Origin of the sequence: Winogradskya humida (assembly GCF_016862215.1) — a bacterium.
GTDB classification, from domain to species: domain Bacteria; phylum Actinomycetota; class Actinomycetes; order Mycobacteriales; family Micromonosporaceae; genus Actinoplanes; species Actinoplanes humidus.
Genome location: NZ_BOMN01000025.1, coordinates 1 through 56,568 on the forward strand (window position 1 = coordinate 1; position 56,568 = coordinate 56,568).

Annotated in this window: 45 protein-coding genes and 1 pseudogene; 28 read left to right on the forward strand and 18 right to left on the reverse strand. The window is 70.0% G+C overall.

Annotated elements, in window-relative coordinates; translation table 11 throughout:
- The 5 genes from Ahu01nite_RS10420 to mfd form a co-directional block, all read right to left on the reverse strand.
- The coding region (locus tag Ahu01nite_RS10420; RefSeq protein ID WP_203836265.1) for an alpha/beta fold hydrolase at nucleotides 1–827 on the reverse strand (827 nt) is incomplete at its 3' end.
- Nucleotides 824–2,440, reverse strand: coding sequence for a DUF885 domain-containing protein (locus Ahu01nite_RS10425; RefSeq protein ID WP_203836266.1), 1,617 nt, complete (start codon nucleotides 2,438–2,440; stop codon nucleotides 824–826). The genes Ahu01nite_RS10420 and Ahu01nite_RS10425, both read right to left, overlap by 4 nt.
- Before the next feature lie 10 nt (nucleotides 2,441–2,450).
- Nucleotides 2,451–3,419: a nucleoside triphosphate pyrophosphohydrolase gene (locus Ahu01nite_RS10430; protein ID WP_203836267.1), complete on the reverse strand. Its 969-nt coding sequence runs from the start codon at nucleotides 3,417–3,419 to the stop codon at nucleotides 2,451–2,453.
- Complete coding sequence (locus tag Ahu01nite_RS10435; protein ID WP_203836268.1) at nucleotides 3,419–4,207, reverse strand: hypothetical protein; 789 nt, start codon at nucleotides 4,205–4,207, stop codon at nucleotides 3,419–3,421. The genes Ahu01nite_RS10430 and Ahu01nite_RS10435 overlap by 1 nt, the downstream gene beginning before the upstream one ends.
- A gap of 13 nt (nucleotides 4,208–4,220) precedes the next feature.
- Nucleotides 4,221–7,856: a transcription-repair coupling factor gene (mfd, locus tag Ahu01nite_RS10440; protein WP_203836269.1), complete on the reverse strand. Its 3,636-nt coding sequence runs from the start codon at nucleotides 7,854–7,856 to the stop codon at nucleotides 4,221–4,223.
- A gap of 186 nt (nucleotides 7,857–8,042) precedes the next feature.
- Between mfd and Ahu01nite_RS10445 the strand changes: the two genes are divergently transcribed.
- The 4 genes from Ahu01nite_RS10445 (at nucleotide 8,043) to Ahu01nite_RS10460 (ending at nucleotide 14,825) form a co-directional block, all read left to right on the forward strand.
- Entirely contained in the window at nucleotides 8,043–9,782 is a 1,740-nt protein-coding gene (locus tag Ahu01nite_RS10445) for a hydrogenase maturation protein (RefSeq protein WP_203836270.1), read from the forward strand.
- Between the two features lie 87 nt (nucleotides 9,783–9,869).
- Entirely contained in the window at nucleotides 9,870–11,723 is a 1,854-nt protein-coding gene (locus tag Ahu01nite_RS10450) for a glycosyltransferase family 2 protein (protein WP_239158763.1), read from the forward strand.
- Nucleotides 11,720–13,672, forward strand: coding sequence for a radical copper oxidase GlxA (gene glxA / locus Ahu01nite_RS10455; RefSeq protein WP_203836271.1), 1,953 nt, complete (start codon nucleotides 11,720–11,722; stop codon nucleotides 13,670–13,672). Before Ahu01nite_RS10450 ends, glxA begins: the two co-directional genes overlap by 4 nt.
- A gap of 4 nt (nucleotides 13,673–13,676) precedes the next feature.
- On the forward strand, nucleotides 13,677–14,825 hold the full coding sequence (locus tag Ahu01nite_RS10460; protein ID WP_203836272.1) for a glycoside hydrolase family 6 protein: 1,149 nt from the start codon (nucleotides 13,677–13,679) through the stop codon (nucleotides 14,823–14,825).
- A gap of 3 nt (nucleotides 14,826–14,828) precedes the next feature.
- On the opposite strand, the gene Ahu01nite_RS10465 is transcribed toward Ahu01nite_RS10460, so the two are convergent.
- On the reverse strand, nucleotides 14,829–16,421 hold the full coding sequence (locus Ahu01nite_RS10465; RefSeq protein ID WP_203836273.1) for a lysyl oxidase family protein: 1,593 nt from the start codon (nucleotides 16,419–16,421) through the stop codon (nucleotides 14,829–14,831).
- Between the two features lie 168 nt (nucleotides 16,422–16,589).
- Here Ahu01nite_RS10465 and ppc point away from each other — a divergent pair, with 168 nt between their 5' ends.
- The gene (gene ppc, locus Ahu01nite_RS10470) at nucleotides 16,590–19,385 is read left to right on the forward strand and encodes a phosphoenolpyruvate carboxylase (RefSeq protein ID WP_203836274.1); all 2,796 of its coding nucleotides are present in this window, start codon (nucleotides 16,590–16,592) and stop codon (nucleotides 19,383–19,385) included.
- A gap of 15 nt (nucleotides 19,386–19,400) precedes the next feature.
- Here the strand turns inward: ppc and Ahu01nite_RS10475 are convergent, their stop codons facing one another.
- Complete coding sequence (locus tag Ahu01nite_RS10475) at nucleotides 19,401–19,859, reverse strand: GvpU-like protein (protein ID WP_212999939.1); 459 nt, start codon at nucleotides 19,857–19,859, stop codon at nucleotides 19,401–19,403.
- A gap of 117 nt (nucleotides 19,860–19,976) precedes the next feature.
- Here Ahu01nite_RS10475 and Ahu01nite_RS10480 point away from each other — a divergent pair, with 117 nt between their 5' ends.
- The 13 genes from Ahu01nite_RS10480 to Ahu01nite_RS10540 all read left to right on the forward strand — a co-directional run bounded on the left by Ahu01nite_RS10480 (nucleotide 19,977) and on the right by Ahu01nite_RS10540 (nucleotide 34,750).
- Nucleotides 19,977–20,891, forward strand: coding sequence for an ABC transporter ATP-binding protein (locus tag Ahu01nite_RS10480; protein ID WP_203836276.1), 915 nt, complete (start codon nucleotides 19,977–19,979; stop codon nucleotides 20,889–20,891).
- On the forward strand, nucleotides 20,884–21,747 hold the full coding sequence (locus Ahu01nite_RS10485; RefSeq protein ID WP_203836277.1) for an ABC transporter permease: 864 nt from the start codon (nucleotides 20,884–20,886) through the stop codon (nucleotides 21,745–21,747). Before Ahu01nite_RS10480 ends, Ahu01nite_RS10485 begins: the two co-directional genes overlap by 8 nt.
- The gene (locus Ahu01nite_RS10490) at nucleotides 21,744–22,655 is read left to right on the forward strand and encodes an ABC transporter ATP-binding protein (protein WP_203836278.1); all 912 of its coding nucleotides are present in this window, start codon (nucleotides 21,744–21,746) and stop codon (nucleotides 22,653–22,655) included. Before Ahu01nite_RS10485 ends, Ahu01nite_RS10490 begins: the two co-directional genes overlap by 4 nt.
- Nucleotide 22,656: 1 nt before the next feature.
- Nucleotides 22,657–23,367 (forward strand): ABC transporter permease, encoded by a 711-nt coding sequence (locus Ahu01nite_RS10495; protein WP_203836279.1) that lies wholly within the window; start codon nucleotides 22,657–22,659, stop codon nucleotides 23,365–23,367.
- Between the two features lie 41 nt (nucleotides 23,368–23,408).
- Nucleotides 23,409–24,557, forward strand: coding sequence for an FxsB family cyclophane-forming radical SAM/SPASM peptide maturase (locus Ahu01nite_RS10500; protein ID WP_239158764.1), 1,149 nt, complete (start codon nucleotides 23,409–23,411; stop codon nucleotides 24,555–24,557).
- 106 nt (nucleotides 24,558–24,663) lie between these two features.
- Nucleotides 24,664–26,187 carry an adenylyl-sulfate kinase gene (cysC, locus tag Ahu01nite_RS10505; RefSeq protein ID WP_203836280.1) on the forward strand — a complete coding sequence of 508 codons (1,524 nt, stop codon included), beginning with the start codon at nucleotides 24,664–24,666 and terminating at the stop codon, nucleotides 26,185–26,187.
- Nucleotides 26,188–26,298: 111 nt separating this feature from the next.
- Nucleotides 26,299–28,032, forward strand: coding sequence for a tyrosine-protein kinase domain-containing protein (locus Ahu01nite_RS10510; RefSeq protein ID WP_203836281.1), 1,734 nt, complete (start codon nucleotides 26,299–26,301; stop codon nucleotides 28,030–28,032).
- Entirely contained in the window at nucleotides 28,029–29,405 is a 1,377-nt protein-coding gene (locus Ahu01nite_RS10515) for an O-antigen ligase family protein (RefSeq protein WP_203836282.1), read from the forward strand. Before Ahu01nite_RS10510 ends, Ahu01nite_RS10515 begins: the two co-directional genes overlap by 4 nt.
- Nucleotides 29,395–30,651: a hypothetical protein gene (locus Ahu01nite_RS10520; protein WP_203836283.1), complete on the forward strand. Its 1,257-nt coding sequence runs from the start codon at nucleotides 29,395–29,397 to the stop codon at nucleotides 30,649–30,651. Before Ahu01nite_RS10515 ends, Ahu01nite_RS10520 begins: the two co-directional genes overlap by 11 nt.
- Nucleotides 30,651–31,529 (forward strand): sulfotransferase family protein, encoded by an 879-nt coding sequence (locus tag Ahu01nite_RS10525; RefSeq protein ID WP_203836284.1) that lies wholly within the window; start codon nucleotides 30,651–30,653, stop codon nucleotides 31,527–31,529. Before Ahu01nite_RS10520 ends, Ahu01nite_RS10525 begins: the two co-directional genes overlap by 1 nt.
- A complete protein-coding gene (locus tag Ahu01nite_RS10530) occupies nucleotides 31,526–33,034 on the forward strand; it encodes a lipopolysaccharide biosynthesis protein (RefSeq protein ID WP_275411731.1) in 1,509 nt (502 codons plus the stop codon). The genes Ahu01nite_RS10525 and Ahu01nite_RS10530 overlap by 4 nt, the downstream gene beginning before the upstream one ends.
- Entirely contained in the window at nucleotides 33,031–33,762 is a 732-nt protein-coding gene (locus Ahu01nite_RS10535; RefSeq protein WP_203836286.1) for a class I SAM-dependent methyltransferase, read from the forward strand. Before Ahu01nite_RS10530 ends, Ahu01nite_RS10535 begins: the two co-directional genes overlap by 4 nt.
- Before the next feature lie 4 nt (nucleotides 33,763–33,766).
- Nucleotides 33,767–34,750 (forward strand): glycosyl hydrolase, encoded by a 984-nt coding sequence (locus tag Ahu01nite_RS10540; protein WP_203836287.1) that lies wholly within the window; start codon nucleotides 33,767–33,769, stop codon nucleotides 34,748–34,750.
- Here Ahu01nite_RS10540 and Ahu01nite_RS10545 read toward each other — a convergent pair.
- The gene (locus Ahu01nite_RS10545; protein ID WP_203836288.1) at nucleotides 34,740–35,519 is read right to left on the reverse strand and encodes a WecB/TagA/CpsF family glycosyltransferase; all 780 of its coding nucleotides are present in this window, start codon (nucleotides 35,517–35,519) and stop codon (nucleotides 34,740–34,742) included. The two genes, Ahu01nite_RS10540 and Ahu01nite_RS10545, sit on opposite strands and share 11 nt — an antisense overlap.
- Nucleotides 35,520–35,581: 62 nt before the next feature.
- On the opposite strand from Ahu01nite_RS10545, the gene Ahu01nite_RS10550 reads away from it, so the two are divergent.
- From Ahu01nite_RS10550 to galT, 4 genes are all read left to right on the forward strand, one after another.
- Nucleotides 35,582–36,514, forward strand: coding sequence for a sulfotransferase (locus tag Ahu01nite_RS10550; protein ID WP_203836289.1), 933 nt, complete (start codon nucleotides 35,582–35,584; stop codon nucleotides 36,512–36,514).
- Complete coding sequence (locus Ahu01nite_RS10555; RefSeq protein WP_203836290.1) at nucleotides 36,511–37,425, forward strand: glycosyltransferase family 2 protein; 915 nt, start codon at nucleotides 36,511–36,513, stop codon at nucleotides 37,423–37,425. The genes Ahu01nite_RS10550 and Ahu01nite_RS10555 overlap by 4 nt, the downstream gene beginning before the upstream one ends.
- Nucleotides 37,426–37,527: 102 nt before the next feature.
- Entirely contained in the window at nucleotides 37,528–38,304 is a 777-nt protein-coding gene (locus Ahu01nite_RS10560) for a DeoR/GlpR family DNA-binding transcription regulator (protein WP_203836291.1), read from the forward strand.
- Nucleotides 38,301–39,392 carry a galactose-1-phosphate uridylyltransferase gene (gene galT, locus Ahu01nite_RS10565; RefSeq protein WP_203836292.1) on the forward strand — a complete coding sequence of 364 codons (1,092 nt, stop codon included), beginning with the start codon at nucleotides 38,301–38,303 and terminating at the stop codon, nucleotides 39,390–39,392. The genes Ahu01nite_RS10560 and galT overlap by 4 nt, the downstream gene beginning before the upstream one ends.
- A gap of 181 nt (nucleotides 39,393–39,573) precedes the next feature.
- Here the strand turns inward: galT and Ahu01nite_RS10570 are convergent, their stop codons facing one another.
- Together Ahu01nite_RS10570 and Ahu01nite_RS10575 are read right to left on the reverse strand one after the other, a co-directional pair.
- On the reverse strand, nucleotides 39,574–39,726 hold the full coding sequence (locus Ahu01nite_RS10570; protein ID WP_203836293.1) for a hypothetical protein: 153 nt from the start codon (nucleotides 39,724–39,726) through the stop codon (nucleotides 39,574–39,576).
- A 518-nt stretch (nucleotides 39,727–40,244) separates the two neighbouring features.
- The gene (locus Ahu01nite_RS10575) at nucleotides 40,245–41,459 is read right to left on the reverse strand and encodes an NADP-dependent isocitrate dehydrogenase (protein ID WP_203836294.1); all 1,215 of its coding nucleotides are present in this window, start codon (nucleotides 41,457–41,459) and stop codon (nucleotides 40,245–40,247) included.
- Nucleotides 41,460–41,592: 133 nt separating this feature from the next.
- On the opposite strand from Ahu01nite_RS10575, the gene Ahu01nite_RS10580 reads away from it, so the two are divergent.
- From Ahu01nite_RS10580 to Ahu01nite_RS10590, 3 genes are all read left to right on the forward strand, one after another.
- The gene (locus tag Ahu01nite_RS10580; protein ID WP_203836295.1) at nucleotides 41,593–41,907 is read left to right on the forward strand and encodes a hypothetical protein; all 315 of its coding nucleotides are present in this window, start codon (nucleotides 41,593–41,595) and stop codon (nucleotides 41,905–41,907) included.
- Between the two features lie 342 nt (nucleotides 41,908–42,249).
- Nucleotides 42,250–43,917, forward strand: coding sequence for an alkaline phosphatase D family protein (locus Ahu01nite_RS10585; RefSeq protein WP_203836296.1), 1,668 nt, complete (start codon nucleotides 42,250–42,252; stop codon nucleotides 43,915–43,917).
- 75 nt (nucleotides 43,918–43,992) lie between these two features.
- A complete protein-coding gene (locus Ahu01nite_RS10590) occupies nucleotides 43,993–44,796 on the forward strand; it encodes an MBL fold metallo-hydrolase (RefSeq protein ID WP_203836297.1) in 804 nt (267 codons plus the stop codon).
- Nucleotides 44,797–44,948: 152 nt separating this feature from the next.
- Here the strand turns inward: Ahu01nite_RS10590 and mdh are convergent, their stop codons facing one another.
- The 4 genes from mdh to purN all read right to left on the reverse strand — a co-directional run bounded on the left by mdh (nucleotide 44,949) and on the right by purN (nucleotide 48,748).
- Nucleotides 44,949–45,899: a malate dehydrogenase gene (gene mdh, locus Ahu01nite_RS10595; protein WP_203836298.1), complete on the reverse strand. Its 951-nt coding sequence runs from the start codon at nucleotides 45,897–45,899 to the stop codon at nucleotides 44,949–44,951.
- An 84-nt stretch (nucleotides 45,900–45,983) separates the two neighbouring features.
- Nucleotides 45,984–46,574, reverse strand: a complete 591-nt coding sequence (locus tag Ahu01nite_RS10600) for a pentapeptide repeat-containing protein (protein ID WP_203836299.1) — start codon at nucleotides 46,572–46,574, stop codon at nucleotides 45,984–45,986.
- Nucleotides 46,575–46,580: 6 nt separating this feature from the next.
- Nucleotides 46,581–48,134, reverse strand: coding sequence for a bifunctional phosphoribosylaminoimidazolecarboxamide formyltransferase/IMP cyclohydrolase (gene purH, locus Ahu01nite_RS10605; RefSeq protein ID WP_203836300.1), 1,554 nt, complete (start codon nucleotides 48,132–48,134; stop codon nucleotides 46,581–46,583).
- Complete coding sequence (gene purN, locus Ahu01nite_RS10610; RefSeq protein ID WP_203836301.1) at nucleotides 48,131–48,748, reverse strand: phosphoribosylglycinamide formyltransferase; 618 nt, start codon at nucleotides 48,746–48,748, stop codon at nucleotides 48,131–48,133. Before purN ends, purH begins: the two co-directional genes overlap by 4 nt.
- A gap of 410 nt (nucleotides 48,749–49,158) precedes the next feature.
- On the opposite strand from purN, the gene Ahu01nite_RS10615 reads away from it, so the two are divergent.
- Nucleotides 49,159–49,545 (forward strand): DUF4190 domain-containing protein, encoded by a 387-nt coding sequence (locus Ahu01nite_RS10615; RefSeq protein WP_203836302.1) that lies wholly within the window; start codon nucleotides 49,159–49,161, stop codon nucleotides 49,543–49,545.
- 184 nt (nucleotides 49,546–49,729) lie between these two features.
- Here Ahu01nite_RS10615 and Ahu01nite_RS10620 read toward each other — a convergent pair whose 3' ends face one another.
- The 4 genes from Ahu01nite_RS10620 to icmB form a co-directional block, all read right to left on the reverse strand.
- On the reverse strand, nucleotides 49,730–51,139 hold the full coding sequence (locus Ahu01nite_RS10620) for a cell division protein PerM (RefSeq protein ID WP_203836303.1): 1,410 nt from the start codon (nucleotides 51,137–51,139) through the stop codon (nucleotides 49,730–49,732).
- A 164-nt stretch (nucleotides 51,140–51,303) separates the two neighbouring features.
- On the reverse strand, nucleotides 51,304–52,185 hold the full coding sequence (sucD, locus tag Ahu01nite_RS10625; RefSeq protein WP_203836304.1) for a succinate--CoA ligase subunit alpha: 882 nt from the start codon (nucleotides 52,183–52,185) through the stop codon (nucleotides 51,304–51,306).
- Nucleotides 52,186–52,189: 4 nt separating this feature from the next.
- Nucleotides 52,190–53,368, reverse strand: coding sequence for an ADP-forming succinate--CoA ligase subunit beta (sucC, locus tag Ahu01nite_RS10630; RefSeq protein WP_203836305.1), 1,179 nt, complete (start codon nucleotides 53,366–53,368; stop codon nucleotides 52,190–52,192).
- Nucleotides 53,369–53,968: 600 nt separating this feature from the next.
- Nucleotides 53,969–54,373: a coenzyme B12-dependent isobutyryl CoA mutase small subunit gene (icmB, locus tag Ahu01nite_RS10635; RefSeq protein WP_203836306.1), complete on the reverse strand. Its 405-nt coding sequence runs from the start codon at nucleotides 54,371–54,373 to the stop codon at nucleotides 53,969–53,971.
- A gap of 440 nt (nucleotides 54,374–54,813) precedes the next feature.
- Between icmB and Ahu01nite_RS10640 the strand changes: the two genes are divergently transcribed.
- Together Ahu01nite_RS10640 and Ahu01nite_RS10645 are read left to right on the forward strand one after the other, a co-directional pair.
- A complete protein-coding gene (locus Ahu01nite_RS10640) occupies nucleotides 54,814–55,551 on the forward strand; it encodes a M23 family metallopeptidase (RefSeq protein WP_203836307.1) in 738 nt (245 codons plus the stop codon).
- 714 nt (nucleotides 55,552–56,265) lie between these two features.
- Nucleotides 56,266–56,568, forward strand: a pseudogene (locus Ahu01nite_RS10645) (hypothetical protein); the annotation flags it as partial.

Consider the following 56,568-nt stretch of genomic DNA (forward strand, 5'->3'; position numbering starts at 1 on the left):
GACCCCGCGTCAGAACCGGGCGCAGAGGGTTGCGGCGCGCTGGCAGCGGGCCTCGCGTCGAGAGCAGCGGCGGGGCCCGGCCGCGCGTCAGAACCGGGCGCGGCGGGCTTGGGCGTGTTGTGGGTGGCGTCGGTGTGGAGTTGGCGGTACCAGGAGAAGCCGGCGGCGAGGGACTGGGGCGTGCGGTAGGCGGCGACGGCGGCCTGGCGGGCGTCGTCGGTGATCCTGGTCGGGTCGGGTGAGAGGACGTCGAAGAAGTAGTCGAAGTAGGGGCGTTCGCGCCCGGCGACCATCGTTTCGGGCAGCCCCGGGATCGAGTGGAACGCGAAATGCCAGACATACGGGTTGGCGAGCACCTCGCTCCACGGGTCGATCCCCGGCACGACGGTGTCAAGGATCGCGACCCCCGAGACGTCGTCATACGTCTGGAGGTAGGACCAGGCGACCATGCCGCCGCAGTCGTGGCCCGCGAGGACCGGGCGGTCCAGCCCGAGCGTGCCGATCAGGCCGTGCACCACCTCGGCGAGGGCGCGCTTGGAGCCGTCGGTCGCGTCGCCGGTCGACTCCCCCACCCCGGGCAGGTCGAACGCCACCATGCGGGCACCGGCCTCGGCGCCCGCGGCCATAACCCCGCGCCATGCGAACCAGGACTGCGGCCAGCCGTGCACCAGCAGAAAGACCTGGCCGTCGGCGGGACCGGCCTCGACGACGTGCAGCGTGGACGCGCCCACCGGGACGTGGCTGTGCCGGAACAGCCCGCCAGCCGGCGCGCCGGGAGCAAAGCCGTGAGCGGAGCCAGGAGCAGAGCCGGCGGCCTGCACCGTCACACCCCCAGCAGGAAGCGCAGGTGGCGCGGCGGGGGCGAGCCGTGGGCCAGCATCGCGTCGTGCCAGGCCTTGGGGGTGGCGCCGAAGGGGCGGGCGGCCGCGATCTCGGCGATCTCGGTGTAGCCGACGAAATAGGTGGAGAGCTGGGTCGAGGTGAGCAGTGCGCGCTTCCATTTGCCCGCCGCCTCGCCCTCCTCCTGGAAGCCGAGCCCGGTCATCATGGCCATCGCCTCCGCCTCGGGGAGGTCCTCGCAGTGCACGAGCTGGTCGAGCACGGCGTTGAGGCTCATCCGGAGCTGCATCTTGAGCTGCTGGAGCCGGATCGGGAGGCCGCCGAAGCCGAGGCCGGTCATCAGCTCCTCGGCGTAGACCGCCCAGCCCTCGACGAAGGGGCCGGAGAAGCCGAGGGACCGCACCCGGGTGGCGGCGCGGAACCGGCGGGAGTGGGCGAGCTGCAGGAAGTGGCCGGGCATGGCCTCGTGGACGGTCAGGTTGCGCAGCATGTGGTTGTTGTATTCGCGGTAGAACGACTCGCGGCGCGCGGCGCTCCACTCGGCCGGGGCCGGGGCGATGCAGTAGAACGTCGGGACGTCGGCGGTCTCCAGCGGGCCGGGCGGGTCGCAGTAGGCGACGGCCACGCCGCGGGCGAACTCCGGCATCTCCTCGATGACGCAGGGGTCGTCGAAGAGCGACATCAGGTCGTGCTCGCGGACGAAGTCGGTGGCCTCGCCCATCGTCACCTTGGCCAGGTCGACGATCGTGGCGTCGTCGGGGTGCTCGGCCGCGAGGCTGTCGAGCGCGCGGCGCACGGTCTCATCGGTGGCCGGGCCGCCGACCAGCTCGGCCGCCGCCTCGCGCAGCTGGGCGCCGACCTCGTCGAGGGTGCGCCGGGCCCGCGCGAGAATCTCGGCGGCGGGCAGCTCGGTGTCGAGCGTGTGCCAGAGCCGGGCCTCCCAGAGCGGGCGCCCGAGGCGGGGGTCACGGCCGGAGTCGGCGCTCTCGAGCCGCCGGGCGAGGAAGCCGTCGAACTCCTTGAAGGCTTTCAGCGCCGCTGCGGCCGCGGGGTCGATCGACGAGCGAAGGGCGGGTGCCTGCCCGACGAGGCCGGGCAGCTCGTCGCGGATCAGCGCGGCGGAACCGGCGAACTGGCCGCGGGCGACCTCGGTGTGCAGCCGGGGCATGTCGCGCAGCACCGCGCGGGCCGTCGCCAGCGCGTCGGGGATCGCCGAGAGCCTGCCCTCGAGGCTGGTCAGCCGCTCCTCGGCGGGCGCGAACGGGCGCGCGATCAGCATGTGCAGCAGCGGGCCGGGGTTGTGCTCGAGGGGGTTCCACTCGTGCTCGCGCACGTCGGTGAGCTCGAAGATGCCGCGCTCGACCACCGCCGAGAGGATGGCGTGGTCGACCTGATCCTGCTGGTCGAACGAGTCGGGGTCGATGCCGGAGAGGGCGTCGGCCGCGTCCCGCAGCATGGTGACCCGATCGGTGACCGCGCCCGGGGAGAGGTCGGGCAGGGCGGCGTCGAAGCGGTGGTCCCCCGCGTAGGAGGCGAGGGCGGGGTCGCTTTCGAGGATCGCGTCGACGATGCGCTCGGCGAGGGGTACGAACTCCGGCATGGAGCAGAACTTACTCGGCGGGTGCGACACTTTCCGCGTCGCGCACGGCGCCGGCGTGACGCAGAGCGGCTGCACGCAGCAACGACTCGGCGTCGAGACCGTCGACCCGGGACTGCGCGACGAGCCGCAGCAGGGTGGATCCGAGATCGGCGCCGGACGGGAGCGGCACGTCCAGACCGGCGCGCTCCGTGCGCTGCAGGATCTTCGCGGCGAGCGCCAGCGCGGGCTGACTCAGGGCGATTCCCTCCAGGACGGACTCGCGGGATTTCTCCGCCTTCTTGATGCGTTCCCAGTTGTCGATGATGTCCTCGACGCTGGCGACGCTCTCCCCGGCGAACACGTGCGGGTTGCGCCGGACCATCTTGTCGACCAGGTCACCGGCCACGTCGTCGACGTTCCAGCGCTCGTCCTCGGGCAGGTCCTCGGCGAGCCTGGCGTGCAGGACGACCTGGAGCAGCACGTCACCCAGCTCCTCGCGGAGGGCGTCGAGGTCGTTGTCGGCGATGGCGTCGTACGCCTCGTAGCTCTCCTCGAGCAGATACTGCGCGAGGGTCTCGTGGGTCTGCTGCTGCTTCCACGGGTCACCGCCGGGCGACACGAGCCGGTCCATCACGGCGACCGCGTCGAGCAGCCGCGCACCGGGCGGATCCCACGAGCCGTGACACAGCTCCAGCTCGGCCAGCCCGGGCTCACGCGCGAGTCGCATTCCCAGCTGCCGGGCGAAATCCTCATCCCCCGCGGCGCCTGCCAGCCACACCACCGTCGAAGACGAAGTCAGCGACCCAAGGAGTTGATCAATAGAGGGAGAAACAACGTTGACAGTCACCCCGGAGGCACGCAGGGCAACAACCTGCGGCCCGTCGAAGGCCGTAAAAACCGGACCACTACGGACCAGATCCCACGCGTACGCGGTGAGCAGCCCCGCCGGCAGCCGAGGTGAGGTAACCAGGAGAACGATGCGGCCGGCGGGCTGGGTCATCAGCCGAGGGTAGTCACGGCCGAGACGTCGGTGACGTACGGGGCCTCGTCAGCGTTACCGGCGAACGACACCACCACGAGCGGCACGTCCTTGCCGTCCGCGGACTGCGCCGACAACAGCGTGACCTGCTGGTTGCCGTACCGCGGGTTGAGCTTCACCTTCGCGTCGGCGGCGATGTCCTGCAGCTCGTTACGCATCGCGACATACGTCTCGAGCAGCTTCTTGTTCTCGGCGGAGAGCTGGCTAGCGAACTGGTCGTACGGCGTGCTCGGGTCGGCGGCCCCGCCCGCGATCAGTCGCTTGTAGACGTCACGCAGGTCGGCGTCGGTGAGCGTCGCCGGCGTCACCTTGCTCTGCAGCGCGGCGCGCAGCTGGAACGTCTGCGTGTAGAGCTTGGTGTATTCCCAGGTCGCCGAGTAGCTGCGGGACTGGGCGACCTGGTCGACGGTCGGCTCGGCGGCGGCCTGCACACCGTGCGCCTGCGCCGCCTTGCTCAGCACGTCGATGCTGAGCAGCGTGTTGACCACGTCCTGCTGCTTGATCGGCATGACGAGCGGGCTCACCGCGCCGGCCGAGGCACCGCCGGCCTCGCCCGTGGCCGCGGCCTTGCTCCGGGCCTCGGTCAGATCGTCGCGGACCTGATCGAGGATCTTCTCGACCCGGTCCTCGGAGATGGTCTGCTTCCCGACGTAGGCGGCGACGTCCGGCGACTGCTGACACGCGGACAGGCCGGTGACGGCGATGGCGGCAACGACGGCGGTGGATGCGATACGGCGGGCACGGCGCATGGTCACGACTCTCTCACGGCTTGGCTGTGACGCCCGACACCGGGGCCGGGATGTCGCCGAGGACGTCCTTGAGCAACTGCGTGCACCATTGCAGCAGCGCCAGGTCCCGCAGGGGCTCGCCGCCGACCCGCCGGGTGCTCGGCCGAGGCACGCTGACCTGGTCGTTCACCGACTTGTAGACGGAGTCGGGGTGGTAGCGCTTGAGCCGCATCTGCTTCGAGTCCGGCAGCGGCAACGGCGAGAAGCGCAGGTGCTTGCCCTGCACCGAGACGTCGGTCAGGCCGTACGCCCGCGCCACCTGCCGGAACCGTGCGACCGCGATCAGGTTGGCAACCGCCTCCGGGGGCTCCCCGTAGCGGTCGGTCATCTCGGCGACCACCTCGTCGAGGCGGGCACCGTCGCGGGCCTCGGCGAGCTTGCGGTACATCTCGAGGCGTAGCCGCTCGACGGAGATGTACTCGGTGGGCAGGTGCGCGTCGATCGGCAGGTCAACCTTGACCTCCGGCTCCTCCTCGGGGCGCTCACCCTTGAACGCGCTGACGGCCTCGCCGACCATGCGCACATAGAGGTCGAACCCGACGCCCTCGATGTGACCGGACTGCTCGCCGCCGAGCAGGTTGCCGGCGCCGCGGATCTCGAGGTCCTTCATCGCGACGTACATGCCGGCGCCGAGCTCGGTGTGCTGGGCGATGGTGGCCAGCCGCTCGTGCGCGTGCTCGGTGAGCGGCTTCTCACGCGGGTAGAGGAAGTAGGCGTACGCCCGCTCGCGCCCCCGGCCGACCCGGCCGCGGATCTGGTGCAGCTGGGAGAGGCCGAGCAGGTCGGCACGCTCGACGATCAGCGTGTTGGCGTTGGGGATGTCGATGCCGGACTCCACGATCGTCGTGCAGACCAGGACGTCGAACTCCTTCTCCCAGAAGCCGACCATGACCTTCTCGAGCTGTTCCTCGCTCATCTGGCCGTGCGCGACGGCGACCCGCGCCTCGGGCACCAGCTCGCGCAGCCGGCGCGCGGCCTTGTCGATCGTCTCGACCCGGTTGTGCAGGTAGAAGACCTGGCCGTCGCGGAGCAGCTCGCGGTGTACGGCGGCGGCGACCTGCTTGTCGTCGTACGCCCCCACGAACGTCAGCACCGGGTGCCGCTCCTCGGGTGGCGTGGCGATCGTCGACATTTCGCGGATGCCGGTGATCGCCATCTCCAGGGTCCGCGGGATCGGGGTGGCCGACATCGTCAGCACGTCCACCGAGGCCCGCAGCGCCTTGAGCTGCTCCTTGTGCTCAACGCCGAAGCGCTGCTCCTCGTCCACGATGATCAGGCCGAGGTTCTTGAACTTGGTCGAGTTGGACAGCAGCCGGTGCGTGCCGATGACGATGTCCGCGGTGCCGGCGGCGGCCTCCTCCAGCGTGAGCGTCGCTTCCTTCGGCGTCTGGAACCGGGAGAGCTGCTTGATCCGGATCGGGAACTGGCTCATCCGCTCGGCGAACGTGTTGTAGTGCTGCTGGGCGAGCAGCGTGGTGGGCACGAGGATGGCGACCTGCCGGCCGTCCTGGACAGCCTTGAACGCAGCGCGCACCGCGATCTCGGTCTTGCCGTAACCGACGTCGCCACAGATCAGCCGGTCCATCGGGACGGCCAGCTCCATGTCGTGCTTGACCTCGCTGATCGCGGACAGCTGGTCGGGCGTCTCCTGGTAGGGGAACGCGTCCTCGAGCTCACGCTGCCACGGCGTGTCCGGGCCGAACGCGTGGCCCTTGGAGGCCTGCCGGGCCGCGTAGAGCTGGATGAGCTGCGCGGCGATCTCGCGGACGGCCTTACGGGCGCGGGCCTTGCTCTTCTGCCACTCGGAGCCGCCCATCTTGTGCAGCGTGGGCGTCTCGCCGCCGACGTAACGGGACAGCTGGTCGAGCTGGTCGGTGGGGACGAAGAGGCGGTCACCGGGCTGGCCACGCTTGCTGGCGGCGTACTCGATGACCAGGTATTCGCGGTCGGCGCCGTTGACCTTGCGCTGGACGAGCTCGACGTAGCGACCGATGCCGTGCTGCTCGTGCACCACGAAGTCGCCGGGCTTGAGCTCCAGCGGGTCGATCGTGTTGCGACGGCGGCTGGGCATCTTGCGCATGTCCTTGGTGGACGCGCCCCGGCCGCCGGTGATGTCGTTGCCGGTGATGACGGCGAGCTTGGAGCCCTCGTCGACGAAGCCGTGGTTGATCCCGCCGCGCGTGACGATCAGGCTGCCCGGCTCGATGGCCTGTTCCAGCGAGTCGGCGGGGGTGATCCCGAGGCCGGCGTCGCGCAGCAGCTCGGTGGCGCGCTGGGCGGTGCCGTGGCCCTCGAAGATCAGCGCGATGGCCCACCCGTCGGCGGACCACTGCCGCAGGTCGTCGGCGAGCTTGCCGGTGTCCCCGTGGTAGAGCGGCACCGGCTGGGCGTGCAGCGCGATGGCGTCACCGAGATCCGGTGAGACGTCAACGGGTGCGGAATCCAGCCAGGGCGTATCGGACTCCGGAGTTTCCTCTGAAGAAAGTCCGAAGGGAGAAACGGTCCACCAGGGTTCGCGAAGTGTGGCGGCGTGCGCGCGCACGTCCGCGAGGGTGCGGAACGCGGCAGCACCGACATCGATCGGGGCCTCACCACCCACAGCGGCCGCGGCCCAGCTCGCCTCGAGGAACTCGTTCGAGGTGCGGGTCAGGTCGTGCGCGCGGGTGCGGATGCGCTCGGGGTCGCAGAGCAGCACGTGCGTACCCGCGGGCATGCAGTCGATCAGTAGTTCCATGCTGTCCGTGCCCTGCAGCAGGGCCGGCGCCAGCGACTCCATGCCCTCGACCGGGATGCCCTCGGCGAGCTTGTCGAGGATCTCCCCCAGCTCGGGGTGCTCGGCGGAGAGCTCGGCCGCACGGGCCCGCACCTGCGGGGTGAGCAGCAGCTCGCGGCAGGGTGGCGCCCAGAGCCGCTCGACCGGGTCGATGGTGCGCTGGTCGGCGACGGAGAACGTGCGGATCTCCTCGACCTCGTCGCCCCAGAACTCCACCCGGGAGGGGTGCTCGTCGGTCGGCGGGAAGACGTCGAGGATGCCGCCGCGCACGGCGAACTCGCCACGCTTGGTGACCAGGTCGACGCGGGCGTACGCCATGTCGGAGAGCCGCCGTGCGACCCCCTCCAGCTCCGCCTCGCCACCGCCGCGCAGCTCCACCGGCTCGAGATCGCCGAGCCCCTTGAGCTGCGGCTGGAGCAGGGAGCGCACCGGTGCGACGACGACCTGCAGCGGCTCGACGCCGGCCTCGTCGGGGTGGGCCAGGTGCCGGAGCACGGCGAGCCGGCGCCCGACGGTGTCGGAACGCGGCGACAGGCGCTCGTGCGGCAGCGTCTCCCAGGAGGGGTAGACGGCGACGCGGCCGGGCGCGATGAGACAGCCGAGCGCTTCGGCGAGGTCGTCGGCCTCGCGGCTGGTCGCGGTCACGGCGAGCACCGGGCGCCCGGCGCCACCGATCTCGGCCGGTCCGGCGACGGCGGCCACGATGAACGGGCGCAGCGAAGCGGGGGCGGTCAGGTCGAGGGCATCGGAGTCGGCTCCGCCCTTGCGGGCCAGGTCGCGGGCCCGGGCGAGCCCGCGGTCACGCAGGGCGGCCGGGATGAGGCCACTGAGTTGCATGAAAAAGACTCTCTAGAAGACACATCGAAAAACCCCGACGCCAGTTGGACGGGGGGTACCCGTCCAGCTTAGTCCGCGGACGAGGTGACGGAGGCGACGCCCGCTATCGGACAACAAGTCCGACATAACCCGAAACGGGTAGCGAAGACTCGCCATTTGTCGGGGGAAGTTGTCTGGGGAGGCGATGTGCGGATCCTTCTGTTGGTGTCGGTGTTCAACGGCCTGAGCCAGCGTGTCTGGTGTGCGCTCGCCGACGCCGGGCATGACGTCGGGGTGCGGCTGGTGACCGGTGGCCAGGAGATGATCGAGGCCGTCCGCACCGGCCGCCCCGAGCTGGTCATCTGCCCCTTTCTCAACGAGCGGGTGCCCGAGGAGATCTGGCGGCACCGGCGCACGGTGGTCATCCATCCGGGGCCGGTGGGCGATCGGGGCCCGTCGCCGCTGGACTGGGCGATCGCCGAGGCCGCCCCGGTCTGGGGCGTCACCGCGGTCGAGGCCGTCGAGGAGCTCGGGGCCGGGCCGGTCTGGGCCTCCCGGATCTTCCCGATGCCGCCCGCCGCGCCGCGCAAGGCATCGCTCTACAACGGCCCGGTCGCCGACGCGGCCGTGGAGTGCGTGCTCGAGGTGGTCGCGAAGGCAGCCGACCCCGGGTTCCAGCCCGCGACCGCGAGCGATCTGACCCTCGAAGTGATGAACGCACGGCCGCGGCCCGCGATGAGACAGGCGGAACGGGCCTTCGACTGGACGGACGGCACCGAGCGGATCGTCCGGCGGATCAGGGCGGCGGACGGCGCTCCGGGCGTACGCGTCGACCTTGCGGGGTTGCCTGTCTTTGCTTATGACGCACACCCCGGACTCACCCGCGGTGCCCGGCCCGGCACCCTGCTCGGTCGCCGGCAGGGCGCGGTGCTGGTGGCCACCGGCGACGGCAGCGTCTGGCTCGGCCACCTGCGTGACGATCGGCCGGGCGCGTTCAAGCTGCCCGCGACCACCCTGCTCGGCGGGCGCCTCCGCGGCGTGCCGAACTCCCCGCTCGTCGCGGGCGCCGAGCCGGAGGGCCCGTCGTACCGGCAGGTCAGATACCGGCGCACCGGCCCGGTCGGGTGGCTCTGCTTCGACTTCTACAACGGCGCGATGTCGGCCGGGCACTGCCGCCGGTTGATGGGCGCACTGCGGCACGCCATCGGCCAGGACACCCGGGTGCTGGTGCTCCGGGGAGGGACCGACGCGTTCAGCAACGGCATCCACCTCAACGTCATCGAGGCCGCCGCGGACCCCGCCGGCTCCGCGTGGGCCAACGTCAAGGCCCTCAATGAGATCTGCCGCGAGCTGATCGGGTGCACCCGCCAGGTCGTGATCTGCGCGTACGCGGGAAGCGCGCGAGCCGGTGGCGCCATGCTCGGCCTCGGCGCCGACATCGTGGCGGCCCGCGACGGCATCGTGCTCAACCCGTACTACGACATCGGGCTCTACGGCTCGGAGCTGCACACGTTCACGCTGCCCCGGCGCGTCGGACAACCCATGGCACAGCGGCTCGTCGAGGCGAAGCTGCCGGTGAGCGCCCAGCGCGCCCGCTCGCTGGGGCTCGTGGACGAGGTCGGGCCGCGCCATCCGGAGGCGTACGCCGAATGGCTCGGCGACCTGGCCGCCCGGCACGCCGACGCCCGCGCCGCCCGGGTGCTGCACTCCGCCAAAACCCGGCGCCTCGCCACCGAGCGGGTGCCGCTCGACGTCTACGAATCCCGCGAGCTGGCCGAGATGAGCAGCGACATCTACGCCGACCGGTCCGGTTTCACCGCGGCCCGGCGCGCGTTCCTCTCCGGCCTGCGTCCCGCCCGTCCGCACCTGGAGGCCCCCTCGTCCCAGGATGCGGGAGACCTGGGACGTCATCCCGCGGTCCGGCCGGCGGTTCCGATCTCCGCCTGACGCCCGCGACATCTGAGCACCGAACACCGGGACGACGGCTGGCCGGCCGTCGTCGCGATGAGTCACGCCCGCCGACGGAAGGAAGTCATGAGCGTCGTTCAGACCCCGCCACCCGAGCCCCCTGACCTCGACGAGACCAGGGTCATCCCGGCGCCCCGCGCCCAGCTCGACATGGAGAACCTGAGCGGCGGTAACGACCGGACCGACATCCTCCCGCTCCGGTTCAGCTACAGCGCCTACAGCGTGCTCGCGGGTCCCGCCGAACTCCGCCCCCAACGCCAGGACCAGCCGTATCGCGTAACGATGAAACCGCTCGCCCGGCGACGCCCGATCGCGACCGTCCTCATCACCCTGTTCGCCTTCGCCTTCGAGTCGACGTTCTTCGGCTGGCTGCTCGCCTCGATCGCGCTGCCCGACCCCGACCTGCACACCGGGGTCTTCGCGGCGACCATCTTCATGATCGCGGCGACCTGCCTGATCGAGCTGTTCCGGCTGGTCAACGTCGTCACACTCTGCCTGGCCTCGATCTGGGCGCGGGATCCCGTGCCGATCGTCCCGGACGCGAACCTGCGCGTGGCGTTCCTGACCACCATCGTGCCCGGCAAGGAACCGCTGGACATGGTGGAACGCACCCTCGCCGCGGCGATGAAGATCCGCCACCCCGGGCCGTACGACGTGTGGCTGCTCGACGAGGGCGACGACGACGAGGTCAAGCAGATGTGCCGGCGCCTCGGGGTGCGGCACTACACCCGGCGCGGGCTGCCGCGGTTCAACACCCCGGCCGGCGCGTTCAAGGCGAAGACCAAGCACGGCAACTACAACTCCTGGTGCGAGCGGCACGGCGAGTCGTACGACGTCTTCGTCTCGGTCGACCCCGATCACGTCCCGCAACCCAACTTCTGCGAACGCCTCCTCGGCTACTTCGACGACCCGGACGTGGCCTTCGTGGTCGGGCCGCAGGTCTACGGCAACTACGACAGCGTGGTCACCCGCTGGGCGGAGTCGCAGCAGTACCTGTTCCACTCGCTGCTCCAGCGCGCCGGCAACAAGCGCGGCATCGCGATGCTGGTCGGCACCAACAACGCGGTACGCATCTCCGCGCTGCGCAGCATCGGGGGCCTGCAGGACTCGATCACCGAGGACATGGCCACCAGCGTGGTCATGCACAGCACGAACAATCCGCGTACGGGTAAGCGCTGGCGCTCGGTCTACACCCCGGACGTGCTGGCCGTCGGCGAGGGCCCGTCGAGCTGGACCGACTACTTCACCCAGCAGCACCGCTGGTCGCGCGGCACCGACGAGGTCGTGGTCCGCAAGTTCGCCCGGATCGGCTGGAAGCTCGGCATCGGGCGGGCGCTGCACTACGCGCTGCTGATGGCGTACTACCCGCTGACCGCGCTCGCCTGGGTGCTCGGTGCGCTCGTGGCCGCCTGCTACCTGATCCTCGGCGCCAAGGGGGTCCAGGTTCCGCAGCAGGTGTGGCTGATGCTCTACGTCGACGCCGCGCTGTTCCAGATCGGGCTCTACCTCTTCAACCGCCGGCACAACGTCAGCCCGCACGAGGAGGACGGCTCGTCCGGGCTGCCCGGCATGCTCGTCTCGACCCTGTCCACGCCGCTCTACGTGTCGTCGTTCTTCGGCGCGCTGCTGGGCCGCAAGGCCGGCTTCGTGGTGACCCCCAAGGGCGACTCGACCAGCCCGGACCGCCTGCTCACCTTCCGGCACAGCCTCGCCTGGGCGGGCTTCTACGCCGCACTGCTGATCGCGTCGCCGTTCCTCGGTCACGTGGACGGCGCGATGTGGCTCTGGCCGACGCTCAACCTGGTGATCTGCCTGCTCCCGGTCGCCGTCTGGCAGATCCAGAAGGTCCACGCCAGGACGACGAAGAACCACAAGAAGAGAGTCCTGGACCCCAAGACCATGGAGAGGACGTACGCGTGAAGCCACGCACCCGCCCCACCCTTGCCCGCCGGCTCGCGAGCGGTCTGGTCGCGATGCTGGTCCTGGGCATCGTCCTGGTCGTGAACCGCCCGATGGTCGCCGCCGCCTCCGAGGCCTACCACGAGTTCAGCATCAACCGGCAGTCGTACAAGGAGCGGTACGGCCACTGGTCGGACCTGCCCGTGCCGCAGGACTTCAAGGTCAACGCGATCCACGCCGCCCTGCTCAGCACGGGCAAGCTGCTGATCATCGCGGGCAGCGGCAACAACCGGGACGCGTTCGAGGCCGGCACGTTCCGGACCGTCATCTACGACCCGGCGAAGGACGAGTTCAAGGACATCGACACGCCGAGTGACGTGTTCTGCGCCGGCCACACGTTCCTGCCCAACGGCAACCTGCTCGTCGCCGGGGGGACGAAGGACTACGAGGTGCTGCCGGAGGACATCGAGCACGCGTACGGCGTGATGAAGTTCAAGAACGAGTCGGCGACCAGCGGCCCGCACACGTTCAAGAAGGGCACGAAGCTCGTCTCGAAGACCGGCCACGTCTACCGGACGCGCGACGACGTCGTGCTGGGCAAGGCCACGACGATGAAGCACGGCGAGATCGTGATGACGCACGCCGCCGAGGCCGAGGTCTTCGTCGACGCCGTGGAGAAGGGTGACGCCCCGCTCGTCGAGACGCCCGGGCAGTACACCGTGCAGGGGCTGACCGGCGCGGACAAGCAGAACGTCTACGGGGTCTCCGACAAGATCACCCACGAGAAGCAGGAGTACGCGGGGGACAACAAGTCGTACGAGTTCGACCCGGTCACCGAGTCGTACGTGAAGGTCGGCGACATGGTCGAGAAGCGCTGGTACCCGACGCTGGCCGAGCTGCCGAACGGGGACGTGCTCGCGGTCTCCGGGCTCGACGAGTTCGGCCGGATCATCCCGGGCGACAACGAGAAGTACATCGCGTCGCAGAAGCGCTGGGTGGATGCCCCGGAGCTGCACCGTACGTTCCCCACGTACCCGTCGTTCCACATGATGCAGGACGGCAACTTCTTCTACTCGGGCTCGAACGCGGGCTACGGCTCGGACACCGTCGGGCGTACCCCCGGGGTCTGGAATGTCCGGAAGAACACCTTCCAGGAGGTGCCCGGACTGCGTGACCCGAAATTGACCGAGACCAGCTCCTCGGTGCTGCTCCCGCCGGCCCAGGACCAGCGCGTGATGATCTTCGGCGGGGGCGGCGTCGGCGAGTCCGAGGTCTCCACGAAGCGCACCGACATCATCGACCTGACCGAGGACTCGCCGCGCTACTCACCCGGGCCTGACCTGCCCGCACCGGCGCGCTACCTGAACGCGGTGGTCATGCCCGACGACACCGTCTTCACCACCGGCGGCTCGTCCGGATACCGCGGCGGCAGGTACGGCCCCAGGACCCGCTCCGACCTGTTCAACGCGCAGATCTACCAGCCGGGCACGAACGTCTTCACCACCGCCGCCGAGTCCACGGTCGGCCGCAACTACCACTCCGAGGCGATCCTGCTGCCCGACGGCAGGGTCGTGACGATGGGCAGCGACCCGCTCTACGACGAGTCGGGCAAGGGGCCGGGCACGTTCGAGAAACGCATCGAGGTGTACTCGCCGCCGTACCTCTTCCAGGGCGCCCGGCCGAGCATCACCGGCGGCCCCGCCCACGTGAAGCGGGGCACGACCGTCGAGTTCACCAGCCCGGACGCGAGCAGGATCAGCAAGGCGCGACTGGTACGCCCGAGCGCGGTCACCCACGTCCTCGACGTCGACCAGCGTTCGGTCGCCCTGGACATCACCCCCGGGTCGGGCGACTCCCTGGAGCTCTCCGTGCCCAAGGCGAGAGGCCTGGTGCCCTCCGGCTGGTACATGCTCTTCCTGCTGGATGACAAGGGTATTCCGTCGGTGGCCCGCTGGGTTCAGGTGCTCTGAGCTGATGCGCCATGCCAGGCCGACGCCGAAGGGGCGGCGAATACTGCTGGCGGCGACCGCGGTTCTCGTGGTCGCCGTCGGCGTGGGTGCGTTCGCCCTCACCCGCGACGACGCCCCGGTCGCCGCGCCGAAGGTGGCCGCTCCGAGTGCCACCGGCAGCCCCGCTTCTGCGCCCGTTTCGCCACCTTCGGGCGTACCCTCCGCTTCGGCTTCTTCTGCGAATTTGCCTTTGCCCTCCCCTTCGCCTTCGCCTTCGCCGACGCAGACCCCCTCTCCATCTCTCTTCGTCGATCCTTCTGGCGCGGCGGCGAAGCAGGTCCGGTCCTACGAGAACGCCGGGGAGACCGCGAACGCCGCCCTGGTCAAGAAGATCGCGAACAGCCCCACCGCGACCTGGTTCGCCGACTCCTCGGCCGGCACGGCGAGCCGGGCCCGCAGCCTGGTCACCGCGGCGGACAGGGCCGGGAAGCTGCCGGTCCTCACGCTCTACAACATCCCGCACCGCGACTGCTCCGGGCAGTCGGCCGGCGGCGCGGCGAGTGCCGACGAGTACCGCTCCTGGATCTCGGCGATGGCCGGGGCGATCAAGGGCAGGGACGCGCTCGTTGTCCTCGAACCCGATGCCGTGCCCCAGGCCGTCCAGGGCTGCCTGGACGAAGAGCGCAAAAACCAGAGATACGAGCTTCTCGGGTACGCGGTGAGCACGCTGAGCGAGAACGCCGGCACCCGGGTCTACCTGGACGCGGGGAACCCGACGTGGATCACCGACACCGACCTGCTCGCCGGGGCCCTGCGTCAGGCCGGGGTCGAGCGGGCCACGGGCTTCTCGCTCAACGTGGCCAACTTCGAGACGACCGGATCCAACGTCTCGTACGGCACCGCGCTCTCCGGCCGGCTCGGCGGCGCGACGTTCGTGGTCGACACGAGCCGCAACGGCAACGGGCCGGCCGGGAAGGGCCCGCAGGGCAACGAGCACTGGTGCAACCCGCCCGGCCGCAAACTCGGGGATCCCCCGTCGACGCGGACCGGGAACGCGCTGGTCGACGCGTATCTGTGGGTGAAACGGCCGGGCGAGTCCGACGGCGCGTGCGGGAACGGTGCCCCCGCGGCGGGCCGGTGGTGGCCCGAGTACGCCCTCGAACTCGCCCGTTGACGGTTAGTCGAGCCCGTTGACCGACGGGACCTCGAGGGTGCGCGCGGTGGGCGTACCGCCGAGGTGGATCTCCCGGAGTGCCGTGTTGTTCGTCGTGCTGAGCTCGGTCAGCTTGTTCGACGGGTTGGCCTTGACCTCGATGTAGTACGTGCCGTTCGGCAGATCCGTGACCTCGAACGACTGACCCGGGCGGGCCTGGGTGTACGTGTCGCCGCTGCCGATGTCGAGCACCTCACGCACCGCGACGGCGGTGTTCTGCCCGCAGGAGGTGGAGAGGTCGGTGTTGTCGGGGCGCCACTTGGCGTTCTTGATCGTGTAGTCGATCGCGTCCGTGTTGGCCAGGCAGAACGCCTCCTTGCCACTGCGGACGGCCAGCTTCTGGTCCGCGGCGAGCAGGTTGTACTGCGCGAAGTCGGTGAAGTGCCAGTGCCGGTGCCCCTCGCGGGCGTCCCACTCCATCGTCCCGGCCTCGACCGAGCCGACCTCCTTGCCGTTGGCGTCGAAGAAGTACTGGTAGGCGTCCATCAGCTCGGTGCCCGTACGCCGGAACCCGTCCACCAGCAGCGGCGACGTGCCCGCGTTCCACACGGTCGCGCCGAAGTTCACGTACGCCTTCTCGCCGTCCTGCTCCAGCGAGATGCCCCACGCGGGCAGCGAGCGCAGGTCGGGGCGCGGTCCCTTGGCAGCGGCGCTCGTGGCGAGCGCGCTCTTCGACATCGCCTTCGGCGCCTTGGCGGGCGGCCGGAAGCCCGGCTTGTACGCCGAGACCTGGTGGCTGGCATCGCCCTGCCCGCCGTGCTCGCCGTGCTCGGCGACCGCGGCCTCGGGCGACGTGTCAGCGCCCTCCTGAGCGGCCTTGACCCGGGCGGCGGCCACCGCGGCACCGGTTTCGTCGGTCGACTCGTTGACGATGGTCAGGTTGATCGTCTGCGTGGCGTCGGCGCCGGCGATCGCGAAGTAGTCGCGGTACTGCTGGTTCAGCGCGACCGTCACCGTGTACTGCCCGGGCTGCAGGTCGAACTGCTCGTCACCGGCGGGCATGCTGTTCGTGGTCGCGTTCCACCCGGCCTGGATGCCCCAGACCCCGCCGAGGTTGAACGGGTTGTACTCCGAGCAGCCCCGGGGGTAGGGATTCTCCGCGGGCGCGTCGCGGCGGGTGCGCACCGACTCGTACGAGTTGGGGCAGAAGTCCGTGGTGAAGCTCTTGACCTCGGCGCCGGCGGCGTCCTTGAAGGTAACGGTGGTGAAGTCCTTGAGACCGGCCCAGCCGGTGACCATCCCGGCGGGCAGCGTCACCTCCTTCTTCTTGCCGTTCTTGAGCACGATCTGCTTGGCGACGATCGGGTCGGCGTACGACTTGCGGGTGGCCCGGATCTCGAACGGGTCCTTGCCCGCGATCACGTTCACACCGAGATCGAGATAGAGGTACGCCTCCCCGTCCCAGACGTACCGCTCGGCGGTCACGTTCGGGGTGGCGAGGGTGAACGCCAGTGGCGGCGGATCGGTGGCCGCGTTGGCGACGCCCACCCCCGCTCCGGTCAGCGCCAGCGTCGCACCGACCGCGACCGCTGTGCGGATCTTGGACCTTGATGTCATGGTTCCTCCCCGGGGTTCTGTGTCGCCCAGGTAAACCGGAATGGTGTGAAGCCGACGTAAGGGGCTATGAGACTTACCTCAAATCACGCCGGTGGGTGGTCGTACCGATACGATCGCGGGGTCGGGACAGCGCCGTCCTGGAGCACCTGAAGGCAAAGGAGCGCCCCAGTGACAGACCAGCAAGGCCACCTAGATCCGGACGGGCCCGATGCCGCGCTGCGCGCGGACATCCGTCGCATCGGAACCCTGCTCGGCCAGACCCTCGCGCGGCAGGAGGGCAAGCCGCTGCTGGACCTCGTCGAGGAGGTCCGGGCGCTCGTCCGCACGGACGCCCCGGCGGCCGCCGAGCGCCTCGCCGCCATGGACGTCACCACCGGCACCAAGCTGGCGCGGGCGTTCTCCACCTACTTCCATCTGGCGAACATCACCGAGCAGGTGCACCGCTCCCGGGACCTGCGGCGCCGCCGGGCCCGTGACGGTGGCTGGCTCGATCAGGCCGCCAAGCTCATCGCCGAGAAGGGGGTGCCCGCCGACGAGATCGCCGCGGCCGCCCGCCGCCTCGCGGTGCGCCCGGTCTTCACCGCGCACCCCACCGAGGCCTCGCGCCGCTCGATCCTGTCCAAGCTGCGCCAGCTGGCCGACACGCTCGACGCCGAGGCCAGCGCCGCGATCCTGTTCGGCGCGTCGGACACCAGCCAGTCGACCCGGCGCTTCGCCGAGCTGATCGACCTGCTCTGGCAGACCGACGAGCTGCGCCTCGACCGGCCGGACCCGACCGACGAGGCCCGCAACGCGGTCTACTACCTCAAGGACCTCTACGCCGAGGCCGCCCCGCAGGTGCTCGACGACCTCGCGGAGACCCTGCGCCAGCTCGGCGTGGAGACCGCCCCGACCGCCCGCCCGCTGACGTTCGGCACGTGGATCGGCGGCGACCGGGACGGTAACCCGTTCGTCACCCCGGCGGTCACCCGCGACGTGCTAATGATCCAGCACGAGCACGGCATTCAGGCCACCGAGCAGGCGATGAACGCGCTGATCGACGAGCTGTCGGTCTCCCGCCGGCTGCGCGGGGTCTCGCTCGACCTCTCCGCCAGCCTCGCCGCCGACCTCGACGCGCTGCCCGAGGTGGCCGAGCGGTTCCGCCGGGTCAACGCCGAGGAGCCCTACCGGCTCAAGGTCCGTTGCGTCAAGGCGAAGCTCGCCAACACCCGCGAACGCCTGCGCCGCGGGTCCCCGCACGTGGCCGGCCGCGACTACCTCGGCACCGACGAGCTCGTCGGCGACCTCGAGCTGATCCGCGCCTCCCTGGCCCGCAACTCCGGCCAGCTCACCGCCGTCGGCACGGTCGCCTCGGCGATCCGCACGGTCTCCGCCTTCGGCCTGCAGCTGGCCACCCTCGACGTGCGCGAGCACGCCGAGAAGCACCACGAGGTGCTGGCCCAGATGTACGCCGAGGTCGGCGAGGTCGACGACTACAACGCGCTGAGCCGCGAGGAGCGCACCAAGCTGCTCGCCACCGAGCTGACCGGGCGCCGCCCGCTCTCCTCGGCCGACACGCCGCTGACCGACTCGGCCCGCAAGACCTTCGACGTCTTCGGCACGATCCGCGACTCCCAGGACCGGTTCGGCTCCGAGGTGATCGAGTCCTACATCATCTCGATGACCCTCGGCGTCGACGACGTGCTCGCCGCGACGCTGCTCGCCCGCGAGGCCGGCCTGATCGACATCCACACGTCCCGCGCGCGGATCGGCATCGTCCCACTCCTGGAGACGCCCGCCGAGCTCGACGCCGGTGGTGAGCTGCTGGACGAGATGCTGTCGCTCCCGGCGTACAGGGAGATCGTCAAGGCCCGCGGTGACCTGCAGGAGGTCATGCTCGGCTATTCCGACAGCAACAAGGAAGCCGGCATCACCACCAGCCAGTGGTCGATCCACAAGGCGCAGCGCGCGCTGCGTGACGTGGCGGCCCGGCACGGCGTCCGCCTGCGGCTCTTCCACGGCCGTGGCGGCACGGTCGGCCGCGGTGGCGGCCCCACCCACGAGGCGATCCTGGCCCAGCCCTACGGCACGCTCGACGGCGCCATCAAGGTCACCGAGCAGGGCGAGGTCATCTCCGACAAGTACACCCTGCCCGCCCTGGCCCGGGAGAACCTGGAGCTCACGGTCGCGGCGGTCCTGCAGGCGACCCTGCTGCACACCGAGCCCCAGGTCGACCTGAATTCCCTGGTCCGCTGGGACGCGGCGATGGACCTGGCCTCCGGCTCGGCGTTCAAGCAGTACCGCGCACTGGTCGAGAACCCGGACCTCCCGGCGTACTTCTGGGCGGCGACCCCGACGGAGCTGCTCGGCGCGCTCAACATCGGCTCCCGCCCGTCCAAGCGCCCCAACGCCGACGCCGGCCTCGGCGGCCTGCGAGCGATCCCGTGGGTCTTCGGCTGGACCCAGACCCGCCAGATCGTCCCTGGCTGGTTCGGCGTCGGCACCGGCCTGACCGCCGTCCGCGAGGCGGGCCAGTCCGACGTCCTCAAGGAGATGTACGCCAACTGGCAGTTCTTCCGCACGTTCATCTCCAATGTCGAGATGATGCTGGCGAAGACCGACCTCAGCATCGCCCGCCGCTACGTCGAGACCCTGGTCCCCGAGGCGCTCCGCCCGATCTTCACCACGATCGAGGAGGAGTACGCCAAGTCGGTCGAGCAGATCCTCGACATCACCGGCCACGAGACCCTGCTGTCCTCGCAGCCGGAGCTCTCCCGCACCCTCGGCGTCCGCGACACCTACCTGGAGCCGCTCCACCACCTCCAGGTCGCCCTCCTGCGCCAGTACCGCGACCTGGGCGAAACCGAACGCCAGATGGCCACGGCCCCGGGCGGCCGCCGCTCCCCGTCGGACTCGACGGCCCTGGAGCGAGCCCTGCTCACCACGGTCAACGGCATCGCCGCCGGCATGCGCAACACCGGCTGACCGATTTTCTGCAGGTCAGGGGCGCTTGTTCGTCGTTCCCGGAGTCCATCCGGAGACGTCGGACAGGCGGCCCCGCCACAGCACCCCGTCGCCCGACGCGTCCTGGTTCGGGTGGTAGATCAGCGTGTTGCGCAGGTGGATGTAGCGGGTCGGTGCGGTAAGAGCGACATATTGCCGCTGGGTCATCTCGCCGCCGATGTCGCGGACCTTGGTCGCCTCGTGGGCGAGGTCCGACTGTTCCTTGACGTTCTCGGCCACGCCGACGTAGAAGGCGTCGGCGTGGTCGTTGAGCTCGCTGAGCTCCGCGAACCACTGCCACTGCGGGATCAGCTCCCCGCTGACCAGCAGGCCGTCCACGGTGAGGCTCAGGATCGGGCCGGGGTCGACAGGCTCGATGAGGTGGTCCATGAGCGTGACGTAGGTGGCGAGCACGCTGTCGGGCTCGCCCCAGTCGGACCGCAGGGAATTGGGCACGGCCCTGACTGTAAGCCAGCAGCTGGTCACTTCTGGTGAAAACGGGTGATCACCTCAGGGTTCGCTCCGGGTCATCACCGATCCCCGCAGGTGCGCGGCGTCCCTACTCTGAGTCGCGTGAGCCTCATCGTGACCCAAGGGTTGACCAAGACATACGGCGGGCGGGTGACCGCGCTCGACAACCTGACCGTCGATGTCGAGCCCGGCATCGTCGGCCTGGTCGGCGCGAACGGCGCCGGCAAGTCCACCTTCATCAAGATCATGCTGGGCCTGATCGCGCCGACCAGCGGCACGGTCCGGGTCTTCGATCTTGATCCGACCGTGCAGCCCGACCAGGTCCGGAACAGGGTCGGCTACATGCCCGAGCACGACGCGCTGCCACCGGACGTGTCCGCCGCCGAGTTCGTCACCCACCTCGGGCGGATCAGCGGTCTGCCGCGGACGGCCGCGCGCGAGCGCGCCTCCGAGGCGCTGCGGCACGTGGGGCTCTACGAGGAGCGTTACCGGCAGATCGGCGGCTACTCGACCGGCATGAAGCAGCGGGTCAAGCTCGCGCAGGCGCTGGTGCACGACCCCGATCTGCTGCTGCTCGACGAGCCGACCAACGGGCTCGACCCGGCCGGGCGCGACGCGATGCTGGCGCTGGTGCACCGCATCGGCACCGAGTTCGGGATCTCCGTGGTGACCTGCTCGCACCTGCTCGGCGAGGTCGAGCAGATCTGCGACTCGCTGGTCGCGATCGAGGGCGGCAAGCTGCTGCGCGCCGATCGCATCTCGAACATGACCGAGGTCAGCGACGTTCTCGCGGTCGAGGTCTCGGAGGGTACGCAGGAACTGGCCGACGCCCTCGAAAAGCTCGACCTGCCGGTGCGCGTGGACGGGCGGGTGCTGCTCGTGCCGCTCGAGCGCGAGGACACGTACGACCGGATCCTGCGGGCCGTCGCCGACCTGGATCTGCCGCTGCACCGCCTTGACCAGCGCCGCCACCGCGTGGCCGAGCTCTTCGCCCCGAGGGAGAAGGCTGATGTCTGAAGCCAGCGTCATCCATGACATCGGATACCAGCGTTACGAGGGCCCCCGGCTCGGTCGCGGCGCGGTGTTCAACTCGCTCTACGTGCACGGGCTGCGCGCGGCGTACGGTTTCGGCCGCTCCGCCAAGGCCAAGATCTTCCCGTGGCTGGTGTTCGGGATCGTCAGCCTGGTCGCGGTGATCCTCGCGGCCGTGCGTGCCCAGACCGGTCTCCTGCCGCTGAACTACATCCAGTTCGCCGACGCGATGAGCTGGCTGATCATCTTCTTCGTGGCGATCGTCGCGCCGGAGCTCGTGTCCCGCGACATGCGCGCCGGGGTGCTGCCGCTCTACTTCAGCCGGCCGTTGCGTGCCGCCGACTATGTGGGCGCGAAGGTCGCCGCGATGGTGACCGCCGTGTGGGCGCTGCTCGCCGTGCCGCAGTTCATCATGTTCCTGGGCGCGGCCTTCACCGCCAAGCATGGCATGAGCGACGTCTGGAAGGAGCTCGGCGACCTGCTCCCGGCCTGGGGTTACAGCCTGTTGTGGGCGCTGCTGTTCACCAGCATCGGCCTGCTGATCGCGTCGCTGACCGGCAAGCGCGCGTTCGCCGCCGGTGGCATCGTCGCCGTCTTCCTGATGACCACTCCGGTGGTCGGGGTGCTCTCCATCCTGCGCTCCACCGACGCCCAGGAGCTCGCCGGTCTGGCCAGCCCGATGACGCTGGTCAGCGGCGTCGGTCAGTGGCTGGTCCCGGACGCCAACACGGGCCTGTTCATCGGCCGCTTCGGCCCGGTGTACCTCATCGAGGCGATCACGCTGATCGCCGGCTGCCTGCTGCTCCTGCTCGCCCGCTACCGGAAGGTGGCTTCGCTGTGACCACCGTGAACCTGCAGAACGTGTCGCGCTGGTACGGCAACGTCGTCGCCGTCAACGACATCAGCATGACCCTCAACCCGGGCGTGACCGGTCTGCTCGGCCCGAACGGCGCGGGCAAGACGACGATCCTGCACATGATGGCCGGGTTCCTCGCGCCGTCACGGGGCACGGTCACCGTGGACGACGCCCCGACCTGGCGGAACCCCGACATCTACCGCCGGCTGGGCCTGGTCGCCGAGCGGGAGGCCGTGCACGGCTTCCTCACCGCCCGCGAGTTCATCGAGGCGTCGGCGCGGATGCAGAAACTGCCGGACCCGAAGGCCGCCACCGAGTGGGCGCTGGGCATGGTCGAGATGAAGGACGCCGCCGACCGGCGCATCGAGACGTATTCCAAGGGCATGCGCCAGCGCACCCGGGTGGCGGCGGCGCTCGTGCACAACCCGCAGGTCCTGCTCCTGGACGAGCCGTTCAACGGCATGGACCCGCGCCAGCGCATGCACATGATGGAGCTGCTGCACGGCCTCGGCGACCAGGGCCACACGATCCTGTTCAGCTCGCACATCCTCGAGGAGGTCGAGCAGGTGTCGGGCACGGTCCAGGTGATCGTGGCCGGCCGGCTCGCGGCCTCCGGCGACTTCCGCCGCATCCGCCGCCTGATGACCAACCGCCCGCACGTCTTCGCGGTGCAGTCCTCCGACGACCGGCGCCTAGCCGTCGCCCTGATCGGCGAGAAGTCGGTCAGCGGCGTCGAGATCGATGCCACCGGCATGACCGTACGGGCCGCCGACTACGGCAGCTTCACCCGCGCCCTGCCCCGCATCGCCCTCGACTCGGGCATCCGCCTGCGCAAGCTGATCCCGTCCGACGAATCCCTGGAGAGCGTCTTCTCCTACCTGCTGGAGGCCTGACATGTCGACCGTCGCCTGGATCACGGCGCGGGGCCTGTTCGGCCGCCGTCGTGCCCTGCTCCTGCTGCCGCTGCCACTCCTGCTGATCGGCCTGGCCGCGCTCTGCCGCGCGGCCGGCGTCGCGCCCTCCGACTGGGGTGTCCCGGTCCTCGTCGGGCTCGGGCTGGCCGTGGTCCTCCCGGTGATCTCGCTGATCGTGGGCACCGGCGTGCTCGGCTCCGAGGTGGACGACGGCACCATCGTGCACATCCTCACCAAGCCGCTCCCCCGCCGCGACATCATCCTCGCGAAGCTCGGCGTGGCGGTCGGCGTCAGCGCTCTCAGCTCGGCGATCCCGTTGTTCGTCGCGGGCTGGCTCGCCGACTCCGTAGGTTTCGGCTTGGCTCTCGCCGTGGCGGCCGTGGTCGGCGCATTCGCGTACTCCGCGCTGTTCCTGCTGCTCAGCCTCCTGACCCGCCGCCCGGTCCTGCTCGGCCTGGTCTACATCCTGGTCTGGGAAGGCCTGCTGGGCCGGTTCGTCAGCGGCACCCGGGTACTCTCGATCGAGCAGTACGTCATCACGATCGCCGACAAGATCGAGCCGACCACACTGCTCGAATCCAAGGTCTCCCTGCCGGTCGCGGTGATCATGGCGGCCATCTTCATCCTGGGCTGCGCCATCGCCTCTGTCGACCGGCTCCGGAGCTTCTCCATGGCGGGCGAGACAAGCTGACCGAAATCCCGGATCCGCGATGGCCACATCGCGATCTCGACGTGGGCCGCCTCCGCAGCAGCGGGTGGCGGCCGACGCCGTTGCGGGAATTCGTGTTGAAGGTCCATCAGCGCTGCAATCTGGCCTGCGACTACTGCTATGTCTACGAGCTCGCCGATCAGAGCTGGCGGGACCGGCCCAGGGTCATCACGCCGGCGCTCTGGCGGGCGGCGGCGCGGCGGATCGGCGAGCATGCCGCTCAGCACGGGCTCGACCGGGTGCATGTGGTGCTGCACGGCGGTGAGCCGCTGCTCGCGGGAACGCGCCGGCTGGTCAGCCTGATCGGTGACCTGCGGGCCGCGATGCCGTCCGGGTGCCGGCTGACCGTCGGCATGCAGACGAACGGGGTCCTGCTCGACGACGCGATGCTCGACGCGCTGGCCGGGGAGGACGTCCGGATCGGGGTGAGCGTCGACGGCGTCGAGGAGGACCACGACCGGCACCGGCGTTTCCGCGACGGCGGGGGCAGTTACCGGGCGGTGGAGAGGGCGTTGCGGCTGCTCGGGGCCCGGAAGGGGGTTTTCGCCGGGCTGTTGTGCACGGTCAACCCCGCGGCCGATGCGGTCAAGACGTACGAGAGCCTGCTCGCGTACGCCCCGCCGGAGATCGATTTTCTGCTGCCCCACACGAACTGGGCGAACCCACCGGCACCGGGCCGGGCCCACGGCGCGTGGCTGGTGGAGGTCTTCGACCGCTGGTACGCGGCACCCCGGCAGGAGACCCGGATCCGGTTGTTCGAGGACGTCATGAGCCTGGTGCTCGGCGGCCACGGCCGGTCCGAGCAGGCCGGGCTGAGCCCCGTCGCCGTGGCGGTGATCGAGACCGACGGGTCGATCGAGCAGGTCGACTCGCTGAAGAGCGCCTACCCGGGTGCCGCCGCGACCGGGCTCAACGTGCTCACGGACCCCTTCGACGCGGCGCTGCGCCATCCCGGGATCGTCGCACGGCAGATCGGCGTCGAAGCGCTCGCCGAAACGTGCCGGCAGTGCCCGATCCACCGCGTGTGCGGCGGCGGCCACTACGCGCATCGATTCCGGCCCGGCGACGGATTCCGCAACCCGACGGTCTACTGCGAGGACATGCGGCTCCTCATCGGGCATATCGGGCGTCGGCTGGCCGCGGACCTCGTCCCACTCGCCACTCAATGGTGATCCAGGTCACAACCGCCACGGAAAGGGCAGTAACGGAGGACCCCGCTCGACCTTGGGGAGCACGACTGAGAAACTGTCCCTCAAGTCACTGCAGGGGGAGTCTCAGGTGAACGACGGTTCCGTGCTGCCCGAGGATGTGCTGCGTGACGCGCCGTCCTACACGCCGCGCGCGCACGAACTCGCCGACCTCGAGTTGTTGTTGTCCGGTGCCTATGCGCCGCTGACCGGGTTTCTCGGCCGGGCGGATCTGCAGGCGTTGCGACGCCGTGGCCGCTTGGCGGACGGGACGTCGTGGCCGGTGGCGGTGACCTGCGAGATTCCGGCCGAGCTCGGCGAGCGCCTCGACCTGGGCGATCCGCTTAGGCGCACGGTGGTGCTCACCGACCCCGAGGGTGCGCCGGTCGCGGCCGTCGAGGTCACCGACGCCTGGCCGACCACCAATCGGATGTGGGCGATCGGTGGCACGGTCCGCCGGATGGGCGACGGCGGGCACGGGCCGTTCCAGCGCTTGCGGCGTACGCCCGAAGAAGTGAAGGCTCTGCTCCCACCGGGACGGGTCCTCGGGGTGATCGCCGACCGGCCGCTGCACCGCCCGCAGCTGGCGCAGATCGCGCACGCCGCGCGCACGCTCGCCGCCCACCTGCTGATCTTCATTCCCGTGGTCGGCCCGGGGCCGGACGGGTTGCCGCCCGAGGCGCTGGTCCGGGCGATCTTCGCCGCGCGCGACCGGATGCCCCCGGCCACGATCGTGGCGGTGCCGCTGATGACCCGCGGCGACGAGATGCGCGACGCGTTGCTGCGGGCGCGGGTCGCCGTCTCCTACGGCGTGACGCACGTGCTGTCCACCGGGGACATGCTCTCCGGTGGTGGCCTGCGGGTACTGGTGCCGCGTGAGCTGGCGTACGACAACCGGGACGGTCAGTGGCGCTGGCGTGACGACATCCCACCGCGCAACCGGCGGCTGGCGATGCGCCCGAAGGAGATCAACGACCTGCTCGACCGGGGTTTCCCGCTGCCCGACTGGCACACCCCGCCGGCCGTCGCCAAGGAGCTGTCCCGGGTCCGGCCGCCGCGCCGGCATCGTGGTCTGGTGGTCTTCTTCACCGGTTACTCGGGCTCCGGCAAGTCCACGGTCGCCCGCGGGCTGGCCGATTCGCTGCGGGAGAGCGGCGAGCGGACGATCACGTTCCTCGACGGCGATGTCGTACGCCGAGAGCTCTCGGCCGGGCTGGGGTTCAGCCGCGCCGACCGTGATGCCAACGTACGACGGATCGGCTGGGTGGCAGCGGAGGTCGGCCGGCACCGGGGCATGGCGATCGCGTGCCCGATCGCCCCGTACGAGGACGCCCGCGCGTCCGTGCGCGCGATGGCCACCGATGCGGGAGCGGGCTTTGTGCTGGTGCACGTGGCGACCCCGCTCGAGGTGTGCGAGCAGCGCGACCGCAAGGGCCTCTACGCCCGGGCCCGCGCAGGTCAGCTACGAGGCATGACCGGCATCGACGACCCTTACGAGGTGCCCGCCGACGCCGAATTGACGATCGACACCACCGACATCACGGTGCCCGAGGCCATCGATCAGGTCCTGGCGTACCTAGTGGAGAGCGGCTGGGTGGAGCCCGCCATGAAGTAACACGTCGCGGCGGAGTAGTTACGCAACGCCGATCGAGCCGTTTACCCCTCCGGGGGCAACACGCCCGATCGCCGTTGCAGCTATTCCACCCGCGAAAGGGCCGCCGTACCGATGGAAGCGACTCGCCCGTCCGCCGATTTCTCGCACTTCCTGGGTGTGTTCCGCCGCCACTGGTGGCTGGTGCTGCTGCTGACCGTGGTGGGGGTCGCGGCCGGTGTCGCGCTGACCCGGGTCATGCCGAAGGTCTACGAGGCCTCGACCCTGGTGCTGGTGCTGCCGGTCGAGCAGGATGCCAACTCCCAGAACGGCCGGACCAAGGGCGCCGTGAACCTCGACAACGAGGCTCAGCTCGTGGTCTCCGGCGCGGTGGCCACCCGGGCCGGGGCGCTGATGCGCTCGCCGGTCTCCCCCGTGGAGCTGGCCCGCGACGTCTCGGTCGAAGTGCCGCCGAACACCACGGTTCTCACGATCCGGTTCTCGGCGGACAACGCACGGGACGCGCAGACCGGGTCGCACGCGTTCGCCGAGGCGTACCTGCTGAACCGGGACGAGACCGCGCGGGCCGTGCTGGATGAGCAGGTCAAGTCGCTCAACCTGAAGGTCCGGCAGCAGAACGCCAGCCTCAACCTGATCAACACCAAGCTGTCCCGGTCGCCCAGCGGCAGTTCCGAGCGCTCCAACCTGGAGAGTCTGCGCAGCAACTCGCAGAACCAGCTCAACGATCTGACCGGCCGGCTCAACGCGCTCACCACCGCGACCATCAACGCCGGCAGCGTCATCAGCGACGCGCGGGAGCCCGAGTCACCGGTCAGCCCGAACGCGATGCTGAACCTCGCCGGCGGCGCGATGATCGGTCTGCTGCTCGGGCTCGTGTGCGCATTCCTGCGCGAGCGCTTCGACCGGCGGCTGCGCACGGCCGTCGACGTCCGGGACCGGGGGCGGATCCCGGTGCTCGCCGCCCTCGACGAGCGGACCACGCCGACCTTCGACGATGTCCTGCAGCCGTACGGGCCGGGTGGGCGGATCTTCAACCGGCTGCGCAACGAGATCCTGGCCAGCCTCACCGCCGGCGATCAGATCATCGTGGTCACGGGGGCCAGCCGGGGTTCCGCGACGACGCTCGTGGCCGCGAACCTGGCGACGTCGCTCGCTCGTACCGGAAGCGATGTCGTCCTGATCGGAGCGCACCTGCCGGACAGCGTGATGGACGCCGCGCCGCTGGCCCGGATGCTCGGGGTCTCGACCTCGCCGGGGCTGTCCGAGCTGCTGGCCGGCCGGGTCGTGCTCAAGGACGTACTGCAGCGCACCCCGCGGATCCCCTCGCTGCGGGTCATCACGACGGGCGGCGCGGCCACCGCGGCGGGCCTGATGCAGTCGCAGCGGCTGCGCGACACGCTGGACGCGTTGCGGCGGCAGGCCGCCTACGTCGTCATCGAGGCGCCGTCGACGAGCAGCAGCGCCGACGCGCAGAGCCTCGCGAGCCTCGCCGACGCGGCCATCCTCGCCGTCGAGCTGCGCCGCTCGAAGCGCCCGGCCCTGCTGGACGCGGCAGAGCAGCTGCGCCGGGTCGGTACCCGGCTGCTCGGTGCGGTGGTGCTGCCGCAGCTCAGCAAGATGCCGCGCAGCATCGCGGAGGAGAACCTGCCCGCGGTCACGCTGGGCGCGCAGCAGGCTCCGGAACTGCCGGCCGTCGACAGCGACCGCACCCAGAAGCTGCCGACCGTGGCCGGTGCCCGCGCCCCGCGCCAGATCGAGGGCGCCGGTGAGGTGACCACCGTGATCAAGGCGGAGAAGGCCACCGCCGGTGCCGGTAGGAAAGAGCAACCCACGGACGAGAAGAAGTGACACTGGTCGTCCCGGGCGGGGCGCTGCGCGGGGCACACAGCGCGGAACCGCCACGGCCGACCGCGCTCCCGGCCTGGCCGGTGGCGGCAATTCTCGCCTTCTACCCGCTGTGGTGGGCGCTCGGTCTCGGGGTGCTGATCTTCCCGATCATGGCTGCGCCGATGGCTGTGCTGCTGGTCCGGCGCCGGGCTGCCGGCCGGGAGCTGCGACTTCCCCCGGGTGCCGGCTGGTGGGCGCTCTTCCTGGTCGCGGTGCTGATCAGCATCGCGGCGCTGGGTGCCGATCCGGCGGGGACGGTCGCCGAGCACGCGGGCGATCGCCTGCTGGCGGTCGTCTACCGGCTCGTCATGTACGTGTCCCTGACGCTCCTGCTGCTCTACACCGGCAACCTCACCGAGTCCGAGCTGTCCCGCCGCCGCCTGGTGCGACTGCTCGGCTGGCTGTTCGTCGTCACCGTCGCGGGCGGGCTGCTCGGCGTCTTCGCGGGGAAGTTCGAGTTCACGTCGCCGGTCGAGTGGCTGCTGCCGGACGGCGTACGCGGCAAAGGCTTTGTGCAGTCGCTCGTCCACCCGTACGCGGCCCAGATCATGGACATCGTCGGCGCCGAGAAACCCCGCCCGGCCGCGCCCTGGGGCTACACGAACACCTGGGGCAACAACTTCTGCCTTCTCGCGGGGTGGGTCGTGGTGGCCGCGTGGGCGACCCGCCGGACCGGCCCGAAAGTGCTCGCCCTGCTCTGCCTCGTGGTCGCGATCGTGCCGGCCGTGGTCTCGCTCAACCGCGGGCTGTGGATCGGGGTCGGCGTCGTGGTCCTCTACGTCGCCGGACGCTACGTGCTGATGGGCCGGCTGTGGGTCCTCGCGGCGCTGGGCCTGGCCGGTGCCGGACTCGCCATCGCGCTCACCTCCACCCCCCTGGGCGACGTGGTGAACGCCAGGCTCGACAACGGCAAGTCCAACGGCGTGCGTACGTTCCTGATCGAACGCGCCGTCGACGGCTTCACCGAGTCACCGATCATCGGGTACGGCTCCACGCGCAACACCATCGGCGGGCGCAACTCCATCACCGTCGGCGAGAGCTCCGCGTGCGAGCGCTGCGGCAACTTCACCGTCGGCGGCAACGGGCAACTCTGGCAGCTCATGTACGCCCACGGCACCGTCGGCACCATCGCCTACCTGGCCTTCTTCGGGTACGGGCTGTGGCGTTTCCGCCGTGACCGCACCCCGATCGGCATCGCCGCCGGAGCCGCGATCGTCAGCTCGTTCTCCGCGATGCTCTGGTACAACGCCATCCCCACCCCGCTGGCGTTCATGTTCCTGGCCTACGCGCTGCTCTGGCGCAACGAACTCGAGGGGGACGTTCATGGCAGTTAAGACCGCGCCGGAGCAGCTGACCGCCGGCGACTCGGCGCTGCGGACGCAGTACCTGACCGAGGTTCTGGAGCTGCTCTATCCGGCGCCCTGCGAGACCGGGCTGACGTTCGGCCAGCATCGCGGCGGCGGCGACCGGCACGGCGAGCCGATCGCGGAATACCTCGTCGTCCCGGATGCGCGCCGGCCCCGGCTGCTGGTGCCCACCACGTCACGGCGGGTCGCGGCGGCGGCCGTACGCCGCTATGCCGAACCCCAGTCCCGAGCCGCCCGGCTCAAGCGCGACGCCGTCGTCGCGGCCCTGCGCACCGGGGCGTCGAGCGTGCTGCTGCGCGACCGGGTGCGGGTGACCGGGCCCGCGTCGGCGAGCATCGACGGCTACCTGCGTGAGGCGCTCGGCCGGGACCTGTCGATCAGCATCCACATCGGACCCGCGCGGGCCAACCGCAAACCGGTCCTCCAGCTGATCAGCCCGGACGGCGAGACGTTCGGCTTCGGCAAGGTCGGCATCGGGCCGCTCACCCAGCGCCTGGTGAAGGCCGAGACCGCGGCGCTGATCGCGCTGGACAAGACCGGGCTGGAAAAGCTGACCGTGCCGAAGGTGCTGCACACCGGTCAGTGGCGTGGCCTGCAGGTACTGGTCCAGTCGGCGCTGCCGGTGTGGCTGCCGCGGGCACCGCTGACCCCGCGCCGGCTCGCCGCCGCGATGGTCGACATCGCCGGATGCTGCGGATACACCAACGGGTCACTGGGAGTGAGCGCCTACTGGCACGACCTGCGGGGACGGCTGCAGTCCGTCGGCGACCGGCCGGAAGGGGTGGCGCTGACCGCGGCGGCCGAGCTGCTGGTGGCGCGGTCCGGCGAGCAGAGCATGCGGTACGGCGCGTGGCACGGCGACTGGGCGCCCTGGAACATGGCGAACCTCGCGGACGCGCTGCTGGTGTGGGACTGGGAACGGTTCGCGAACGGCGTACCCGTCGGCTTCGACGCCGTGCACCACGACCTGCAGCGCCGCATCCAGACCAGCGGCGACGCGAGGTCGGCGGTCGAGGCGACCGTGCGGCGTGCCGATGAGCTGCTCGCCCCGTTCGGCGTACCCACCGAGCTGCGTGAGCTGACCGCGCTGCTCTACCTGGTCGACCTCGCCACCCGCTATCTCACCGATCGCCAGGCCGAGGCCGGCGCCCGGCTGGGAGTGCTCGGGACGTGGCTGCTACCCGTACTCATCAGAAGGGTTGAGGAGCTGTAATGGATGTGCGGAGGGTTCCCTCGCCGGTCAAACGGGTGGTGCACCTGGGGTCACGGTCGTACGGGCGGCTCACCTCGCCCAGCCGGATGACACCGTCGTTCCTCATCTGCGGCGGTCAGCGCTGCGGCACCACGTCGCTGTACCGCGCGCTCGCCGCCCATCCGGTCGTGCTCAAGGCCGTCCTGCACAAGGGTGTGCACTACTTCGACATCGACTACGACCGTGGCATGTCCTGGTACAAGGCGCACTTCCCGCGCAAGCGGCACGCCGAGCGGATCCGCGAGCTGCACGGCGTGCCGGCGCAAACGTTCGAGTCGAGCCCGTACTACATGTATCACCCGCAGGCCGCGGCCCGGATCGCCGCCGACCTGCCCGCCGCGAAGCTCGTGGTGCTGGTCCGCGACCCGGTCGAACGCGCCTACTCGCAGCATCATCACGAGGTCGCGCGGGGTTACGAGAACGAGCGGGACTTCGGCAACGCGCTCGCCCTCGAACCCGCCCGGTTGCACCGGCAGGAGGACAAGCTCGCCTCCGATCCGGCGTACTACTCGTTCGCGCATCAGCACCACGCCTACAAGGCCCGCGGCGAGTACGCGCGCTACCTCAGCGTCATGGCGCAGCACGTCGGCCGGGAACGCATCCACGTCGTCGAGAGCGAACGCTTCTTCACGCAGCCCGAACAGGTCTACGACGAGGTCTGCGCCTTCCTCGGGTTGCCGATCAACATGAAGCGCCCCGTGTTCGACCAGCACAACGCCCGGCCCCGCGGGTCCGACATGGACCCCGGCCTGCGCCGCGAGCTGGCGAACCACTACGCGTCACACGATGAGGCGCTGACGGCTTGGCTGGGTCGCGTACCCGTGTGGCGTAAAGCGTGACGCTGGCTCCTGCTCTCGCCGAATCCAAAACGCGGGGCGTCGCTCGTGGGGGGCTCGCCAACATGGTGGGGTCCGCGCTGGCGGGCGGCACCGGTGTCATCGTCACGTGGATCGTCGCGCGTGCGCTCGGTACGGAACAAGCAGGCGCATTCTTCGCGGCGACCGCGGCCTTCGTGCTGGGTGGCGGTCTAGCCAAGTTGGGTACGCCGACCGGGCTCGTCTACTGGCTGGCCCGCCTCCGTGCCACGGATCGCGACCACCTGCTCGGCACGTGCCTGCGTACCGGGCTGATCCCGGTTTTTGTGCTGTCGTTCGTGCTGGCCGGGGCGTTGTGGTGGTGGGCGCCGGCGTTCGACGAGCACGCCGCGGGCCTCCGGATGCTCGCCGTCTTCCTGCCGTTCCAGGCGATGACCGACACGCTGCTCACCGCGACCCGCGGCTACAAGGCGATGCGCCCCACCGTGGCCCTCGACCGCGTGGTCCGCAGCGTTCTCCAACTTCTCTGCGTGGGTACGGCTGCCCTGCTGTTCACCTCCTCGCTGCCGGCGCTCGCCTTCGCCTGGGCGATCCCGTATGTGCCGGTCACCGTGCTGGCAGCGTTCGCCCTGCGCCGCGTCTACCGCTCCGGCAAACCGCGCGAGCGCAGCAGCCGGGGCAGCGAACGGCTCGCCCTGCGCCGCGACTTCTGGCGCTTCACCGGCCCGCGCGCGCTGGCCAGCGTCGCGCAGCTCGCGCTGCAACGCGTGGACGTACTGCTCGTCGCGGCGCTCGGCGGGCTCGCCGCGGCGGCCGTCTATGCCGTCGCCGGCCGCTTCGTGGTGCTGATCCAGTTCGCCAACCAGGGCATCTCGCAGTCCGTGCAGCCGCGTCTCGCCGAAGCCCTCGCGGTCGGCGACCGGGCCACGGCGAGTCACCTCTACCAGACCGCGACCGGCTGGCTGGTGCTCGTGACGTGGCCGATCAACCTGCTGGTGATCATCTACGCGCCCGTCTACCTGCGGATCTTCGGCGGGCACTACACGTCCGGCGCGCCCGTGGTGGTGGTGCTGGCGTGCGCGATGCTCGTCGCCACCGGGTGCGGGATGGTCGACATGGTGCTCGCGATGGCCGGGCGTACGTCGTGGAACCTGCTCAACGTGCTCGTCGCGCTCATCGTCACGATCGGGCTCGACGTGCTGCTCGTCCCGGCGTACGGCGCGCTCGGCGCGGCGATCGGGCTGGCCTGCGCGATGGTCGCCAACAACCTGCTGCCCCTCGTGCAGGTCGCGCGGTCGGCGCGGCTGCACCCGTTCGGGCCCGGGACGCTCGCCGCCGGAACGTTGTCGATCGCGTGCTTCGGCGTACTCCCCCTTGCTGTGACAGCGGTCGCCGGTGAGGGTGCGATCGGTCTCGGCCTGTCCACCGCCCTCGGTGCGATCGCCTTCGCCGGTGGCGCCTGGCTGCTGCGCCACCGCCTCGCGCTCCACGCCTTCAAACCCCGACAGCCCTCGAGAGGATCGCTTTGACCACGGACTACACCAAGGTGTTCCAGGACGCGGACGCCGTCGAGAAGTACGAGCACATCACGTACGCGCCGGACAGTTACGCGTCGCGGATCAACGAGCGGCAGCAGGCGTACCTGCGTGACCTCGTGGCCCGCCAGTTCGGCCGCAAGCTCCCCGCGCAGCACGACTTCGCCTGCGGGACCGGGCGGGCGATCCGTACGCTGCACGGCCTGGTCCGCGAGGCGCACGGCTACGACACCTCGGCCGAGATGATGGCCAAGGCGGAGCAGGTCGGCTCGCAGGCGAAGTGGCACCAGATCCCGGCGGACGGCCCGGTCCCGAACCCGGTCCCGGCGGGGCATCCGGCGATCGTGACGCTGTTCCGGCTGCTGCTCAATGTGGACGAGGCCGTGCGCGACCGGGCGATCGAGTTCGCCGGGAAGGTGCTGTCGACCCCCGACTCGGGCGTGCTGGTCGTGGAGAACCACGGGAACGCCGGCTCGGTGCGGCATCTGCGGGCACGGCGGCACTCGGGGGAACGCTGGTTCGCCGAGCTCTCGCACGCCGAGATCGTCACGCTGCTGGACCGGCACGGCTTCGACATCATCGAGCGCAAGGGCTTCACCATGCTCACCGAGTCGCTGAGCCGTAATCCGGTGGCGCGGGCGATCGACACGGCAGCCCGCGCGCTGCCCGGCACGGACGGGCTGGCGGTCAACGTGCTCTACACCGCGCGGCGCAGGAAGTAGCTGCATGCGTCGCGCTGCCGCGCTTCTCCTCGTGCTCGCCCTCGCCGGGTGCACCTCGCACCCGAAGCCCGAGCCGCCACCGGCCCCCGACCTGACCAGCCCGCCGGCCGCGGTCGCCGTCAACCCCGGACCGTTCGAGGCCGGGCCCGTCGGCGCCCCGGCCTCGGGCGCGTACGTCGGGGCGTGGATCAAGCCGGCCGACCTCAGCGACAAGGGGCGGCTGCGGGCCGTCGACTCGCTGGAGGACGACCTCGGGCGGCCGCTGGACATCGTCAACACGTACCGCCGCTTCGAGCAGCTCGTCGGCACCGACTCCGACTACGAGCTGCTCGGCGAGGGCGCGACGCTGATGGTCAGCTGGGCCACCGGCGACAACCGCTCGATCACCGCGGGCAACTACGACCGGCTGATCCACAAGCAGGCCCGGGCCATCAAGGCCGTCGACGCGCCGGTGCTGCTGCGCATCCGGTGGGAGATGGACCGGCCCAACCTGCGGGCCACGATGTGGTCGGGTGCGGACTACGTCGCCGCGTACAAGCACATCCGCGAGATCTTCGCCGAGGAGCACACGAAGAACGTCTCCTGGGTCTGGTGCCCGACCGCCGAGGGTTTCGCCCGCGGGGACGCCCCGGCCTTCTACCCCGGCGACGACCAGGTGGACTGGACCTGTGTCGACGTGTACGCCGGCAACGCGTTCCAGCCGATCGGCGCGCTGATGGGCCCGTTCCTGCAGTGGGCCGCCGAGCACCCGAAGCCGATCATCATCGGGGAGTTCGGGGTGGCCCGCGCGTGGGGCTCGGCCGGGCGCGCGGCGTGGCTGTCGGACGCCGAGCGCACGTTCAAGGCGAACCCGCAGATCAAAGCCGTCGTCTACTTCGAGTCCGACCCCGACGGCAACGGCCCCAACCAGCAGTTCCAGCTGACCGGGGACGAACCCGCATTTGACGCCTTCACCCGGCTCACCGAGGACCCGTACTTCAATCAGTGATCGCCTGGGCGAGGAGCCGGAGCGCGTACGGCGCGTCGTGTCTGAGGTAGCGACCGGCGAGGCGCTTCGGTTCCGTGCCGAGGCGGTGCGCCCATTCGAGGCCAGTGCGCTGCATCCAGCGTGGCGCCCGGTCGATGTCGCCCGCGACGAAGTTGACGGCCGCGCCGCAGCCCATGAACCAGGCTCGGGGCAGGGCCTCGCGGAGGCGGTCGATCACAGCCTCCTGCTTGGGGAAGCCGAGGCCGACGAAGACCAGGTCCGGGTTGGATTTTGCGATTGTCGCGCGCTGCCGGGCGTACAATTTGGGGTGATTTTCAAAGCCGTGAGGGGGACAGAGCGTCCCCGCGATGGTGAGTCCGGGGTGGTCTGCGGCGAGTCGCTCGCCGGCGCGGGCGGCACCGTCCTTGCGGCCGTCCATGGCCGGCCTGCCACCCAGGATGAAGATCGACCGGCCGTCGCGGGCAAGGCCCGCGGAGAGTGACCGGATCAGGCTGCTGCCGGCCACCCGTTCGGGCAGTGGGGTGCCGCTGAGCCGGCTCGCCCAGACCAGGGGCATGCCGTCGGCCACGGTCAGATCCGCGCTGTTCAGGTATGCCCGCGCGCCGTCGTCGCGCCGGGCCTGCCGCAGGATGTCGATGTTCGGCGTGATGATCCGGCCGCCGCGACCCGTCGCGATCGCCTCGCGCACCACCGCGACCACCTCGCCCTCGGTGATCGGGTCGAAGCCCGTGCCGTCCAGCCGCACGCGCTCGAAAGCCTCGATGGACACCCGTCGCCTCCTTACCCGTTGTTCGCTCGTTATAGGAGCGAAACGAGTGAAGGTGGGCCAAAGTGGCACGGGTACTTTATTTGGGCGGATTGGGACGAAGCGGTACCACACTCGTCGAACGTCTGCTCGGCGAGCTGCCGTCGGTCCGCACGCTCGGCGAGATCGTGCACCTCTGGCAGCGCGACATCCGGGACAACGAACGTTGCGGCTGCGGCTCCCGGTTCGCGGCGTGCTCGTTCTGGCGCCGGGTCGGTGACCTCGCCTTCGGCGGCTGGGCCAATGTGGACGTGAACCGGGTGCACGCGCTGCGCGACGCGGTGGAACGGACCCGTTACATCCCGCGGCTCGCTCGCGCTTACCACCCCGATCCCCAGGTACGCGAGTACGCGAGCTTCTACTCCCGCGTGTACGCCGCCGCGGCCGAGGTCTCCGGCGCGTCCGTGGTCGTCGACTCGTCCAAGCACAGCGCACTCGCCCACGTGCTGCGCTGGGCCGACGACATCGACCTGCGGGTCGTGCACGTGGTGCGGGACGCGCGCGGGGTCGCGTACTCGTGGACCAAGACCGTCGCCCGCCCCGAGGCCGACGGCAGCGACATGACGCGCTACTCCCCCGGCCGCTCCGCCCTGCTCTGGAACGCACACAACGCGGCCTTCGGGCTGCTGGCCCGCCGCGGAGTCCCCGTGCGCCGGATCCGCTACGAACAGTTCCTCGAGGACCCGCGCACCGCACTGCTGTCGCTGGCCGGATTCGCCGGCCTCACGATCAAGCCGTCGGACCTGGACTTCCTCGGTGACGGGTATGCGGACCTCGGCGTCGGGCACAGCGCGGCCGGCAACCCGATGCGCTTCACCGTCGGGCGGCTGCCGCTGCGGCGCGACGACGCCTGGGTCCGCTCGCTGCCTCGTAGCCAGCGACGACTCGTCGGTGCCGTCTGCGCGCCCATGCTGCGGGCGTACGGCTACCCCCTCAACCCCTCCCTGGAGCCGTCATGAACTGGCCTTCCGTAGGCGTTGTCATCCCCACCCGCGACCGGCCCACCCTGCTGCGCAAGACGCTCGACGCGGTCCGCGCGCAGAACTACCCAGGCGCTTTGAAAATCATCGTTGTGTACGACCAGACCGAACCCGACTACCTCCTCGCTTCACTGCCGGGCGCCCAGGTCCTCGTCCTCACCAACTGGCGCACCTCCGGGCTGGCCGGCGCCCGCAACACCGGGATCCTCGCCCTGGACACCGAGTTCGTGGCGTTCTGCGACGACGACGACATCTGGGCGCCGGACAAGCTGCGCCACCAGGTCGCCGCCCTGGTCTCCGCGCCGGAGGCCGAGTTCGCCACCTGCGCCATCGAGGTCGAGTTCGAGGGCCGGACCACCCCGCGACTGGCCGGCCGTAGCCGGGTCACGGTGGATGAGCTGGCCCGGTCCCGCCTGGCGATGCTGCACTCCTCTTCTTTTCTGGTACGCCGCAGCGCGCTGGGCGAGGACGCGATCGGACTCGTCGCCGAGGATGCGCCGGGCAGCCAGAACGAGGACTGGGACCTGCTGCTGCGGGCAGCGCGCCGGAACCCGATCGTGCACCTGGACGAGCCGCTGGTGCGGGTGCTGTGGGGGCGGACCTCGCACTATGCGTACGAGTACGCCACCAAGATCTCCTCGCTGCGCTGGATGATGCAACGCCACCCCGAGATCAGCGGCTGCGGTCCGGGCGCCGCTCGCGTCTACGGGCAGCTCGCGTGCTGGTCCGCGGCCACCGGTAACCGGTCACAGGCTTGGCAGTTCAGCAAGGAGGCCGTACGCGCGAATTGGAAGGAACCGCGCACCGCTATCGCCCTCGCCGCGATGACCGGAGCGGTGAAGGTGGAAAACGTGCTGTCTGCGCTGCACAAACGCGGGCGAGGGATCTAACACACTCTTTTGCGCACACCCGCTCACCGGGTAGTGTTCGCACGTGTTCGAAATAGTGCGGTTCCCGCTCTGCCTTCTTGTGCACTTTGCGGCTGGGCGCTGATGCTCGCCCAGCAGAGACAGGCCGCGATCCTTGACCGGGTGCGCGCCGCGGGTGGCGTGCGCGTCAGTGAGCTCGCCACGGAATACAACGTCTCCGACATGACGATCCGCCGCGACCTGGAAACGCTTGCAGAGCGTGGCCTACTCGCGAAGGTACACGGCGGAGCGACCACGGTCAGCCCAGGATCCGCGCACGAGCCGGGATTCGCCGCCAAATCCGTGCGCCAGCGCGCCGAAAAAGCCGCCATGGCCATGCGCGCCGCGTCCCTCGTCTCCCCCGGCGACGCGATCGCCCTCTCCGCCGGCACCACCACCGCGGGTCTCGCCCAGCGCCTCGTCGACGTCCCCGACCTGACCGTGGTCACCAACTCGATCCCGGTCGCCGACGTCTTCTACCGCGCCGGCCGCCCCGACCAGACGGTTGTCCTCACCGGCGGCACCCGCACCCCCTCCGACGCCCTCGTCGGCCCGGTCGCGGTCGCGGCGATCGGCACCCTGCACCTCGACATGCTCTTCCTCGGCGTCCACGGCATGAGCGAACGCGCGGGCTACACCACGCCGAACCTCATGGAAGCAGACGTCAACCGGGCCCTGGTCGAAGCGGCGGAACGCCTCGTCGTCCTCGCCGACCACACCAAATGGGGAACGGTCGGCATTTCTTCTATCGTCCCGCTCGACCGCGCCGACGTGGTCATCACGGACGACCAGCTCGACGAAACAGCACGCACGATCCTCGCGGAACAGGTGAACGAACTCATGGTGGTGAGCGCCCAGTGATCGAGAAGCGCACAGCGATCCGGCTGTCCGACGGCCGGGAGCTCATCTATTTCGATGAGACCCCGCTCCACGACCGCAACGAATGGCCGGACACCCGGGAGCTCCCGCCCCCGCCGCCCACTTCCCAGCTGCGCTACGACCCCCTGGTCGACGAATGGGTAGCAGTCGCCGCCCACCGCCAGACCCGCACTTTCCTGCCGCCCTCGGACAAGTGCCCGCTCTGCCCGTCCACCCCGGAGTTCGCCAGCGAGATCCCGGCGCCCGACTACGACGTGGTCACCTTCGAGAACCAGTTCCCGTCGTTCAGCGACCGCGTCAAGCCCGACGAGATCACCGCGCTGACCGACCTGGTCCCCGTCCGCCCCGGCGTCGGCCGCTGCGAAGTGGTCTGCTTCACCAGCGACCACAACAGCTACTTCGGCAACCTCACCCCGGCCCGGGTCCGCACGGTCGTCGACGTCTGGGCCGACCGCACCACCGAGATGTCGGCCCTGCCCGGCGTCGCCCAGGTCTTCCCCTTCGAGAACCGCGGCGTGGAGATCGGCGTCACCCTGAACCACCCCCACGGCCAGATCTACGCCTACCCCACGGTCACCCCCCGGACCCAGGCCATGCTCAGGGCCGCGTCCCGCCACGCCGAGAAGACCGGCGGCCGCAACCTGTACGCCGACGTCCTCGCCGCCGAGATCAAAGCCGGCGTCCGCATCATCTCCGCCAACGAGCACTGGACGGCGTACGTCCCCGCCGCCTCCCGCTGGCCCTTCGAGGTCCAGATCGCCCCGAACCGCCACGTCCTCGACATCCCCGCCCTGAACGACGCGGAGAGGGACGCCTTCGGCCCGCTCTACCTGGACATCCTGAAGCGCTTCGACGCCCTCTTCGACAAGCCGATGCCCTACATCTCCGCCTGGCACCAGGCCGTCACGGGCGAGGGCCGCGAGCTCGGCTACCTGCACCTGCAGCTCTTCAGCATCCGCCGCGCCGCCGACAAGCTGAAGTTCCTCGCCGGCTCCGAATCCGCCATGGGCTCGTTCATCAACGACGTCATCCCCGAGAAGGCCGCTCAGACCCTGCGCGACATCATCTGATCCTCTCTCCGAGCCCCGCCGGGCTTCTGCTCTCGGCTTTTTGTCACTCAGGGCGGCCTCGTGCGCATTGCGGCCGGTGCCCGGGAACACCACGGTTCGTCCGCCGTGGCACCGGGCAGGTCAGTTTCTGCCCGCTCACCTCGAGGGGCTTGATGGTCGCCGCCTCGGCGTTGAGCGTTCCTTAGCCGTACAGGTGCACTGCCGCGTAGCCCGCGCCCGAGGAGAGCAGGATGGCGAGGCCGACCCCGATCACGTACTTCCGGGGCTTCCTCTTCGCGATCTTCTTCGCGATCTTCTTCGCCTGGGCTTGGACGGCAGCGTCGGAATACCCCAAGGTCCCGAAGTGTCCTCTTTGTCCGCGGAACATGCGGCCAGACCGGCCGCCCGCAGAAGCTGACGCCGCCCACACCCCGCCGAACCGCAACCGCGCGTCGGAGTTAGCCCAGGTCGCGGCAGGGATGGGCTGTTCCGTCCGAACCTCGCCCCGGCCCCTGACGGACAGGCACACGCGGGCCGGGGATTTGAGGGGCGGGGATTTGGGGGGCGGGGATTTGGGGGCGGGGGGCCCGGGACAAGGCCCCCCGCTGGGAAGGGACGGCAGGCGTCACGCCCACAGACCGCGCCGGCCGAGAGGAACCGGTCGGCGCCCGGGACAAGGCAGCCAAACCGGCGGGCGACTCCTCAGCCATCGCGGCCGTCATCCGTCCTACTGGGGTAAACGACCGTCGTTTCCCCTGGTAACGAAGCCTAAACATGCGGTTTGCCGCATTTATTCTATTCCGTTGCACGTCCCCGGAAACACAACCGCCGGCCCGCTCGTCATGAGCGGGCCGGCGGCGGAGTGACCGAAAATCAGGCGAGCTTGCGCGCCAGGTTCTCGTCCAGGGCGTTCATGAACTCGTCGGTCGTCAGCCACGGGGCGTCCCGGCCGATGAGCGACGCGAGGTCCTTGGTCATCTGACCGCCCTCGACGGTCTCGACGCAGACCTTCTCCAGCGCGAGCGCGAACTCGGTGACCGCCGGGGTCCCGTCCAGCAGACCGCGGTGCTTGAGGCCGCCGGTCCAGGCGAAGATCGACGCGATCGGGTTGGTCGACGTCTTCTCGCCCTTCTGCCACTGGCGGTAGTGGCGGGTCACGGTGCCGTGGGCCGCCTCGGCCTCGACGGTCTTGCCGTCCGGGGTCATCAGGACAGACGTCATCAGGCCCAGCGAGCCGAAGCCCTGCGCCACCGTGTCGGACTGCACGTCGCCGTCGTAGTTCTTGCAGGCCCAGACGTAGCCGCCCTCCCACTTGAGCGCGGCGGCGACCATGTCGTCGATCAGGCGGTGCTCGTAGGTCAGCCCGGCCTTCTTGAAGTCCTCGGCGAACTCGGACTCGAAGATCTCCGCGAACAGGTCCTTGAACCGGCCGTCGTAGGCCTTCAGGATCGTGTTCTTGGTCGACAGGTAGACCGGGTAGTTACGAGCCAGGCCGTAACGGAACGACGCGCGCGCGAAGTCCCGGATCGACTCGTCGTAGTTGTACATACCCATGGCCACGCCACCGGCCGGGAAGTCCGAAACTAGGAACTCCATCGGCGCCGAGCCGTCCGTCGGCGTGAACGTCATCGTCAGCTTGCCCGCACCCGGCGCGACGAAGTCGGTCGCCTTGTACTGGTCGCCGTGCGCGTGCCGGCCGATGATGATCGGCTTGGTCCAGCCCGGTACGAGCCGGGGCACGTTCTCCATGATGATCGGCTCGCGGAACACAACGCCGCCGAGAATGTTACGGATCGTGCCGTTCGGCGAGCGCCACATCTTCTTGAGGCCGAACTCCTCGACGCGCGCCTCATCCGGGGTGATCGTCGCGCACTTCACGCCGACGCCGTGTCGCTTGATGGCGTTGGCCGAGTCGATGGTCACCTGGTCATCGGTCTCGTCGCGATACTGGATCGACAGGTCGTAGTACTCGAGGTCGACGTCGAGGTAAGGCAGGATCAGCTGCTCCCGGATCTGCTTCCAGATGATCCGGGTCATCTCGTCGCCGTCGAGCTCCACGACCGGGTTGTTGACCTTGATTTTCGCCATCGGCCGGCGCTCCTCTCACGGGACACGTGCTTTAGCAGTACGAGCGTACTGCATGAAGCACGAAGATCGCTGCCGGGCCGCCATGACCGGCGGCACAGACAACACTGGCATGGGCGATCTACCCTTATCCACGATGCCCGCAACCCAGCACCCCAGCGAAAGCCCCCAGCGCCCCCAGCGCCCGGGGCTGACGTTCGGCACGCTCGACCCCCGGGCACGCCGCGCCAAGCGCACCCGCACCGGAGCGATCCTGGTCATGGCATCCCTGGTCGCGGTCCTGCTCGCCATCTTCACCAGCAACCTCTGGCTGGTGGGCGCAGCCATCGTGCCGGTCGCGGCATTCGTCCTGCGCGAGCAATCACCCGAGCTCGCCGCAAAATCAACAGCAACCACCCTGGCCGCCGCAGTCAGCCTCATCCTCCTCGGCCTCGGCATCGCCCACGCCTGACCACCCCGCACGACCCTGTGACCCCGCACGGCCCTGAGACCCCGCACGGCCCTGAGACCCCGCACGGCCCTGAGACCCCGCACGACCCTGAGACCCCGCACGGCGGCCATGCCACCGCGCATTGCACCGCACCCGCATGGCCCTGCTACCCCCGCACGACCCTGCCACCCGTGCGGCTCCGCCACCCGTGCAACCCTGCCACCCGTGCGACCCCGCCACCGTTGCCGTGGCCTAGCCACCACTCCGCGCCGCAAAGGAAGCTCCCGGCTCGGCGGTGAAGAAACCTTCTGGCCGCAAGGACACGTTCGGGTCGTCGTAACCTCCACCCGATCGCATTGAAATATGTCTCTGCCAGAAAAACTGCACCTGCCGATCAGCCGCCGCCTCTTCGTCTCGGGCGCGGCGGCCGTCGCCGCCGGTCCGTTGCTGGTCAAGCCCGAAGGCGGCTACGCCCAAATCCCGACCAGAAATGCCCGGCACCTCCCCGAAGGCGTCTTCACCCTGGGCGTGGCCTCGGGCGATCCCCTCCCCGACGGCGTGGTCCTGTGGACCCGTCTCGCCCCGTCCCCGGTCACCGGCGGCGGTATGCCCGACACTCCCGTCCCCGTGGAGTGGGAGATCGCCGAGGACGAGCACTTCCGGCGCAATCGCCGGCGCGGGCTGACCACCGCCGTTGCCGGACTGGGTCACTCCGTGCACGTCGATGTCCGCGGCCTGCGCTCCGACGCTGTCTACTACTACCGCTTCCGCGCCGGCACGCAGATCTCCCCCGTCGGCCGCACCCGCACCGCACCGGCCGCCCGGTCCCGCCCGCGCAACCTCCGCTTCGCGTTCGCCAGTTGCCAGGATTACCAGGCCGGGTTCTACACCGCCTATCAGCACCTGGCCCAGGAGGACGTCGCATTTGTAGCTTTCCTGGGCGACTACATCTACGAGGGCCCGCGCAATCCGAACGCCGCGCGCCAGCACGAAGGCACCGACGAACCCTACTCGCTGGAGCAATATCGCAACCGCCACGCGCAGTACAAGACCGACACGAACCTGCAGGCCGCGCATGCCGCCTTCCCGTGGATCGTCACCTTCGACGACCACGAGATCGACAACAACTGGGCGGACGAGGTGCCGCAGGATCCCGGCCTGCAGACCCCGGAGGCGTTCCGCGCGCGGCGCATCGCGGCGTTCCAGGCTTACTACGAGCACATGCCGCTGCGCCGCAGCTCGTTGCCCTCCGGCCTGGACATGCAGGTCTATCGGCGGCTGCGTTTCGGCTCGCTGGCCAGCATGCACGTCGTGGACACCCGGCAATACCGCAGCGACCAGCCCGCCACCCTCGCCGCTGCCCAGGACCCTGCGCTCACGATGACCGGCCCCGACCAGGAGAAGTGGCTGGTCGACGGTCTCGAGTCGTCGGGCAGCCGCTGGAACCTGCTCGCCAACCAGGTCATGTGGGCGTCCAACGACCGCAAGGCCGGGCCGGAGCAGGTCTTCGACTTCGACAACTGGGACGGATATCGGGTGCAGCGCAGGCGGCTGCTGGAGCGTTTCGGCGCGGGCCGGGTGAGCAACCCCGTCGTGCTCACCGGCGACCGGCACTGCACCTGGGTCTGCGACCTGCGGCCCGATTTCGACGACCCGTCGAGCCCCGCGGTCGCCGCTGAGATCACCGGCACGTCGATCACCTCGGGCGGCATGCCCGACGTGGCCGCCTTCCACGCCTCCTACGATCCGATCATGGCGGAGAGCCCGCACTGGCGTTACATCGACAACCAGCGCGGATACGTCGTCTGCGACGTCACCAAGGACCGCATGGTGAGCAGCCTGCGCGTGGTCGACACGGTCTGGGCCACCTCCGCGACCGTGCGGACGGCCGCGGAATTCGTGGTCGAGGCCGGCCGGCCCGGCATCGCAGCCGTGCAGGAGGAGCCGGCGACGGCGCGGGCCGCTGCCCGGTGGGATGGTCCGATCTTCGACGTTCACGACGACGAGAATGCTTTTCCGCTGAGGTCATAGCAATGCCCCCTGTGGACAACCGTGCATTGTGGATAACTCCCGATCTTGTCGGTCCGGCTGGTTAGAGTCCTGGCCATGACCGACGCAGTCCGCAAGATCGGGCCCGTCACCGTCGTCGCGCTCGACGACGCCGACGGGCCGCACTTCGACCTGAGAGAAGACGCGTTCCCGGCGGCGACCCCGCAGGACTGGGCCGCCGCCGACGCGCTCGACCCCGATTCACTGACCCTCGACGGCCGGTGGTGGCTTCGCTTCCGCAGCTTCGCCCTGATCGGCCCGGACGGCCGGGTCACCCTGGTCGACGCCGGCATCGGCCCGGCGAATTCCCTAGCCGCGGAATGGGCACCCGTGCCCGGGCGGCTGCCCGACGCGCTCGCCGAGGCCGGCATCGCCGCCACCGACGTCGAGACGATCGTCCTGACCCACCTGCACACCGATCACATCGGCTGGGCGGTGCCGGCCGACTCACCCTTCGTCAACGCGCGGGTGGTCGTGCAGCGAGCCGAGGTCACGGCGTTCCGCGCGGCACGCGACGTGACCCAGCAGGAGGAGGTCCTCCTGACGCCGCTGCACGAGCAGGGCCGGCTGCACGTCATCGAGGGCGACACGCAGCTGACCACCGAGGTGCGCGTCGTCGCCACGCCCGGTCACACGCCGGGCCACCAGTCGGTGCTCGTGGAGTCGGGCGACGAGTCGATGCTGGTCACCGGCGATCTGCTGGTCCACGCCGTCCAGCTCATCCGCCCCGAGCTCGCATACGGCCACGACATGGATGCCGAGCTGGCCCGCAAGACGCGACTGTCCATGCTGGAGCACGCCGCCGGCCGCAAGTCGTTGCTGGCCGTGTCACACCTGTCCACGCTATGGAGCCAGGCATGACCGACCCCAGCAGACCGGCCGCGCAGAGGCCCCTGCAGGAGAAGCCGGCCGCGCAGAGACCCCTACGGGAAAAGCAGAAAGCCGAGCCAAACCGGCCCGGCTTCCACAACACGCGACCCGGGCCGCGGGGGCCCGGGTCTCGCAACAATTCGTCAGAGCTCGGTGATGTCCGCCTGCTTGGCGCGGACAGCCTCGGCGGCCTCCTTGAGACCTGCCAGCTCGGTTTCGGTGAGGTCGGTCTCGACGACCTTCCGCACGCCGGTGGCGCCGATCTCGGCCTCGACACCCAGGTAGACACCGGAGATGCCGTATTCGCCGTCGACCCACGCGCAGACCGGCATGACCGCGCCGGAGTCCTCCGCTACGGCGCGCGCCATGCGGGCGGCCGCGGCAGACGGGGCGTAGTAGGCAGAGCCGGTCTTGAGCAGCGCCACGACCTCGGCGCCGCCGTTGCGGGTGCGGGTGACGAGCTCCTCGATCTTGTCGGCGGGGAGCAGGTCGGCGAGCGGCTTGCCGCTGACCGTGGACTTCGACGGGACGGGCACCATCGTGTCGCCGTGCGAGCCCAGTGTCAGCGTGGAGACGGTGCCGACCGGCACCTGCAGCTCCTCGGCGACGAAGTTGGTGAAGCGGGCCGAGTCGAGCATCCCGGCCTGGCCGAGGACCCGGTTCTTCGGGAACTGCGTGGCGATCTGGGCGAGTGCGGTCATCTCGTCCAGCGGGTTGGAGACCACGATGACGACCGCGTTGGGTGCGTACTTCGCGACGTTCTCGGCGACCTGACGGACGATCTTGGCGTTGACGCCGAGGAGGTCCATCCGGCTCATGCCGGGCTTGCGGGGCAGGCCCGCGGTGATGACGACGACGTCCGAGCCCTCGATGGCCTCGTAACCCTCGCCGTTAGGGCCGGTGGTGGCGCCGACAACCTTGGTCTCGAAGCCCTCGACGGGGCGCGACTGGTTGAGGTCGAGCGCGAGTCCTTCGGGCTTGCCCTCGACGATGTCGGTGAGCACCACGGTCTCGAAGATGTCGTACTCGGCGAGCCGCTGTGCGGTCGTGGACCCGTAGAAACCGGCGCCTACGACGGTGACCTTCTTGCCCATGCTCTCACTCCCAGACGGTGGGACGATTTTTCGCGACCGTATCAGTCGGTTAACTCCGTATTACCGACCAGGGCCGACACGCGACTATCCGATCACAGCTCCGTGGGCCTGGGCGAACAACCCGGCCTGCGAGATGTCGATCTTCGCGCCGGTCAGATCGAGGCCGCGCAAGACGACTCCGTCCAGGTCAGCACCCCTGAGGTCGGCGCCCTTGAGCACCACGTCCTTGAGCCGGGCGTTCGAGAGGTCGGCTCCTCGCAGGTCCGCCTTGGTCAGGTTGGCACCTTCGAGGTCCGCTTCCCGCAGGCGCAGACCGGCGAGCTTGGCGGAGGTGAGGTTCTGGCCGCGCAGCGACACGAAACCCCAGTCGCCGCCGTCGATCGTGAGCGGTCGCAGGCCGCAGTCGATGAACTGGGTGCCGGTGAGCTTGCACCCGGTCATCGTGGCGTCGAAGAACGAGACGCGCTGCATGACCGACTGCGTGATCGCACACCGGGTCAGCTCGGACGCGTTGAAACGTACGTTGCCGAAGTGGCAGTGCGTGAACGTGCAGCCGGTCAGCCGGGCCTCGGACCAGTCGATGTCGTGGAACGCGCAGTCTTCGTAGTCCGCGCGTTCCACGTCGGCGAGCGCCCAGTCCTTGCCGGAGAACGTCTCGTTGAGGATCTTGGCCATGGGACGTCAGTGGTAGAAGTGCCGTGTTCCGGTGAGGTAGACGGTCATGCCCGCCTTCTCCGCCGCCTCGATGACCAGGTTGTCGCGGATCGAGCCGCCCGGCTGGACCACTGCCTTGATCCCGGCGGCGATGAGCACCTCGAGGCCGTCGGGGAAGGGGAAGAACGCGTCGGAGGCCGCCACGCTGCCCTTGGCCCGGTCGGCACCGGCCCGGTTGACCGCGAGGTGCGCGGAGTCGACCCGGTTGACCTGGCCCATGCCGACGCCGACGGTCGCGCCGTCGTGCGCCAGCAGGATCGCGTTGCTCTTCACCGAGCGGATGGCCCGCCAGGCGAAGGCGAGGTCGCGCAGCTCATCAGCGGTTGCTGCCGCACCGGTCGCGAGCGTCCAGCTGGCGGGGTCGTCACCCTCGGCGTCGATGCGGTCGGACAGCTGGACCAGCACGCCGCCACCGATCTGCTTGATCTCGGCGGACGGCGGGTTCCAGGCCGGCGCGACCAGCACGCGCAGGTTCTTCTTCCCCTGGAAGATCGCGAGCGCCTCGGGCTCGAAGGAGGGCGCGACGATGACCTCGGTGAAGATGCCGTCGAGCTGCTTCGCCAGCTCGGCCGTGACCTCGCGGTTGACGGCGATGACGCCGCCGAAGGCCGACACCGGGTCGCAGGCGTGCGCCTTGCGGTGCGCGTCGGCCACGTCGGCGCCGATCGCGATGCCGCACGGGTTGGCGTGCTTGATGATGGCCACGCACGGGTCGGTGAAGTCGTTGGCGCTACGCCACGCGGCGTCCGCGTCGACGTAGTTGTTGTACGACATCTCCTTGCCGTGCAGCTGCTCCGCCTGCGCGAGCCCCACCGGAGCGTTCGGGTCGACGTAGAGAGCCGCCTGCTGGTGCGGGTTCTCGCCGTAGCGCAGCGCGCTCTCCTGCTTGAGCGCCAGGCCCGCGAATTCCGGCCACTCGGCGGGGGCCAGCACGGTGGCGCACCAGTTGGCGACCGCGACGTCGTATTCCGCGATGTCGGCGAAGGCGCGGGCGGCGAGCATCTTGCGCTGCGTCAGCGTGAAACCGCCGGACTTCACCGCGTCCAGGATCAGCGGGTACGCAGCCACGGCGGTGACAACCGCGACGGAGGGGTGGTTCTTCGCGGCCGCGCGGACCATCGCGGGACCACCGATGTCGATCTGCTCGACGCACTCGTCGACGCTCGCGCCCGAGGCCACGGTCTGCGTGAACGGGTAGAGGTTGCTGACCAGCAGGTCGAACGGCTCGATCGAGAGCTCGGCGAGCTGCTGCTCGTGCGTGGGCAGGCGCAGGTCGGCGAGCAGCCCGGCGTGCACCTTCGGGTGCAGCGTCTTGACCCGGCCGTCCAGCGTCTCCGGGAAACCGGTGAGCTCCTCGACCCGGGTGACCGGCACGCCGGCGCCCTCGATCGTCGAGGCGGTCGAGCCGGTGGAGACGATCTGCACCCCGGCGGCGTGCAGCGCCTGCGCGAGATCGACCAGTCCGGTCTTGTCGTAAACGCTGAGCAGCGCCCGCTTGATCGGGCGGAGACCCTCGGTCATGGGATGGTGACCTTCCTGTCCGTGATGGTCCAGCCTTCGCGGACCAACCGGCCGATGCTCTCGACGAGTTGCCGGCGCTCGGCTTGCTTGATGCGCTCGGTCAGCGTCTCTTCCGTGTCGTCCTCGAGGACGGGCACGCTGACCTGGGCGATGATGGGTCCGGTGTCGACGCCCGCGTCGACGAAGAACAGAGTGGCGCCGGCGAGCTTCACCCCGTATGCGAGGGCGTCGCGGGGGCCGTGCATGCCGGGGAACGACGGCAGCAGCGCGTTGTGGGTGTTGAGATACCGGTCACCGAAGGCGTCGAGGAATTGTTTGCCGACCAGCTTGAGGAAACCGGCGGAGATCACCAGGTCCGGTTGGTGCTCGGCGACGTGCGCGGTGAGAGCGGCGTCCCAGTCGTCGCGGGTCGGGTATGCCTTCACCGAGTCCACGAAGGTCGGCACTCCGGCGGCGGCGGCCCGATCGAGGCCGGCGATGCCGTCCCGGTCCGCGCCGACGGCAACGACCTGCGCGCCGTACGCGGGATCCGCGGCGGCGTCGAGAAGTGCTTGCAGGTTGGAGCCGGAGCCGGAGACCAGAACGACCAGGCGGGAGGGCGCGGGGTCAGTCACCCGAGCACCCTACCTGAGGCACCGCCCCGCCCAGCCCATCGCCCGCGCCCCCTGTGGCCAGCACCTCAGCCCGCCACAAAGGTGCCCGGCAAGCCGCCGACCAAGCCGCCAGGGCAAGCCGCCAACCAGGCCGCCAGTGCAAGCCGGCCAACCAGGCCGGCAAGCAGGCCGCCAACCAAGGCGTCAACCGGCCCACCGAGCAGGCCGCCAACCAAGGCGCCAGTGCGGGGATCAAAAACGGACGCGGAGGATTGAAAACATCGATGCACTGGGCAAGAGGAACTGAGCAAGCGGGACCGGGCATGCTGTCGAGCGCCGTGACCAGGCAAATGGGGCAGCGCGCGACCGTGTGACAACGGTACGATGCCGGTCTTCAAGCAGCCTTTTCCTCCCTCGGTAAGGATATTTTTATGCAGCCAGGCCAGGACGACCCGAACCAGCAGCCGCCCGGGTCCTTCCCCCCGCCGCCCCCGTCGTACGGTGCGCAGCCGCCCTACGGCGCGGGCCCGACGCCCCCGCAGAACACCCAGGGTCTCGTCGGCATGATCCTCGGCATCGCGGCGATCCCCCTGCTGTGCTGCTTCTACCTCGGCCTGCCGCTCGGCATCGCCGCGGTCGTGGTCAGCTACCTGGGCCTCAACAAGGCCAAGGCCGGTCTCGCCACCAACCGCAGCCAGGCCCTCGCGGGTCTGATCTGCGGTGCCATCGCCGTGGTCCTCGGCATCGCCGGCCTGATCTACTCGATCGTGGCGGGCTCCTGGAACATGTCGAGCTACTCGGACTTCGGATCCAACTGATCCCGTCCAACCCCAGCAGGTACAGGGGCTCAGCAGGTAGAGGGCCCCAGCAGGTAAAGGGCCCAAGCAGGTAAAGGGCCCAAGCAGGTAAAGGGCCCCAGCAGGTAAAGGGCCCAAGCAGCCGAAGGGCGGCCCCGGCAACAAGCCGGGCCGCCCTTTCTGTTGCGCAACGATGTGCAGAGGCCTACTTGTTGTGATGCACAGGCGCCCGGAAGGCCCGCCCGGCGGCGGCCCCGATGCTGGCGCAAACGCCGACCACGGCTGCGGCGACCAGGGCGACCTGCCACGGCACCGGCCCGATGTCCGCCATTTGCCCGTCTCCCAGCGGCCCGCCCGACAGCCATGAGACCACCCCGAGCACCAGGCCCGCCACGGGGCCGGCGATGACGGCGGAGGTGAGCACGAGGGGCCAGGGCGGCTCGACCGGCGGCAGGTCGCCGTTGGGGTGGCGGCCGTCGACCAGGTGGCCGTCGACCACGTGGTGGATTGTCATCAGGCGGCGGGTGAGCAGCCAGCCGGCAGCCATGGCGGCGAGCACGGGCACGGCGAGCAGCAGGGCACCGCTGGCGCCCATGGGTCCGGCGGGCAGGCCGGCCAGCAGGGGCAGCGTCGGGAGGACCGGGCCGACGGTGAGCTCGGTCAGGCGTACGGCGGAATCGGCTCCCAGAGAGAAGCCCGGGCCCAGCAGGTAGGCGGCCGCCCAGACCGCGGCATTGGCGCCGTAGGCGAGGCTGACCAGAGTGATTCCGGCCTGGCCCGCGGCGCCGGTCCGGTAGGCGGCGATCATCTCCGCGGCCTGCTTGCCGCCGACCGCGACCGAGAGGCCGGCGAAGATGGCTCCCGCAGCGAGGATGAACATCGCGGCGACGACACCGGTGCGCAGTCCGTGCCGTAGCGGCTGGGGGATGCGCCGGGCGATGACGACGAGGGCTTCGGTGCTGCGCAGCGAGCCGATCAGCGAAAAGAGCAGGCCGGCGAGGAAAAAGTGGATCCCGGCCCGGGTGGGTGTGACGTCGGTGCCGCGGCCGTCGACCGCGAGGGCCGCGAGCAGGCCGATGATCCCGTAGATGAGCCCGATGGTGACCGCGACGAGCAACGCGGCCCGAATGGAGCCGCTGCGGCGGGCCCCGATCGCCCGGGTGACGTGCAGGCCGGCGCGGTTGAGGCGCCAGCCCACCAGCAGGGTCAGGAGCAGCGGCGCGAGCCCGAGCGAGCCGATCGAGGTGCCGATCGGGACGCCGTGGCCGAGCAGCCACCCGGCCAGCCCCGCGTGCATGGCGCCGCCGAGACCGCCCTGTCCCTCGAGCGTGCGTGCCAGGCCGATGACCGCGGCGACCGGGACGTACGAGAGGAATGCCGCCCAGATGGTCGCGAAGGCCGCCGCGACCGGTAGTGGGGCACGGCTGCGGGACGCGCCCGGCTGGCGCTGGCGGGGAAGCTTGACCGTCTCCCGGTTGTCGGTGACGCGGACGGTGGGTTGTTCGGTGAGGACGGGGACCGTGTCCCGGACAAGGTCGAACTCGGCCTCGGCGGCCTCGGACGGGTCCCCCGAGCCGGCGGATCGACCGGTGGGGCGGTCGGGTGTTGTCGGCATCGCCGCCTACTTTTCCACGCCGGACGGCCCTCGGCGACGCAGAAACGGCGAGTCGTCGTCACCGGTTCGCTCCGCGGCCTTCAGGAAACGCCACAGAAACGACGACGCGCCGCCCACCGGACGTGACTGGTCCGGGCGGCGGCGCGCCTTCTGGCGTACGAAAATCAGCTCATGACCTCGCGCATCAGCCGCGCGGTCTCGCTCGGGGTCTTGCCGACCTTGACGCCTGCGGCCTCGAGGGCCTCCTTCTTGGCGTCCGCCGTGCCGGCCGAACCGGAGATGATCGCGCCGGCGTGGCCCATGGTCTTTCCGGGCGGGGCGGTGAAGCCGGCGATGTAGCCGACGACGGGCTTGGTGACGTACGACTTGATGAAGTCGGCGGCGCGCTCCTCGGCGTCGCCGCCGATCTCGCCGATCATCACGATCGCGTCGGTGTCGGGGTCGTCCTGGAACGCCCGGAGCGCATCGATGTGCGTGGTGCCGATGATCGGGTCGCCGCCGATGCCGACCGCGGTCGAGAAGCCGAAGTCGCGCAGCTCGTACATGAGCTGGTAGGTCAGCGTGCCGCTCTTGCTGACCAGGCCGATGCGGCCGGCCGGGGTGATGTCGGCGGGGATGATGCCGGCGTTGGAGGCGCCGGGCGACGCGATGCCGGGGCAGTTCGGGCCGATGATCCGGGTCTTCTCACCCTGCGCGATGTTGTGCGCCCAGAACGCGGCGGAGTCCTGGACCGGCACGCCCTCGGTGATGACCACGGCGAGCGGGATCTCGGCGTCGATGGCCTCGAGCACGGCGGCCTTGGTGAACGCCGGCGGCACGAAGATGACCGACACGTCGGCGCCGGTCTCCTTGATCGCCTCGGCGACGGAGGCGAAGACCGGGAGCGCCGTGCCGTCGAAGTCGACGGTCGTGCCCGCCTTGCGCGGGTTGACACCGCCGACGACGTTGGTGCCCGCGGCGAGCATCCGGCGGGTGTGCTTGGAACCCTCGGAGCCGGTCATGCCCTGGACGATGACCTTGGAGTCCTTGGTGAGCCAGATAGCCATGTCGTCACTTCCCCGCAGCTGCGAGCTCGGCGGCGCGCTCGGCCGCACCGTCCATCGTGTCCACCCGCTCGACGAGCGGGTTCTTCGCCTCGTCCAGGATCGCCCGGCCGGCCTCGGCGTTGTTGCCGTCGAGGCGGACCACGAGCGGCTTGGTGACGGTCTCGCCGCGGTCACCCAGCAGCGCGAGCGCCTGGATGATGCCGTTGGCGACCTCATCACACGCGGTGATGCCACCGAAGACGTTCACGAACACCGACTTCACGGCGGGGTCGGAGAGCACGACCTCGAGCCCGTTGGCCATCACGGCCGCGCTGGCGCCGCCGCCGATGTCGAGGAAGTTGGCGGGCTTGACGCCGCCGTGCTTCTCACCGGCATACGCGACCACGTCGAGCGTCGACATGACCAGGCCCGCGCCGTTGCCGATGATCCCGACCTCGCCGTCGAGCTTCACGTAGTTGAGGTTCTTGGCCTTGGCGGCCTGCTCCAGCGGGTCGACCGCGGACTGGTCGACCAGCGCCTCGTGGTCGGGGTGCCGGAACCCTGCGTTCTCGTCGAGGGTGATCTTCGCGTCGAGCAGCAGCACCCGGCCGTCGCCGACCTTGGCGAGCGGGTTGACCTCGACCAGCGTCGCGTCCTCGGCGACGAACGCCTGCCAGAGCTTCACCGCGATGTCGGTGATCTGCTCGGCGACCTCGGCGGGGAACTGCGCCGCGGCGACGATCTCGCGGGCCTTGGCCTCGGTGACGCCCTCGTTGGCGTCGATCGTGATCTTCGCGACCTTGTCGGGCTGCTCCTCGGCGACCGTCTCGATCTCCATACCGCCGGCGACGCTGGCGATGCAGAGGAAGGTGCGGTTGGAGCGGTCCAGCAAGTAGGAGAAGTAGAACTCGTCCTTGATGTCCGCGGTCTCGGCCAGCATCACCTTGTGCACGGTGTGGCCCTTGATGTCCATCCCGAGGATGTCGGTCGCGCGGGCCTCGGCCTCATCGGCATCCGCCGCCAGCTTCACGCCGCCGGCCTTACCGCGGCCACCGACCTTCACCTGCGCCTTGACCACGACCCGTCCGCCAAGTCGCTCGGCGATCGCACGGGCCTCCTGCGGGGTCTCGGCGACCCCGCCGCCCAGCACGGGCAAGCCGTGCCGTTCAAACAGGTCGCGCCCCTGATACTCGAACAGGTCCACGTGTCTCCTTTCGCTCGCGACGCCTACCCGGTAAACCGCGTACCCGCGTCCCGACCTGTGTCCGCGGCGCGTCGTTGCGTCGCCGCCAGCGTGAGAGATTTGTCAGCCCCAGGGTGATTCTGAGACCTCGATTCGCAGCCTAGCCACACCGCCGGTCACGGAACGCCCGCGGGTGCGAGCTGTGCAAGACCACACAACCTTTGTTAAGTACGCCCGGCGCCTCCCTCAACCGCATCAGCCCCGAACCCCGCCTCCGGCGGCTCGCGCGACCCGGGCATCTGCCCACTTCAGGCCGTACCCAACTGCCGGGTGAAGGTCTTTGGTCGCCCTTGCCCCGCACCCGATCCTCCTCGCCCCGCGACCCCGCGCGCCCCGCCGTTCGCGTTTGGCGGAAGAAGCCCCGTAACCCCCGTCTGGAGGCGTCGTTGAGTGTGATGTCAACGCGCTGAGCGCGGGGGCGGAAAGCGGCCGATGCCCTGTCGGTCGAGGGGTGGCGGCGGGGCATCGTGCATAGAGAGGCCGGACGTGTGAGGGGTGCGTCCGGCCTCTCCCTTAACTCTTCGCAGTTAAATGGTTACTAATTCGCGGCGCCCGCCCTATTCAGGCAACCGGCGTCGCGACATTGGCGCGTACCCATTCGATGATGGAAGCCGTCGTCGCACCCGGGGTGAATATCCGGGCAACGCCGAGTTTTTCGAGCTCCGCGATGTCCTCGGGCGGAATGATGCCGCCGCCGAATACCACGATGTCGGCCGCATCACGCTCGGCGAGCAGTTCGAGCAGCCGCCGGAACAGCGTCATGTGCGCCCCGGACAACACCGACAGCCCGATGGCATCGGCGTCCTCCTGCAGCGCGGTCTCCACGATCTGCTCGGGCGTCTGGTGCAGACCGGTGTAGACGACCTCCATGCCGGCGTCACGCAGGGCCCGCGCCACCACTTTGACGCCCCTGTCATGCCCGTCGAGCCCAGGCTTGGCGACCACAACCCTGATCCGTGCTTCCATCTGCGACCCCTTCGGCGCGTGTCGACCCCAGCCCGTCGACCCAGAGCTATGACACGACCTTAACGAACGCTAACCCTCCCGCGGTGAACCTTCGAGCCCGCGGCCGCGTACTACTCCGCGGAACAACACCGCCCCGACGCCCATCCGCAAGCACCGTCAACCGTATTTCACGTCACATTACTTTGTGCGCCGCGCATAGTTACGGAGCGCTAACCGCCTCGCTAACCCGAAAAGCTGACCAACTCGGACATTGTCCAACGAATACCCAGAGGGAACTGTCAGAGAATTGGCGCTGCGACTTGTGACCGGCGTTGCGTTTGGTTACCGTGGCTCCCGGCTGCCAACTGGTTTACTCCGGTCCGGTTGCCCGGCAAACCACCGTTCATCAGTTGTTCCCGACGGTGGGACCGCCGCTCTTTGCCATCGACGGAGGGTTGTTCGTGCGTCAGCGCTTGTCGTCTGAGCCCGACCGCTATCGCGGCCGTCGTCGCGTTCCTACCCCGCCGCGCAGTCGTTATGCGGCGGTTGTCACTTCTGCCTTCGTCGGCGCGGGTGTGGTTGCCCTCGGCGCCGCGACCCAGCTGCCGGATGCCAAGGCGGTCAACCCGGAGGTCCTGAAGAACCTCCAGGCAGCCGCAGGCGTGCAGGACGCCCTCGCCGACCGCACCACGGACAGCGGCGACCGCGCCTCCCGAGGCGACGAACGCGGCTCCGACGACGCGGCCCTCTCGCAGGAAGCCCTGGAGAAGGACCCCTGGGTCCTCCCCCTCGAGGACTACACGTTCACCGCCCCCTACGGCATGCGCTTCGGCGTCCTCCACGAGGGCATCGACCTCGCAGCCCCCGAAGGCACCCCCTTCAAGGCGGTCCACGGCGGCACGGTCAAGCAGGCGGGCTACAACGGCGGCTTCGGCTACTCGGTCACCGTCCAGCTCGACGACGGCTCCCAGATGATCTACGGCCACGCCCGCCGCGTCCTCGTCAAGGTCGGCGACAAAGTCAACGCCGGCCAGATCATCGGCGAGGTCGGCAACACCGGCCACTCCTTCGGCACCCACCTCCACCTGGGCATCTACGTCAACGGCAACACCACGGACCCGGTCCCCTACCTCCGAGCCCACGGCGTAGACATCAAGCTGAAGATCGAGTCGGTATACGGCTCCCTCGCAGCCTCCTGACCCCTTCGCCACAAACGCAGCCAGCGCCCAGACCCGCGCGGCCGCCACCCCTCTCTCCCAGCGCTCCCGTACTCTGAGCCCTGACCCCCGCTGCCACGCCTTGTGATGGCACGGCCCCCTGAGCCCCGCGCGCTATTGAGCGCCCAAGCTCAGCCCCCGCGGACCCGCAATGCTCTGGTAGACGGTCCCCAAGCCTCGCTCCGCCCCCTGAACCATCCGTGGTCCCGATCCCCGCCGCCACCTCACCACAAGGCCCCACCACAGCCGTGGCAGCCCAGGCGCGAGGCTCGGGCCAATCGCGCCCAGGCCCCCACACGATCGCGGCCGCCTAGGCGCGAAGTTCCGGCCGATCGCACCCAAGCACACACACAATCGTGGCCGCCTAGGCGTGAAGTTCCGGCCGATCGCGCCCAAGCCCCCACATGATCGCGGCCGCCTAGGCGCGAAGTTCCGGCCGATCGCGCCCAAGCCCACATACGATCGCGGCCTCGCTCGCGTCGCCAGGGACACGGACAGCGGCCCGGGGCGCGGACCCAGCTCATTCCCAGGACGCCGCTCTACCTCAAGCCCATGCCTCGTGCGGTCATCCAGGCTGAGCGCAACCCAACGGCAACCGGGGCGGTAGCAAGCACCGCCAGCGCCTCAGGGCCTCGCTGAACGGTGCCGACAGGCAGGTGTCGGACCGGACGTCGAGGCCTGAAGGGTTGGTACATCGTGCAGCACCGAGCCCCGCGACACGCAGGTGGTCGCCACCGCAGGACGGAACCGCTGCACAGCCACCGCGCCCCGAGCGAACCCCTGGCCGAGAAGGGCCGCTACGCGATGGCCGCCGCCCTGGTAGCAGGCGTGAGCGTGTCCGGCGTAGCACTCGCCGGTGAGAGCGCGACCCCGGCCGGCGCCACAAGCCGCACCCCAAGCATCGCCCTCAGCCCGGCCACCACCAGCCCGGCCACCACCAGCCCCGCCGCCCTCAATCCAGCAGCCCTCAGCCCAGCAGCCCTCAGCCCAGCAGCCCTC

Bases quoted from the DNA above. Each gene is read 5' to 3' on its own strand.
- Ahu01nite_RS10555 (WP_203836290.1), top strand. From the start codon at position 36,511: ATGAACTGGCCTTCCGTAGGCGTTGTCATCCCCACCCGCGACCGGCCC.
- Ahu01nite_RS10520 (WP_203836283.1), top strand. From the start codon at position 29,395: ATGGCAGTTAAGACCGCGCCGGAGCAGCTGACCGCCGGCGACTCGGCG.
- Ahu01nite_RS10435 (WP_203836268.1), bottom strand. From the start codon at position 4,207: ATGCGCCGTGCCCGCCGTATCGCATCCACCGCCGTCGTTGCCGCCATC.
- Ahu01nite_RS10575 (WP_203836294.1), bottom strand. From the start codon at position 41,459: ATGGCGAAAATCAAGGTCAACAACCCGGTCGTGGAGCTCGACGGCGAC.
- Ahu01nite_RS10465 (WP_203836273.1), bottom strand. From the start codon at position 16,421: ATGACATCAAGGTCCAAGATCCGCACAGCGGTCGCGGTCGGTGCGACG.
- Ahu01nite_RS10620 (WP_203836303.1), bottom strand. From the start codon at position 51,139: ATGCCGACAACACCCGACCGCCCCACCGGTCGATCCGCCGGCTCGGGG.
- Ahu01nite_RS10540 (WP_203836287.1), top strand. From the start codon at position 33,767: ATGCGTCGCGCTGCCGCGCTTCTCCTCGTGCTCGCCCTCGCCGGGTGC.
- icmB (WP_203836306.1), bottom strand. From the start codon at position 54,373: ATGGAAGCACGGATCAGGGTTGTGGTCGCCAAGCCTGGGCTCGACGGG.
- Ahu01nite_RS10460 (WP_203836272.1), top strand. From the start codon at position 13,677: ATGCGCCATGCCAGGCCGACGCCGAAGGGGCGGCGAATACTGCTGGCG.
- Ahu01nite_RS10600 (WP_203836299.1), bottom strand. From the start codon at position 46,574: ATGGCCAAGATCCTCAACGAGACGTTCTCCGGCAAGGACTGGGCGCTC.
- mfd (WP_203836269.1), bottom strand. From the start codon at position 7,856: ATGCAACTCAGTGGCCTCATCCCGGCCGCCCTGCGTGACCGCGGGCTC.
- Ahu01nite_RS10590 (WP_203836297.1), top strand. From the start codon at position 43,993: ATGACCGACGCAGTCCGCAAGATCGGGCCCGTCACCGTCGTCGCGCTC.
- purH (WP_203836300.1), bottom strand. From the start codon at position 48,134: ATGACCGAGGGTCTCCGCCCGATCAAGCGGGCGCTGCTCAGCGTTTAC.
- Ahu01nite_RS10495 (WP_203836279.1), top strand. From the start codon at position 22,657: ATGTCGACCGTCGCCTGGATCACGGCGCGGGGCCTGTTCGGCCGCCGT.
- Ahu01nite_RS10560 (WP_203836291.1), top strand. From the start codon at position 37,528: ATGCTCGCCCAGCAGAGACAGGCCGCGATCCTTGACCGGGTGCGCGCC.
- Ahu01nite_RS10510 (WP_203836281.1), top strand. From the start codon at position 26,299: ATGGAAGCGACTCGCCCGTCCGCCGATTTCTCGCACTTCCTGGGTGTG.
- Ahu01nite_RS10615 (WP_203836302.1), top strand. From the start codon at position 49,159: ATGCAGCCAGGCCAGGACGACCCGAACCAGCAGCCGCCCGGGTCCTTC.
- Ahu01nite_RS10580 (WP_203836295.1), top strand. From the start codon at position 41,593: ATGCCCGCAACCCAGCACCCCAGCGAAAGCCCCCAGCGCCCCCAGCGC.
- Ahu01nite_RS10525 (WP_203836284.1), top strand. From the start codon at position 30,651: ATGGATGTGCGGAGGGTTCCCTCGCCGGTCAAACGGGTGGTGCACCTG.
- Ahu01nite_RS10485 (WP_203836277.1), top strand. From the start codon at position 20,884: ATGTCTGAAGCCAGCGTCATCCATGACATCGGATACCAGCGTTACGAG.
- Ahu01nite_RS10425 (WP_203836266.1), bottom strand. From the start codon at position 2,440: ATGCCGGAGTTCGTACCCCTCGCCGAGCGCATCGTCGACGCGATCCTC.
- Ahu01nite_RS10430 (WP_203836267.1), bottom strand. From the start codon at position 3,419: ATGACCCAGCCCGCCGGCCGCATCGTTCTCCTGGTTACCTCACCTCGG.
- sucD (WP_203836304.1), bottom strand. From the start codon at position 52,185: ATGGCTATCTGGCTCACCAAGGACTCCAAGGTCATCGTCCAGGGCATG.
- Ahu01nite_RS10450 (WP_239158763.1), top strand. From the start codon at position 9,870: ATGAGCGTCGTTCAGACCCCGCCACCCGAGCCCCCTGACCTCGACGAG.
- mdh (WP_203836298.1), bottom strand. From the start codon at position 45,899: ATGGGCAAGAAGGTCACCGTCGTAGGCGCCGGTTTCTACGGGTCCACG.
- Ahu01nite_RS10585 (WP_203836296.1), top strand. From the start codon at position 42,250: ATGTCTCTGCCAGAAAAACTGCACCTGCCGATCAGCCGCCGCCTCTTC.